Genomic DNA, 56,799 nt, shown 5'->3' with positions numbered 1-56,799 from the left:
TCATTGAAATCAAGTTGATTCCTAAGAATCAATTTTTGATATTCATCAACGAGTGCCCACACAGATTGATAGGTTCTAATTTTTAAAGAGCTTCTAGCGTTTTGTGATTCATATCTCAGTCGCTAGGGGTGCGTACTATACTCGCACCGCTTTGAGAGTCAAGGGTTATTTTCAAACTCTTTTTTCTCTACCGATTTCAGTGTGTGACTTTCGTCTCACTCCGTGTCGGTGAGGCGGCATTATAGAGAGATTCGAATAGAGCGCAAGGGCTTTTTTAAATAAAAATTTTGTTCGTTTAAAAAGCCATCAAAAGCGTTAATTTTGAATAAAAACTAAACATTTGAGACGTATCACAGCAATACATTGGAAAAATACAAGCCATGAACGTAAGATTCATGTGTCTATTTTGTTAATAGTAGATGCGTCTATTTCGTTTATTAATATGTAGTAATCCGATATGAATTCAAAAAAATCGATGTTGTTAATTGTCGCACTGGCTGTATTAGGCGGCATTGTGTTCTCACAGGTTGAAATATCACCTGCAATTACTTTCGTTCTCGGTGTCTTGGCTTCAGCTTTTATTCTTAACCTTTCTAGCTCAGACACAAAATCAGATTCAGAACCTAAAGCTTCAACTCAAACTCTCTATGTAGGTAACCTTCCATATAAAGCCAATGAATCGCATGTACGTGAACTCTTTTCTGAACACGGTGAAGTTTTTGCCGTAAGACTAATGAAAGATAAACGTACTGGTAAAAGAAGAGGATTTGGTTTTGTTGTGATGGCCAGCAATGATGTCAATAACGCTATTGCTAGCCTAAATGATAAAGACTATATGCAGCGTACTTTGAAAGTGCGTGTTGCAAACGACCCTAAGCACCCAGAAGCGGACGGATCTGAACAGGCGTAAAACCCATTTCATTTAATGTTCTATTGAGTGCACTTTCTTTTCTTAGAGGTGCACTACAATATACCTCTCTCTTTCCAGCTATCTCCTTCGCACTCTTTACTTCTAATAAGCTCTGAACACGATTGGCAATTGCAGTGCCAGAATCCACCAGCATGACACCTTTTCCCAAGACGGTTTGAATTTCTTCTTTTATCAAAGGGAAATGCGTACAACCAAGTACTGCGACATCAACGACATTGGTCATTGGGCTGAGAATCTGTTTAAGCTCAGCGAGATCTATTTTCTCACCTCGCAGTTTATCTTCTGCCATATCTACCAGTTTGGTTGAACCTAATAGCTCGACATGTTTATCACTAGAGAAGCTCTTAATAAGGTCATGAGTATATTGACGTGTGATTGTCGCCGGTGTGGCGATCAGACCGACGGCTTTATTCGCCAATAAAGAAGCGGGTTTAATTGCAGGGACTACCCCCACGATAGGAATGGTACTGTTGGCACGTAGTGTAGGTAGCACTATGGTGCTTGCGGTATTACACGCAATCACCACGATATCGATGGCGTGGCTTTCAATAAAGCTAGCAACTATCTGCTGAACTCGTTGAATAAGCACTTGCTGGTCGAGTTCACCATAAGGGTATGCTTCGTTGTCGAAGGCATAGATATAGTTATGATTTGGCAGTAGCTTGTTTATCTCTTTATAGACAGATAAACCCCCTACCCCTGAATCAAACACCAATATGTTTTTTTGCTGCTCGCCCAACACTGTATCTACCTATAAGAAAATTCGCAGCAATGATACCCCTTCACTTATTATTCGCCAACTTCATCGCGCTTTATGCTGGCTTGATAACGTTGATGAACAAAACGCTCTCCTTTCTCTACCTCTTGTAGTGAGACATCTATTTCGCCTTTAAATGAAGGCGCTTTTGTCACTAGAGTATGAAACTCACCGTCTTCACCACAAGGGTCTACTCTTTCCGGGAGTTTCTCTATTAATGATTGGGTATAAGTTTGTCCGCAATATTCGGCTGCTAGTGCATTGGTATCGACAGTAACTAAGAAGGTTTCGATGCCTCTTTCTATTATCTCTCTAGCAAGATCTTCACTTTCTTCTCCTAGTAACGGGAATACGCACTCCCAACCTGCGGGCTCTATATAGCTTCTGCGATAGTCCGCAATGCCATTACAGAACATATCACCAAATGCGACCGCATCGATTTTCAGACGAGATTGTTTTAGTGCATTCACAATCGTAGTTTGATAAATCTCATTTGATGGGAAGACTTCGGGTAGCTCTATCATTAATAGAGGAAGACCAAGCAGTTCAGCCTGCATGGCTACCACTTCTTTTGGTGTGGCCTGAAACGGCACTTCATCACCGACGTAAGTGGTGTATAGGCCTACTACTTCATAATCTAAGCTCTCGTTTAGTCTTTCCAGCGTTAAGGTGGAGTCTTTACCTGAAGACCAGCTGATGATGACATTCTTTTTCATTGATACGTCCAATAAGAAAAAACCGCCCGAAGGCGGTTTTAGGAATTAAAATTGGTATGAAGCACTTAAGTAATATGCACGGCCTTCACCTATGTAGTAATTACCGTTAGCTCCCAAAGCAGTTTTGTATTCCTCATCAAATACGTTCGACAATCTTAGGTCAGCGCTCAGATTATCAGTAACTTGATAGCCTAACCCCAAGTCAGCAGTAGTATAAGCTTTCAGTGTCTCTCCACTCTTATCTTTTCGATCTCCGGTATAGTTAACATTGATACCTAAATCGAAATCTCCATATTGATATGTGGCCACCCACTTAAAGTTCTCTTTCGCTCGACGAATCAATTGTGAATCATCTTTTTTATCTTTTGGATCTTTCCAATCAGCTACTATTCGATTCGATATAGAAGCAACTTCAAAGCTAACTTCAATTTCTAAGCCTTTGATCTCAACATTATCTACGTTAGATGGTACCCATGGCCCTGCTGGAGTTGGAGCCCAATCAATCATGTCTTCAATATCTGTCTGGTATCCTGTCACGGACCAATCAAAAGAGTCATGATACCCACGAAGACCAACTTCTTTTGACTCAGATGTTTCTGGCTTTAGATCTGGATTACCCGAACCAGGCCAATACAGGTCATTGAAAGTAGGAGCCTTAAAGGCTGTTCCTACACTCGCAAGCGCTTCGATAGAGTCAGTAATGTAATAGCCCGCAGCTAAGTTCCAAGTTTCATGACCGCCAAATGCACTGTCGTCATCATAACGAGCACTAGCCTCTACTGTACCAGCCTCAAAGAATGAAGCAGTTCCTGTCACAAAGACCGCTTTGTTATCTTTAGTTTCTTTCTCATATGATGTTGTATTAGCAGCTCCGCGATTGGCATATTCTTTATAGTAATCAACACCACCATTTACAATGAAACCTGAGGATACTACGTAAGTGTTTACCCAAGATATGGACTCTCGCTTTGACGAGATTTCTGTTTTGGCTGTTGTACCATCAGCATTACCGTCGGCACCAACAGTCTTCATTAGCCCCAGTTCAACAGATGAAAGAAAATCACCCTCAGAAAACCTTACACCGCTACTAAGGCTATAAGCATCTACTTCACTTACCTTCTTGGGGCCACTATACGTATCTGCATATTCAGATTCACTCCCCTGACTAAAGCCAGAAAAGAACACTGAGAAATGGTCATTGACCTGATGGCTTAAGCTACCAAGAATTATCTCAGACTCATAACCGCTTTCCTCTCCTGCAGCTGCGCCTTCATAAACTCGATACCCGTCGCTTTTCTCTTTGTTATAAAGAAAATTACCTTTAGTCGTTTCTGAAAGTTGACCTACAGAGCGCCAAGTTTGTTGTGCAGCATTATTACTGCCAGTAGCTAAAGTTGCTTCATGTATGCTGCCACCTTCTGGGATCGTAGAAATACTAATTACACCACCTACAGCATCTGAACCGTAAACTGCAGCCCTTGGACCTCTGACAACTTCAATTTTTTCAATAGCACTAGCAGGAATCAATCCAATCGATGCGCCACCAGCGGTTGCAGAATTCAGCCTAACCCCATCTAGAAGAACCAGAGTATGTTTACTTGCTGTACCTCGAATAAAAATACTTGTCTCATTAGATTTAGAACCTAAAGAATTAATTTCAATACCAGGGAGCGTTTTCAAAACATCAAAAGCGCTTTGTGCTCTTAAGTTCGCGATGTCTTGACGAGTAATAACGCTAACAGGAGCCAAAGTTGACTTTATATCCTGCTCAAAACGGTTCGCCGTTACTACCATGGTTTCGTCGGCAGCGGCTTCTTGGGCGTGTAAATTGGAGATAGGTGAAAACAGCGACGCTACAGCTATCGCTAAAAGGGACTTGTTCATATTGTGATCCTAAATCGCGTAAATTCCTACCAAACCATTTGTTATGGCTTAGCTGCTGGCAGGTATTCGGACTTAAGAGCTCAACCTAATGGCTACCTTGTATTCGACTTCCCACATAAAGCTATATGCAGTGTCTCGGTGAATACTCGTTCTCTTTTACCGCTGCGCGTCAGTTCTGGATTTACACCAGATTCCCTTTTCAGCCATCTATACATCTAAATGGCACCAGCTTGCGAAGGATAGTATTGTCCTATGGATGATTTGTCTAGTCTAAGATAGTTATAAGCTATAGTTTTCATGGCCAATTTACAGGTAATGGCTCTCAACACTGGACAAGAGGCTGTGATTGAATAAAATCTGCGCTCTTGATTTGAACGCACCACAGCAAAAGGCATAACCATGGCGACTTTAGATGTAAACCCGCAACGCTACCAAGAACAACTGGCAGAGAAGACCGAGCGTCTGACTGAGATGTTCTCACAATACAATGTGCCTGAATTAGAAGTGTATGAATCACCTGAGCAACACTACCGTATGCGTGCAGAATTCCGTGTATGGCATGAGGGTGATGACATGTACTACGTGATGTTCAATCAAGAAACTAAAGAGAAATACCGCGTTGACCAATTCCCAGCAGCAAGTCGCCTAATCAATGATTTGATGCCACTGCTCATGGAAGCGATGAAGGGCAACCCATCACTGCGCCACAAACTGTTCCAAGTTGATTTCCTTTCAACGCTGAGCGGCGAAGTTCTTGTTTCTCTTCTTTACCACCGTCAGCTTGATGAAGAGTGGATTGAAAACGCGAAGGCACTGAAGCAACAGCTTAATGATGAAGGCTTTAACCTAAACCTGATTGGCCGCGCACGTAAAATGAAGATTGTGCTAGACCAAGACTACGTCATCGAAAAGTTGAACGTAAATGGCGATAGCTACATCTACCAACAGGTTGAGAATAGCTTTACTCAACCAAACGGTAAGATTGCAGAGAAAATGCTGGAGTGGGCTGTAGACTGTACTCAAGAAAGCAAAGGCGACCTGTTGGAACTTTACTGTGGCAACGGCAACTTCTCTCTTGCACTGGCACAGAACTTTGAGCGCGTGCTTGCCACTGAGCTTGCTAAACCATCGGTTGAGTCAGCACAATACAATATCGCAGCCAACAACATCGACAACGTTCAGATCATTCGTATGTCAGCTGAAGACTTCACGGAAGCGATGGAAGGTAAGCGTGAATTCCGTCGCCTTAAGCAAGCTAACGTTGATTTGAAGAGCTACAACTGTAATACGATCTTTGTCGATCCACCACGATCAGGTATGGATGTTGATACGTGTAAAATGGTTCAGGGCTACGAGCGCATTATGTACATCTCTTGTAACCCAGAAACACTGCAAGAGAACTTAGATATCCTGAGCGAAACTCACAACATCACACGTTTTGCCCTTTTCGATCAGTTCCCGTACACCCACCACATGGAAGCGGGCGTGTTCCTAGAGCGTAAAGCGAAATAGAACGGTAAAGACAAAAGAACCGACCCATCGAGATCGGTTCTTCAAACCAAAAAAAAACGAGCCCAATGGCTCGTTTTTTAGTATCTGTTTAATGCGAGTTAAGCCGCTTTGGACATAAACCCTAGCTTCTTACCTACCCATGCCAGTAATAGCATGGCTACGATAATTGCAAAGAAGTTCGAGCCCGCTTCTGGGTGTTGTGCTTTCACAAACGCAGAGTGACCAAATGCACCAACGAAGAAACACGCTAGGCCTACTAGTGGAATGTCTTCAGACACAGGGTTTGCTAGGTATTCTTGATATAGGGCTTGAACAGCCAGTACTAGCGCAATAAGAGGGAAAATAGAGAAACCAACTTCGCTCATCGTTACCCAAGATAACAATGCATCACCACACACACCCGCTACTAGAGCCAGTACCAGTGTTTTTCTTTCTGAACCGCGGTTCACAGTATTCTTTTCATTCGACATTATTCAATCCCGCCTTTTAGTCGGTTACGTTCACGTTCTTTGCGATACCAATAAGCCCCTTTGGCCATCATTCGCAATTGCATGATCAGTCGCTCAGCCAATTCATCGCGCTGGCGTCGATCTAAATCTAATGCTTCTGCTCCAGAATTAAACACCAAAATGACCGAAGCTTCCGCTTGTGTAAATGCTTCATCCCTTGTCATTCCGGTTGTAATCAAATACTCGGTCAATTCTGCAGAGAAGTGCTGTATTTCACGAGCTACCGCTGTACGAAACTCAAACGAGGTTCCAGAGCGTTCGCGTAATAACAGTCTGAATACGTTCGGGCTGCTTTCGATGAACTCCATAAAGGTTTCAACCGAGGTACGGATTACACTGCCTTCTTTAACGATTCGTTGCCTTGCCTGACGCATCAATTGACGCAGCAGCAAGCCCCCTTCATCAACCATGGTTAAACCAAGTTCATCCATGTCTTTAAAGTGGCGATAGAAAGAAGTTGGTGCAATGCCGGCTTCGCGAGCAACCTCTCTTAAGCTCAGATTAGAAAAACTACGATCAGCACTCAGCTGACTAAACGCAGCATCGATTAAGCTTCGACGAGTTTTTTCTTTTTGCTGTGCGCGAATTCCCATTGGTTTCATACTTTATCAATTTCTTCTTTTACAGCCTAAACAGGCATGCCTAATACTCAGGTAAATATAACGCGAATTGCTCGATTTTATAAGGCATTCTCGTTATCTATGACATCAGACACCCCTCTTTGTTCACGTACCGAAGTAAATACGTTCGGGAGCAAAATTTCAATCGCCGAGCTGTAATTTGGAGACATACGACATACCAAATATTACTTTTTCTGTAACACTGCGTGATCCGCTCGACTCTCTGATGCCCTTTTCATGTACCAAGCAACGGAATCAGTTAAAATCTCGCTAAAGCAATGTTAAACAAATATAACAAGGAAGATATCTATGTCGCATTCGAACCACTTTGATGTGATCGTAATTGGTAGTGGCCCCGGTGGTGAAGGGGCAGCGATGGGATTGACCAAAGCCGGCTTGAATGTAGCCATCATTGAAAAAGAGAGCAGTGTTGGTGGCGGGTGTACACACTGGGGTACCATCCCATCCAAAGCACTTCGTCATGCCGTTAGCCGTATCATCGAATTCAATAACAACCCTCTTTTCTGCCAAAACAACAAAAGCCTTCACGCAACCTTCTCTGACATTCTTGGCCATGCCAAATCCGTTATCGACAAACAAACACGCTTACGCCAAGGGTTCTACGACCGCAATCAATGCACGTTAGTTTTTGGCACCGCTCGTTTTATCGATACTAATACAGTCTCTGTAATGCAAAGTGACGGCACCGAAGAGGTCTACTCGGCTGATAAGTTTGTGATTGCAACAGGATCGCGACCTTACCAACCAGAGAATGTCGACTTCCTGCATGAGCGTATCTACGACAGCGACTCTATTCTCTCCCTCAAGCACGATCCACAACACATCATCATCTACGGTGCGGGTGTTATCGGTTGTGAGTACGCGTCTATCTTCCGTGGTTTGGGCGTTAAGACCGACCTTATCAACACTCGAGACCGCCTACTCTCTTTCCTTGATAACGAAACATCCGATGCTCTTTCATACCACTTCTGGAACAGTGGTGTAGTGATTCGTAATGATGAAACGTTTGAGCGTATTGAAGGCACAGATGATGGCGTCATCATCCATCTTGAGTCCGGTAAGAAAATGCGCGCCGACTGCTTGCTGTACGCCAATGGCAGAACGGGTAACACAGACAAACTCAACCTTGGTGCGGTTGGCCTAGAGTCAGATTCTCGTGGGCAGGTCTCTGTTAACGCCAACTATCAAACCAACGTCAGCCACGTATATGCAGTGGGTGATGTGATTGGCTACCCAAGCTTAGCCAGCGCCGCGTATGACCAAGGTCGATTTGTGGCACAAGCGATTGTGAAAGGCGAAGCGGAAAGCCACCTTATCGAAGACATTCCAACAGGTATCTACACCATCCCAGAGATCAGCTCGGTCGGTAAGACAGAACAAGAGCTAACCGCAGCGAAAGTACCTTATGAGGTTGGACGCTCGTCATTCAAGCACCTAGCTCGTGCACAGATTGCAGGTAAAGACATTGGTAGCTTGAAGATTCTGTTCCACCGCGAGACCAAAGAAATTCTGGGCATCCATGTGTTTGGTGAACGTGCCGCAGAGATCATTCACATCGGCCAAGCCATCATGGAGCAGAAAGGAGAAGCAAATACCATCGAGTATTTTGTGAACACTACCTTCAACTATCCGACCATGGCAGAAGCGTACCGCGTTGCTGCACTTAATGGTTTGAACCGTCTGTTCTAAGCAAATTGTACAGCCCTAGGGGTATTTGACCACCTATAGGCCAAATGCTAAAACAGCAAGTCACTCGGCTTGCTGTTTTTATATAAATCATAAACTTAAGCGTGTTCAGATAGTAATTAGATCATGATGTTCCAAATACTCTGTTCGCTGTACATCACACCAAAAACTCATTACGTTTCCATTGCCTAACAAACAGCACAGCCAACCCAATTCCTCGCATTGCCATAAAGCAGCTCATTGCTAGCCACAAAGCATGATTCTCTAGCGCAGATGCCGAGACAAAGATAATAAAGAAACAACACGTCGCGACGAACATACTATTTCTCATCTCCTTGCCTTTGGTCGCTCCGATAAAAATACCGTCTAATAAAAAGCACCACATTGATACCAATGGCATCGCAATCAACCATGGTAAATAAACGCTCGCCTGTGCTTTTACTGCAGGTATGGTTGTGATCATATCTATCATGTTGCTGCCAAATATCATGAACACCAAGGTCAACCCAAGACAGATGATTAGGCTCCAGAAAAAGGTTCCGACCAGAGATTGATTCAGTTCTTGTTTATCCTTGGCTCCAATCGCTTTTCCTACCATCGCCTCCATGGCATAGGCAAAACCGTCCATGCCGTAAGAGATGATCATTAAAAAGCTCATCAATACTGCGTTAGCAGCGACTACATCGTCCCCGAAGCTCGCACCTTGAAAGGTCATGAAGGTAAAGGTTGCCTGTAAACACAGAGAGCGCAGAAAAATGTCGCGGTTGAGTTTTACAAAACGAGAGAGTCCTTGAGTTGTCTGTTTCAGCAAAGAGAGTGGTGCAGGCAAAGCTCTTTTCGCCCAAACGCGAGCCACACACACAAGGCCAAACATCAATCCCATATAGTCCGCTAATACCGAAGCATAAGCTGCCCCTTCGACCTGCCAACCAAGACCGATCACAAACAACAGATCAAACACAATATTGGTGACATTTGTAATGATCACCATCCACATTGGGGCTTTGGCATTTTGGGTACCGAGTAACCAACCTAGGATGACAAAATTACTCAGTGCAGCGGGCGCACTCCAAGCACGAATGGAAAAGTATTGCTCACCATAGAACTTAACCTGTTCACTGGCACTACTAAGGGAGAAGACGGTATCTGCGACCACGCCGTGCAGCAGTAAGAACAGAGCCGCAAACCCCAAGCTCATCGTGATGCCTTGAACAAACACCAACCCCAGTTGCTGATTATCGCTGGCACCATAAGATTGAGCGGCTAAGCCCGTTGTCGACATTCGAAGAAAGCCCAGTAACCAAAAGGTCACGCTGATCATGGTGCCACCCAAAGCCACGCCACCCAGATACCACGCATGCTCTAGGTGACCAATCACAGCCGCATCCACCAAACCGAGTAGTGGGACAGTAATATTGGAGAGAACCATAGGTATGGCGAGCATCAACACGCGCTGATGAACTGATGTGTTGGTTAGGGTTTGAAAAATAGATTGGGGAAGAAATTGCTTCACGATCACCTCTTTGATTTGAGGTGATAGTTTAACCTAGGCGATCGAGTTTCACTATGTCGTGACTAGAGCCTCAACTCAGGTGTGAATAGAGGTAACCTGCGAAGATATGACAAAGGTGGTTACCACTTCATGACGATTAACTGTGGCGTCAGTCGCTTCTTAAACTGGCTAAGTTTGCTCACCATTCTCTGCCAGAGCTTCCAGCGGTTACACTGCTGATCTAAGGGAGAGAAGGCTTTAACCCATTGCGCCCACGGTAGCCAATTCAATACGCTATCCATCGGAGAAGCCAAACCATGTGCGTACTCGCCTGAACCTAGTTTCTGCCCAAGTTTGCTTGAGCTCTTATCACCCGCTAAAACAAGACAGGCGTGGGCATGAGTAAACTGACGGCTCAGAGCTTGAATAAAGTGAGCGGTTGTCTTTTCATCACAGTCCAATAAGGCGTGTTCACAAACAATCATCACCGATGCATGCTCTGGAATATTCAGCTCATCAAGCCAGCTTAGTTCGTTCACCGAACCACACTCCAAACGGTAGCGCTCATTCTTGTGGAACAGACGCTGACGCCATAATAAATTTTCGGTCACATCCAGTTCCACCCAATGGCAGCGACCATTGTCTAGGCGGTAGAAACGGGTATCGAGCCCTGCGCCGACATTAATGATCCACGCGTCTGGATTATGAGAGAGATATTGTTGAATTTGATTATCGCAAAGCTGAGTAAGCGTCGCGTAAAGCAGTTGCTGCTGGTCGAGCTCACCAGTTAAACACTCAGGAGCTAAACGACAGCGCGTACATGCTTGTGCGGCAATGGGATCGTAAACAAGGCCATCATCAGCGAGGCTTTCTCGGCTGCGGAACCAGAGAGGTTGAATAAGGTTACTAGGAACATGAAATTCAGAATGAGTCATGTCTTGCTGCGCCTTCGATCTACGGGCAGCACTTTGCTTTGAGGAAAGCAGTGTTGACTTGGGTTTGATTTGATTAGACATGTTCATCTTCCTTGTAGCTAGACAAGGAAGATGATAATGAATATCAGTTACAATAACAAGTTATTGAGAATAAATATCAACAACTCATTTTGTGATATTACATCCAGTCTGTATTACGAATGATGCCTACAGCCAAGCCTTCAATCGCTAGGTGTTGGCTCTCTAGATCGACTTGAATCGGTGAAAACTCTTCATTTTCAGCATGTAACAGAACTGTTGAGCCTTTGCGTTCTAGACGTTTTACGGTTACATCATCATCGACACGAGCGACAACAACCTGACCGTCACGCACATCTTGAGTTTTATGTACGGCCAGTAGATCGCCATCCATAATACCGATGTCTTTCATACTCTCGCCATTTACGCGCAGTAAGAAATCCGCTTGCGGTTTAAACATACCAGGATCAACTTGGTAGTGCGTTTCAACGTGCTCCTGAGCAAGAATCGGCTCACCAGCAGCCACTTGACCAATCAAAGGCAGGCCTTCTTCGTCATTGGCAGCGTCATCGAGCAAGATACGAATACCACGAGACGCACCCGGGATGATCTCAATGGCTTCTTTTCGAGCCAGAGCTTTTAAATGTTCCTCTGCCGCATTAGCAGAGCGAAAGCCTAGTTCACGAGCAATTTCTGCACGTGTCGGTGGCATACCGGACTCTTCGATCTTGTTCTTAATCAGGTCGAAGACTTGTTGTTGGCGGGGCGTTAACGGCTTCATGAGTCACCTGTCTTTTTATACAGTTGACTGTGAGTATATCCAGTAACTGGACAAAAGCAAAGCAATTGGTTGTTTTTAGTTCATTTTTAAACAACGGGCTACTTTTTATGACTTTATAAACAGTCAGCTAAGTCATTGTTTTAATCGTAGGCTTTAAAAACTGGTGACATTTAAACCTATACTCAATCAGTCGATGAATGATTTTCAGCAAACTTAACGCCATTATGACTATTTCCATTAAAAGGTTAGACCAGTTTCTGTTATTCTTGCATCGATTAAATTTACGCCTAGGCCTATCCCTATTTTGAGCTTGGTGAACTTCACCATAAGAAAATAGAGATGCGCTTGAGCACGATGAAATAACTACTGAGGCAGTGAACCTATATGTCTTCTGGACAATCTTTTTCACGTTCAATAATGAAGCTTCCTTTATCCGTATTGGTAAAAGGCACATCGATTCCTTCAAACCCAATTGAAGATTTGAACATTGATTTAGGCAAACCAATTGTATATGCGTTACCTTTCCGCTCGAGTGTCGATCTCCTAACTCTACAAAAACATGCGCTAGAGCTTGGTCTTCCTGATCCACTGAGCCCACTTGAGATTAATGGTAAATCACTGCAACGCTACGTGTTTATCGCGTCACGCAAAACCCTAGTTCAAGATGATGACCAGGTACCTAGCTCATCGATCGCTGTGTTTACTGAACTGCTTCAGCTGCATGAGTCAGACTCAGAGCTCGACGTTCAGGTTATCCCAGCGACGGTTTTGTGGGGACGTAAGCCAGGTAAAGAGAACACTCAAAAGCCTTACCTACAAGCGATGAACGGCCTCGAGAAATCGAAAGCGGTTCTTTTAGCCGGCCGTGACTGCCTAGTTCGTTTCAGCCCAGTGGTATCACTGCGCTACATGGCAAACTCACACGGTACAGACAGCACGATTGCTCACAAACTAGCACGTGTGGCACGCATCCACTTCTCTCGTCAAAAGTTAGCGGCGTCTGGCCCTAACCTACCAAGTCGCCAAGCACTGTTCGATCGCCTACTGAAATCAGAAGCGATCAAAAAAGCGATTGAAGACGAAGCGAAGTCGAAGAACATCTCGATTGAGAAAGCGAGCAAAGAAGCGCAAGACATCATGGATGAGATCGCTGCCAACTTCTCTTACTCACTGATCAAACGCGGTGAGAAGATTCTTGGCTGGCTGTGGAACAAACTTTACCAAGGTCTGCACATCAACAACGCTTCTACGGTGCGTAAGCTAGCGCAAGATGGCCATGAGATCGTATACGTGCCATGTCACCGTAGCCACATGGACTACCTACTGCTCTCTTACGTGCTTTACCATGAGGGTATGGTTCCTCCGCACATTGCTGCAGGTATTAACCTCAACTTCTTCCCTGCGGGACCAATCTTCCGTCACGGTGGTGCGTTCTTTATTCGCCGTAGCTTTAAAGGCAACAAGCTGTACTCAACAATTTTCCGTGAGTACCTAGCCGAGCTCTTCGCGAAAGGTTATTCGGTTGAGTACTTCAGTGAAGGTGGACGTTCACGTACGGGTCGTTTGCTACAAGCGAAAACTGGCATGCTAGCGATGACGATTCAAGCGATGCTGCGCGGTATGAATCGCCCAGTGACTCTGGTTCCGGTTTACATTGGCTACGAGCATGTTATGGAAGTGGCGACCTACGCCAAAGAGCTGCGTGGTAAGCGTAAAGAGAAAGAGAACGCGAGCCTAGTGATTCGTACTATCCGTAAGCTGCGCAACTTTGGTAAGGGTTACGTAAACTTCGGTGAACCAATTCAGTTAAACCAATACCTGAATGAGCACTCTCCTGAGTGGACCAAAGACATCGACCCAATGGGTACCAACAAGCCACAATGGATGACTCCTGTTGTGAACGATCTTGCTACCAAGATGATGACGCACATTAATGATGCAGCGGCAACCAACGCGCTGACACTGTGTGCGACAGCCCTGCTTGCTTCTCGCCAACGCGCATTGTCTCGTGACTCACTGGTTTCACAGATTGATTGTTACCTATCGCTACTCAAGAATGTACCGTACTCGGACACATTTACAGTACCAAAAGACAGCGCTGAAGATTTGGTGAAACACGCCGAGTCTCTGAATAAGTTCCTGATCGAATCAGATACGATGGGCGATATTATTTCTCTCGATCGTCACCAATCGATTTTGATGACGTACTACCGCAACAACATCATCCACCTATTCGCACTGCCATCACTGGTAGCGCAGATGTTGATTCGTCAGCGTGAGTTATCGATTGCAGATATCCAGAAGAATGTAGCAACCCTCTATCCATTCCTTAAAAAGGAGCTGTTCTTAAGCTACCCAGAAGATCAGTTGGAAGAGGTTGTGGCGAACATTATTGAAGAGCTGGTGCGTCAAGGCATGCTCATGGTGAAGGACAACGAAGTCACGATCAACCAATCGAACAGCCAACCTCTGATGCTATTGGGTCGTACTATCTCTGAAACTCTACAACGCTACTCTATTGCGCTGAACTTGTTGGTTGAAAACCCAGATCTTGATAAATCTGAGCTTGAGCAGAAGAGCCAAGATATCGCACAGCGCTTAGGCCGCCTGCACGGTATTAACGCACCAGAGTTCTTTGATAAAGGTGTATTCGCTTCGATGTTCGCGACGCTGAAACAACAAGAGTACCTAGATAGCGATGGTAACTGCGACCTAGAGAAGACCACTGTCTTCGCTAAACTGCTTTACTCAATGCTATACCCTGAAGTGCGCTTGACTATTCAAGAGAGTATCCATCAAGCGGAATAACTCGCTTAGAAACAGAAAAGGCACCCAATGGGTGCCTTTTTCATTGTGAACTGTTTTTTTATGGGCTTACCAAAATGCGATAAGTAAGCCGACGGTGACCGCCATACCGACGTAATTGTTGTTCAAGAACGCTTGGAAACAAAGGTCGCGGTCTCGATGACGAATCAAGTGTTGCTGATAAACAAACAGTCCACCGACAACCAATAGGCTCCAGTAAAAGCTCGCGCCAAGCTGGTAGTACATACCTAGAACAATCAGCATTGCCAACGTGACTAGTTGAAGTACACCAATCACTAACTTATCTAAACGACCAAATAAAATAGCCGTCGACTTGATACCAATCTTCAGATCATCGTCTCGGTCAACCATCGCATACTGCGTGTCGTAAGCGATCGTCCACAGTGCATTAATCGCAAACACAAACCATACTACAGCAGGCAACTCATTGGTTTGTGCTGCCCACGCCATTGGAATTGCCCAACTAAAAGCTAAGCCAAGGAACAGCTGTGGCAAGTGTGTGTAGCGCTTCATAAATGGGTAAATAAAAGCTAAGCCTACACCCACAAACGAAAGCTGGATGGTCAAGGTATTCATGGTGAGTACCAATAAAAACGAAACCACAGCCAACACTAAGAACAAGGCGACCGCTTCTTTACTGGTTACAGCACCAGAAGGCAAAGGACGCTGCTTAGTGCGCTTTACATGGCCATCCACCTTACGGTCTGCAAAGTCATTGATTACACACCCCGCCGAGCGCATCAAAACTACGCCCAGTACAAACACCACCAATACCGATAGGTCTGGCAGGCCGTTCGCTGCAATCACTAGAGCCCATAAGGTTGGCCAAAGCAGCAATAAGGTTCCAATTGGGCGATCCATTCGCGTTAACTGCCAATAGGCTTTCGCTTTGATGGCCAGCATTTACACACTCTCCTTAGAGTAAATGGGTGAGGTTGGCAAAAAGAGTTCCGCAACCAACATAGGTTTATGGTTCATCCATAAACGAGAGCGACGAGCCAACAGGCGTTCCTGGCCTACCGTAACCCAACCGACTTGTAGCGCGTCACGCTTAACATTCTCAGCACTAAATACTGTCAGTCCAAGCGGGACATTACCCTGCTGGGACAGATCCGAGTGCTGGTCATCCAGAGTAAGGCGAGGAATTAACGTGCGCCCCAATACCCAAGGTTCATCATCCCCTTTGAGGATCACCTTGCGCAGCAAGCAATCTGATGATGAGAGTAAGGTTTCTTCGTCGTGTTGTAGTGTTGAGCGTTCCACGACTTGGTTATGCAATAACTCGACTGAAAGGTGCTCACAGCACTCCCCCAAGCGACGAGATAAAGAGCCTTGCTCCATTAACCACCCTTTGATGGTTTGATTCGGAAAATCAAATTTTTCTGTATTTTGCCAATCTACATTCATTAACGAATTAAGATACAACGGTATTGACTGATTCATACTAGTATTCAATAGGTGACTTTACACGTACAATAAAGCATCAACTTTCGAGCAATATTAACCGTAAGTTGTGTTATAAACGTATTTAGATTTAGACCGTTCATTGTAACAAGACAAACGCGTTTCGAATATCGCGATTAAACTAAAGAAAAGTCACAAATATGCACAAACGTTATGTAGCCCAAATATTTCTAGCCATCAGTCTACTTTTTTCTTTGCCATCATTGGCTGAAGAGGAGTCGGCACCCAAACTGGCCTACTTCACGCTGGAGCCAGATCTAACCACCAACTTTTATACCAAAGGGAATAAGCTGGGGTACATTCAAGTGCGCATCGACATCATGGTGGCCAATTCAACCGATCTTCCTGCGATTGAACTGCACCAACCCCTGATTCGCGATGCTGTGATTGAATTGCTAGGCAAACAGAATGAAGAAACGATTAAGTCACTCTCTGGCCGCGAGGATTTACGCAAGACCTTAGTGACTCGCCTCAACGAAATCTTACTGCCTGAAACTGGCAAAACCATTATTGCCGATCTACTGTTCACTAAATATCTATATCAGTAGCAACGCGGTAAAATCGAGACAGAAAAAAAGCGGCTCATCGAAGCCGCTTTTTAGTAGGTGTGTGACCCGTCCTAAATAAGGCTGGCACTAAACCGTGTGCTTTGATTTGAGCGAATCAATCCAGCCAATACCCAGACCAGCAATTAAGCCAGCCAAGTGCGCCGTATTGGCAATCGCCATAAACGGCTGCATGTAACCAAGTACTAACCAAATCAACATAAAGCCGACTATTTGCCTAGGTATAGTTAAGCCAAGTTGAGGCGCTTTGGTGCTGACTACCCATAGGTAACCAACCAAGGCATAAACCACCCCAGATAAACCACCAAAGTTGGCACCCTCAACCCAGTACTGCCCTGCGCCAGACAAGGCCGATGATATGGCAAAGATCTGCAGTAGCTTCAGACCACCGAGCTTCTTCTCGATATCACCACCGAGCTGCCACCACCACAGAATATTGAAGGCGATGTGCATAACGGAGAAATGAAGAACGGCGTGGCTCAGCCAACGCCACAATTGCCACTGCTGTCCATCGAGCGCTGGAAAGTGCAGCACCTGAAAGATTTGTCGGTTAAAGCCCAGTTGTTGCAGGATAAAAATCACCACACACAGCAACATAATACTGAGTGTCACCGGCCCTGCTTTAGCCTTAATCATGCTAAGAAAGCTCGGAGTATGATAATGGAACTGACTTTTACGCGTTTCAGCGACATCCCAAGATGCTGCTTGATAGCGCTTATGGCTTGGCTCTGATAAAAAACGGTTGAGCTCCGCTTCGGTCTCGACTTGATGTTGGTCGTCGAGCAACCATAACGCCACGCGTCCTTCTCCCTCGGGAGACATCTGAATCGAGATCTGACGAGACGCCATATAATCAATGAATGCCTGCGCGACACGCGCATTATTCAATACCATCAATCTTACCATTGGTGTTTCCTGCTTAATTTTGTCTAAGGAAGCCAATTAACCTGTAATCACAGGAAGCTGGGCACGGTGCCAAGCTTCAAAGCCCCCATCTACACTGTATACGTCTTCAAAGCCTTGGTTGACTAAATACTGCGCTGCACCTTGGCTGCTGATACCGTGATAGCACATCACAAGGATCGGTTGTTCAAATTCTACCTCATCCATAAATGCCACCATGGTGTCATTCGTCAAATGATATGCGGTTTCTGGGTGGGCAACGGCAAATGATTGTGGGTCACGGATATCCACTAGGCGAGCATCGCTCTGTTCAATCAAGGTTTGAGCGCCTTGCACATCAATATGTTTAAACTGGTCCATTACTTTCTCTTGTACTGATTTACTTTGATGTCATTGTAACCTATCCCAAGGCTAACATTTACATCGACTTAATAAGGTTATCCACCAGCGATCACTTTTACACCATATGTGGATAAATCTGTGAATTGCGTGAATAAAGTGTTTTTTGAAAAATGGATCCACAAGATGTAGTAATGATCCTGATCTATCTGTGGGTTAACCTAAAACTATCCCCACCACAAAAACCGCCTGCAAGCCTTACTACACCCTGCTTTTTGACAACTGACAAAGAAACTCCTCACAGAGTTATCCACAATCAGCACTCACTTATTTCGATCGGATAGTGCATAAAATGCGATCCAAATAAAAAGGCCGAGATCTCTCGATCTCGGCCTTTTCAAAAATTTCGTTTGTTGCTTAGAAGTCGCCGACGGCTTGCTTTAACTTCTTCATTGCGTTTTTCTCTAGCTGACGAACACGCTCTGCTGAGATGTTGTAGGTTTCAGCTAGGTCCTGCAATGTTGCTTTGTCGTCGTCTAACCAACGAGAGCGAACAATGTGCTGGCTACGGTCATCTAGGCTTGCTAGTGCATGACCCAAACGGTTGTTGGTGTGGGTTTCCCAATTTGCCGCTTCTACCGTTTCTGCTACATCTGACGCTTTGTCTTCAAGGTAGTAAACAGGTGCCGTGTATGCTGAACCGCCGTCATCGTCATCCATAGGCGCTTCAAAGGTGGCATCTTGCGCCGCAAGACGAGATTCCATTTCACGAACTTCAGAAGGCTCTACACCTAGCTCGCGAGCAACAGTTTCAACTTCACCGTTGTTGAACCAACCCAAACGCTTCTTAGACTTACGCAGGTTAAAGAACAGTTTGCGCTGCGCTTTAGTCGTCGCAATCTTAACGATGCGCCAGTTACGAAGTACGTACTCATGGATTTCAGCTTTGATCCAGTGAACAGCGAAAGATACCAGTCTTACCCCAACTTCAGGGTTAAAGCGTTTTACCGCCTTCATTAGACCAATGTTACCTTCTTGAACAAGGTCAGCCATAGGCAGGCCGTAACCAGAGTAACCTCTCGCTACATGAACCACGAATCGTAGGTGTGAAAGAATCAAGCCTTTCGCAGCTTCGATCTCACCTTTGTAATGTAATCGCTCTGCAAGTCCACGCTCCTCTTCAGCAGTTAGCATTGGGTAGCTGTTTGCTGAGCGGATATAGCTGTCTAGGCTATCTTGTGTGACTAAAGCCATTTGATACGCTTGGTTTGCCATTCGGTTCCTCATCAATCTCTGATCTGGAGTAGTCTTTCTATTAGAACCCGCTAATCTTGAACCTAAAATGAACAGGATTCAAGAAGGGGGAAGTAATTATGCATAATCAATTCGTCTATACAAGGCGAAAACTGACTAACATGTGTCTATTTCTCGTCTAAATATGACTCAATTCACCTAAACAGGTTCAATTTCTTTTAGGTGTCTTTGGGCAGAAAGTTTTGCTGCCACGCTACCAAGCAAGGTTCCAACAATCAAAAGCAGCAAAGATTCATCCCAGCTTAAGCCAATTAAGCGGAAATGACTGTCGTATAACTGCGCTAAATCGTCCACTGCACTGTTGAGTAATACAGTAATCAATGCGGTCATGATCCACGCACTGATAGATCCCAATACACCAAACCACATACCTGTATACAGATAAGGGCGTAGGATGAAACTATCGGTCGCCCCAATTAGCTTCATGGTTTGGATCTCTTCTTTGTGAGCAAGCACATTAAAGCGCAAGGTATTACCAATAATTAGAAATACCGCTCCCAGCATAAGGAAGGTTAATGTCACTACGATGACAGTAGCCAGTGCCTTAATCGCATCGAGTCTTGCTAACCAATCTTCATCAAGGCGAACGTCAGTCACCGAGGGTTGTTCTTTGACTTGGTTAGCCAGTGCTTTAATTTCCGTGTCTGTTTCAACGCTCGGTGTGATGATCAATACACCTGGTAGTGAGTAATCATCAAGAATCGTCAGTGCGTCGTTAAAGCCCGAGTATTGGCTAAGATCCGCCAATCCCTGCTGTGGTGAGATATATTCGACCAGATCAACGTCAGGCCAGCTCTCTATCTCATCCTTCATCACCATCACTCTAGGTTCAGGGATGCCCTCTTCTATATACGCACTCACCTGAGATGGGCTCGCGACATCTTGTGCAGCTTCACCCACGTTTTTACCCAACAGGTACAAACACGCTGGCATCGCCAATGCCATCGAAATGACGGCCAGTGTCAGAAGGTTGCCGAGTGGGCGTTGCCATAATTGTGATAGTGAAGACTTCGCTTGCTTCCAATGCACCACTAAAAAGCCATCACTTGCTGCGCGGTTGTTCGCGCGTTTTGGCTTGGCCTTTTTAAGACGCTTATTAACGGCCATAGTCTTCTACCTCACTCAAGAAGCCCTGATTTAGCTCGAAATGACGATATTGTGGGCGAGTATTTACTAACCCCACATCGTGCGTTGCTAAAAGGATGGTTACGCCAGCTCGGTTAAACTCTTCAAACAGGCGTAGCACACGATTGGATAATTCAGGGTCTAGGTTACCGGTCGGCTCATCGGCCAGCAGTAGAGTTGGTCGATTCACCACAGCGCGTGCAATGCCGACACGTTGCTGCTCACCGCCCGACAATTGGCTCGGCAAGCAACGTGCTTTGTCCAATAACCCAGTCTTGTCTAATGCAGCGCCAACACGTCGTTTAATTTCGTTCTCAGAAATCGATTCGATACGCATAGGCAGAGCCACATTGTCGTAAATAGAGCGATCCATCAACAGTCGGTGGTCTTGGAAGACGATACCGATGTTGCGACGCAGGAAAGGGATGTCTTTGCTCGGAATTCGAGTGATATCGTGGTCGTTAAACCAAACGCGCCCATCGGTTGGGCGCTCAATCGCACAGATCAATTTCAGCAGTGTGCTTTTGCCGGCACCTGAATGTCCACCTAAAAAAGCCATTTCACCTCGTTTGAGATGAAAGTCCACTTTTTGCAATGCTTGGCGTCCACCACGGTAGGCCTTGCTCACTTGCTGAAATTTGATCACCGAAAATTCCTCTTACGATCACTCTTATCAAATTTAAAAAGGTAGCAGGTTAAACACAAACCAAATTGCCACCCAAATTACTCTTCGCGGCTAAACAGTGCTTCAATAAAGTCTTTTGACTCGAATGGACGCAGATCATCAATGCCTTCACCCACACCAATAAAGCGAATTGGAATCTGGAACTGATCCGCAATCGAGAAGATCACACCGCCCTTCGCGGTACCATCCAGCTTAGTCAGCGTAATACCTGTTACCGGTGCCACTTCGCTAAATAGCTTGGCTTGGCTGATCGCGTTCTGACCAGTACCTGCATCTAACGTTAGCATGATTTCGTGCGGCGCAGAGTCATCAATCTTCTTCATTACGCGAACGATCTTACGCAGCTCTTCCATCAGGTTGCTCTTGTTCTGTAGACGACCCGCTGTATCTGCGATAACCACATCAACGCCACGCGCTTTCGCTGCTTCAATCGCATCATAGATAACAGAAGCACTGTCCGCGCCAGTGTGCTGGGCAATAACAGGCACGTCGTTGCGCTTACCCCATACTTGAAGCTGCTCAACAGCTGCGGCACGGAAGGTATCACCTGCCGCTAGCATCACTTTCTTGCCTTCATTCTGGAACTGTTTCGCCAGCTTACCGATTGTGGTTGTTTTACCCACACCGTTTACACCCACCATTAGGATAACGTAAGGCGTTTTCGAGGTATCAACCTCTAGCGGCTGCTCCACTTGGCTAAGGATGTCTGCCATCTCTTCTTTCAATAGACCATACAGGGCTTCGCCATCTTTCAGGTCATTGCGAGAGGCTTTTTCTGTAAGGTTATCAATAATTTTAACCGTGGTGTTCATGCCCACGTCAGCAATCAACAGTTGTTCTTCAAGCTCTTCAAACAAATCTTCATCAATCTGCTTGCCTTTAAACAGACCAAAGAAGCCCGCGCCTATGTTCGCTTTAGTACGGCTCAGGCTACGCTTTAAGCGAGCAAAGAAGCTCTCTGTCGGTTTCTCTTGAACTTCTTCAACTTGTGGCTCTTCTGCAACCACTTCAAGCTCTGCTTCTGCTTCTGCTTCTGCTTCTGCTTGTTCAGGTTGAACCTCAGCGCTTGGCTGTTCAAGCTCTTCTTGTAACTCCGCTTCTTGCGCAGGTACTTCCTTTTCTACCGGTTGCTCAACCTCAGCTTGAGGCTGCTCTTCCGTTTGCTGCTCTACTTTAGAGTCAGTCTGCGTTTGTGGGCTCTGTTCTTCTTCACCAAAGCCAAGCCACGATAATAATCCGCGCTTCTTTTTTTCCGCCATCAGAGGAATTTCCTAGATCTACTAATTAACTGTATTGACTTAATGCACGTCGACTCTTTGCTATTGTTCTACAATACAAACTTGTAGACACGAATAGTAAAGAAAAATGACAAAGCAGTGATATGCTTGCTGTTTGCTTGATACACTTTGTCATTGCAAAATTTATTTAATACTCGAACCAAATTAAATTGGGCTCGATATAGTATCACTTTATTAGCGGTCAAAAAATCTATGGTAAGACGTCGCCAGCAAAACACATCACAAAAAAAGCCATCTGGAGGCTTTGTTCGAATCATCAGTGGCTCATGGAGAGGTCGAAAACTCCCAGTGCACGACTTAGAAGGTTTACGCCCGACCATTGACCGAGTTAAAGAAACGCTCTTTAACTGGGTTGCTCAAGATATCCCAAATGCGACGTGTCTGGATGTTTTTGCAGGTTCCGGTGGACTCGGTTTTGAAGCAGCGTCTCGCCAAGCAAAAATGGTGACGCTACTTGAGATGAACCAAAAAGCGGCAAAACAGCTATCTGATAATGCCAAAGAGCTCAAGGCCGATAACATCAAGGTAGAGAACACCGATGCCATTTCTTACCTGAGCAAGCCGGGGACACCTTACGATGTGGTTTTCTTAGATCCGCCTTTCCGTAAAGGGCTGCTCGCGGAAACAGTAAGCCTGTTGGAATCTAACGGTTGGCTGGCTGAAGATGCGGTGGTGTACATCGAGACAGAAAAAGAGCTCAAGCTGGAAGGTATGCCTGAGAACTGGGAGCTCTACCGTGATAAAACGACTGGGCAGTCCAGTTACCGCCTTTTCCATAGAACCAATGCAGAATAGGATTTAAATAATGAATGTACTGATTCCCGTAGCCAAAGCGGCTATTGCTTTCGTTTGGTTTGTTCTCATCGTAAATATTTTCCATCCATTCCCAGGAAACGCAGCCATTGCCCTGTATATCATGACGGCATTCTTGTTCTTCATGCACGGTCTACAAATGCTGATCTTCATTGGTGCATTTGGCGATAAGATTTCAATGACGCGCTGGGAGAAGTGGTCAATTCTAATCTTCGGTATCTTTGCTCTGCTCGATATCCGACGCAAATACATGATGTAAAAAAAGCCGCTCATTTGAGCGGCTTTTTTAATGTTGTTTGTCAGCATACGGACTCTAAGAGAGCATGTAAGCTTTGATACCATCGAGGAACATCTGCGTTGATATCATAATAAGCAATAGACCCATCAATCGCTCTACCGCCTTAAGGCCTCGCTCTCCGAGGATACGCAGGAAGAAACCATTAAACATCAAGATAAAGAAGGTTGCGCCCCAAGCCAGTAAGACTGCCGCAGATAGCTCCAACATATTACCCGGATGCTGAGTCGATAACAGAATCAAGGCTGCAATCACCGATGGCCCCGCAATCATAGGGATCGCCATAGGTACAATAAATGGCTCTTCACCCGCCGCTAATCCAGTGATACTCCCAGCACTTGGGAAAATCATCTTAATCGCGATGATAAACAGGATAATACCGCCTGAAATACTCAAGGTTTCTGGCTGAACGTGCAAAAAGTTCAGAATGCTCTGACCGGCAAACAAGAACAATAAAAGGATAATCAACGCGAACATAAGCTCACGAATCAAAACAATTCGGCGTCGCTTTGGATCGATATGTTTAAGTATGGAGAGCACGATCGGCAAATTGCCTAACGGGTCCATAATAAGAAACAGCATGGTAGCTGCAGATAGGATTTCCATGAGTAAGTCCTGAAAAGCGAAGGTGCGCGGAGTATAGCAGCCTCAATCCGGCTTTTCGAACCTAGTGGGGAGGATTATGTGTTAAATGTTTGATTTAAAGGGAAGCAGCAATCCACCTCCCAAAACAATCGAATTAATGGCTACATACTCGTGCCATATTGGTTCTCAGCTTATCACCCTCTAGCACCACCTTCTCCATTTTCACAAAGAACGTCAGCAATGCATCTAGGTCTAAGCCACTTAGCTTACAAGTATGGAAACGGGCTTCTGAGCCATATTCTTGTTCTAGCTTTTCTGCTAACTCTTCTCGCGTCAAAGCTTGTTCGTTAAGTAGGTTCAATACGTTGTGAGCATGAATTTCAGTTGTCATTAGAGGTTCCTCTGTCTGTCATATCTCGCCAAGCATAACGGATTGCTGTTAGCGCACTTTGATATAACGCAGCCTCAGCTTAGATATAACCTAAAGGGTTAGTGATGCCACAATCAGTGCATGGGCCAAGAAATAACTGCCTGTCACCCACACATAAGCACCTCGAATCGGGCTTCGATAGTAGTTCAGGGCGTAAGCCAAAGCAGAAAGTAATAGCACACAGCAACCAAGGAAACCGACACCATGAGGAAGTTGAGGGTCGAGTAACCAAACCTCACCAGACGCCCACGCCAGTTGAATTAAGACAATCCCCATGATTACTACCGGAAACACCAGCTTATCAAGGCGTGGTAAGAGTAAGAAAAAGGCAACGACACACGCGGCTAGCAGTAAGGCAAACAACCACCACACCACTTCACCCGACAACTGTAGCCAAAATGCTTTGCTATAGCAGAGCTGAGCAACAAGAAAACAGACAAAGTGCAGTGGCTTTTTATTCGATAGCGTATGTAGGACATCAGCCAAAGCAGACACAACCAACCCAGCCACAATCCAGTAGCTGTACACTGCAATCTCTGGCTGACTTAATGCAATAACGGCTAAGAGTACAAAAGTGAATACTTTGTACATTAAGGTTTGAGTAACATGCCCATGCTTGGCTCCTGCTATCGCTCCGATACCAGATAACGAAACCGCTAACCAACTCCACATAACATATACCCTATTACCTCAAATCGTCGCCAGTCTAGGCACCTCAATAGTGATGTAAAGCGCTAGCCCCTCAAAATTGGATCTTGCTTACGCTTCCACTAAAAATGTGATCACGTCTTAACTTGCACCAAAATGTCTTAGAACGTGGTGCCTACGCGCCAATTCGCGGCCTACTATCCTAAACATCTCTAAAAACGAGCCTCTGATCCTACCTAGCCACCCTAAGTCGATTTTTATCAAACAACAACTTCAATTATGGAGCCAAAAACCGTTTAATCCGGATAAGAAAAAGCAATTACAAAAACACCAATCGCTTTAAATACAAATACTTAAATGATAAAACTCAAACTTTGTAGCCTTAAAAAATCTCACAAAATCATTTCTATCCAAAATAGTGACATTTTCTCATTTTAATATGAGATACCCCCTTATCGGTAGCTATCACGGACAACATAAAGAGATAAATAACCAAAATACCCACCATAATAACGACTGGAAAACAGCAGAGACCACCAGTAACCATTAATACACTTTAACAAGTTTTAACAACTATAGTTACATTAATTAAATCCATAAAAACAACAAGTTAAAACCAAAAAGGACAAACAAAAACCACAACGAACAAATTAAAACCAACATAAAAAACACAGTAAACTTCGCTATTGAGAGCACATATAAGTTAGTTTTCTTGCTTTTTTAGAGCTTTCGAAAGTAATTCTTGATCTAAAGCCAAAAGTAGTGCTATTCTTAATCACATAGCGATAGTTAACCAAATTTAGGAGTAGTGTTATGATTTCATCTTCGCAAAAACAAGGACTTGTAATGATCGCGGTAGTTGTTGGTCTTATGACACTACCGATGATGTACTAATCAAGTACCCAAAAAAGAAAAGGGACGCCATGGCGTCCCTTTTCTTTTATCTAAATCTGTTACTTTGAGAATAGATGTAACGTCAGTACATCCCAATTGGCATAATAGAAACCAGCAGCCGCCAGCGTCATTACCATCATTAAGAGAATGGCGACTCGCCAAATAAAGCGCCCACTTCTTGGGGTCAGCTCTTTCTCACAATCATTACACATCATGATGAACTGGTGATGATCCTCTAATTGCGCATCATGATCATTCACCACCTTGTTTCGGCAAGTGGCGATGTAGCGTAGTTTTACCACCATATCGTGTGGCAATCTCTCTTCACAACTCGTGACCAGTTCGTGCAGCCCTTCTCCCTCAGCGTGATACTGAAGCCGCAATAACTTTTCTATATTACGAGTCCTTGTGACTACTTTTTCAATGTCCGTCATATTGACCCTCCCACTCCACACTCTAATTTTAGTCGAGCATTACCCTATTCTGATACAAATTGATCACGATTTACGTGAGAAAGAGACAATAAATAACAACGTGTTATCCACAATTGGCAATGAAATGTGATATCAGCCGAAAAATAACTCGCTCAACTTACATCAATTCACGAATAGCGGCTTTAAACACATATCCCATGTAGCCAACCGACTAGAATAGCCTCCAGGACTATATGGAGGTTGTATGCCTAATTCACTTTTTCTTGCGATTATTGTACTTGTCGCCCTAGCAGGCTGGGTTTTTGTAAGCTTTTATCGAAAGCATATGCAAGGAGAGAACGCGCCAGAGAAGAAAGTGGATGTCACGGTGCTCGACAAACAATCCATTGACCTACCGGATGCTGAGCCAGGGCAAGAAGACCAAGAATATTGGATCTACGTTCAACGCGGACTGGTTGGCCCAAAACGTGAGTTCCAAGTCGGTATTCATTACTTCCATGCTCTTAATCCTGGGGACAAAGGCACATTAACTTATCAGGGTGACAAGTTCTTGCACTTTGCCCTCAAGCGTTAGCTCCCTCTCGCTGTTGCCTCCTTTCGCTTACGGCAGCAGCCAGCTTGTTTTCTGTGATTTTGCCATCAGCCAACTCATCCACAATGCACCCGCACCGCTGATCACAACCCACAGCGGAATCACCCACGCAGGGTGTCCTTGATACCAACCAAACTCTTTCATTGGCCATAAGAAAATAGGGTGCAGCAGATAAATACCTAAACTGTGCTTACTAATAAAGCCCACTACTTTATTCGACTTTTCAGATAACCCTTCACCAAAGTAACGACACAACATAAACACCATACTTGCAGCCAATACTGTATTGAGTGTTTTGTAAGACAGCCAGCGGCCTACTGTATACTTCTCTGCCGCGAGGCTCGCATCGACCACCATATAAACTGTGGCAAACAAAGCCAAGGCACCCAATATCGTAGTCCCTGTAACCACTGGTGCCGTCAGCGGAAGCTTCTTATACAAGATGTAGCCGAGTGGCAAGTAACCGGTGTAAAGCCACAGCTCATGACTCCAAGGGCCATCAATTTTGAACAAGAACAGTAATGTGGTGAACAACCAGACCGCGGTAAAGCTATAGATGAACGGATCACCATACTTGCGCACCCCAATCTGCAAAAATGGGATCACAAAGTAGAGAGGAATAAAGTAATAAAAGAACCCAAGGTGATAGTAGGTATAGTGATGATAGCTGTTGCTCAACACTTCCCAGCTAACTTCGGCATCAAAACCCGACGCCGACCAACCAGAGAAATAGGTATAAAACAGCGACCAGACGAGAAACGGTATCAGTACCTTACCTAAGCGTCTTCTAAGATAATACTTGGCATCAAACGGGCGCTGGTCACTGAGCATTAAGGCACCGGTTATCAAGATAAAGACAGGCACTGCCCAGCGGCTGAAGCCATTAACCGTTATCGCCGTTAGCCACTCACCGAAGGGAATGGTTCCTAGCTCGTTACGATAGGGTGCCAAAACATGAATCGCGATAACCGCTACGGCCGCGACACATCGTGCTAAATCAAAGAAGAGAATTCGCTGCTTCATGTAAATGCCTGATTAATATTCAATCATTCTACTATAGCAACAAAAAAGCTGACTGGTATGGTGACCAAGTCAGCTTATTGTTAAAGCAAGTCGCGCTCACGAAACAGATCACGCTTTAGAGACTACGCCGTCTTGGTTTGAGGTACCTTAGGTAGCTTCAGTGAAATGAGCGTCGTTAACGCTAAAAACGCGAACGATACCCATAAACAAGCCGATAAGCCTGCCATCTGGAATACCAAGCCAGACAAGATGGTACCAATCAAACGACCCATCGCGTTCGCCATGTAGTAGAAACCCACATCCAGCGATACTCCATCGCCCTTGGCATAGCTCACAATTAGGTATGAGTGAAGCGATGAGTTGACCGCGAAGATAGCACCGAACACCATCAAGCCCACGATAATCACCAGCTCAGGCTGCCAACCGATTTGCACCGCGTAGGCGATACAAGCCGTCACGATAGCCAATGCACCCGCCCACAATAGGGCTGCGTGTCCATCTGGCACCTTACCTTGCGCTTTACCGGTAATCTTAGGTGCTATGCCTTGTACAAAGCCGTAAGCAATGGTCCAAGCCGCTAAGAAGCCACCAACCCAAGAGTGATCCCAGCCAAATACGCTGCCCAGATAAATTGGCAGAGCAATCACAAACCACACGTCACGAGCGCCAAACAGGAACATACGTGCCGCTGATAGGATGTTAATAGACTCAGACTTAGAGAAGATCTGCTTAAACTTAGGCTTGGTTTTCGCCTTACCCATGTCCGCCTCTAAGCTCACCACACTGCCGATGAAGACCAGTGTTAGCACAGCCGCCATCGCAAGCACTGCGTATTGGAAGCCAATGGTTGAGAGCAGCAAACCACCAATAAAGAAGCCAGCACCCTTAAGCGCATTCTTAGATCCCGTCAGAATCGCAATCCACTTATAAAGTGCGCCCTGCTGCTCATCCGGTACTAAGGTCTTAATTGAGCTCTTGGCACTCATCTTATTAAGGTCTTTAGCGATGCCTGACAACGCCTGTGCTGCCATCACCCAAGGTATGGTCAACATCGCCGATGGCAGTGCCAGCATGCCCAAGGCAACGACTTGCATCCCGAGGCCAATATTCATGGTCTTATTGAGACCCAGACGCGCGCCCAACCAACCACCGATTAGGTTCGTCACCACGCCAAAGAATTCATAGAACAGGAACAGTGAGGCGATCTCTAACGAGCTGTAGCCAAGGTCGTAGAAATACAGCACCACCAGCATGCGTAGTGCACCATCAGTAATGGTGAAATTCCAGTAGTTGAAAGTCACCAACATGTATTGGCGAACACTCTTGCTTAGATTTGAAAACATAACGCTATCTCTGCAATCAAAACAAAAAGAGCTTTTGGATCACGATAAGCTAAACACTCAAGATACCAAAAGCTCCTTATCTAACAACGATGACTGTTAGCTATTCGCTACGCCATTAATATACTCAACCTGGATAGGCTTAGTGAAAGCGCCTGGACGCAGTGCTTGAACTTCTTGAACGATCTTATCAAGGTCCCAGCCTTTCTCTAGCAGTAGGTGAGCCGCGAACAAGCCCGTACGACCTGAACCGCCCATACAGTGCATCGCTACTTTCGCACCGCTATCGACGATTTTATGTAGCTCTGGGCTTGCTGCAGACCATTTCGCTGCAAACTCAGCACCCGGTGCACAATCGTCTTCGATTTCGATTTGGAACCACTGCATGCCTAGCGCACGTGTTTTCTCGCCCAGTACTGATACGTCTTTGCTTGCTAGCTCTGCATCATCAAGTGCCGTTACGATAGCTTCAACGCCCTGCTCTTTAAGTTGAGCCAGAGATGCGTCAAGGTCTGCGTCTTTAGTACCTGGGCATGGCGTCAGGATCAGTGCACCTTTCTCAAGGTCTAGTTGCCACGTTGGATGTGTCATAGTGAAATCTCCTAAATGCTCAGGTTTATGCTAAACCAACAGTACGAACTAACTCAGCCGTACGAGTCGCGTAGCCCATCTCGTTGTCGTACCAAGCGTAGATCTTAACCATACGCTTACCAACCAACATGGTAGACAGTGCGTCAACGATAGTAGAACGTTGGTCGCCTTTGTAATCGATAGAAACCAGCGGGCGCTCTTCAAAGCCGAGAATGCCTTTGAGCTCATTCTCAGACGCTTCTTTCAGCATCGCGTTAACTTCTTCTGCTGTCGTGTCTTGCTTCACTTCGAAGATGATGTCAGTCAGAGACGCGTTCGCAAGTGGTACACGAACTGCGTGGCCGTTGATGCGGTTTTCAAGCTCAGGGAAGATCTCAACAATCGCCTTAGCAGAACCAGTTGTTGTTGGGATTAGGCTCATGCCACATGCACGTGCACGACGTAAGTCTTTGTGCGGCGCATCTAGGATAGTCTGAGTGTTAGTTAGATCGTGAATCGTCGTGAATGACGCATTCTCGATACCTAGCTTCTCGTTGATTACCTTAACCACAGGAGCGATACAGTTAGTGGTACAAGATGCTGCCGTTACAATTTTGTGTACTGCAGGGTCAAAGATGTTGTCGTTCACACCAACCACGATGTTTGCAATGCCTTCTTCTTTCACTGGTGCCGATACCACAACACGTTTCACGCCTTGCTCTAGGTATTTGTTTAGGAAAGAAGTCTTACGGTGAACACCTGTTGCTTCAATCACCACATCACAGCCAGACCAATCGATCGCATCGATGTCGCGCTCTTTAGTCGTTTTGATACGCTGACCGTTGATGATCATCTCGTCGCCTTCAACCGCAACTTCGTGGTTCCAACGACCTTGCACTGAATCGAACTCTAAAAGGTGCGCCAGTGTCGCTGTGTCGCCAGCAACGTCATTAATTTGTACAAACTCTAGCTCTTCCCAATCGAAAGCTGCGCGAAGTGCTAGACGGCCGATACGGCCAAAACCATTGATACCTACTTTAACTGTCATTTTGTGTTCTCTCAGTTAGTGGTGAAACTTAAATTAAGAATTAAACGCAACATACTGGGCGTGACTTCATCGACTCTAGACGCTCAATGTCTTGCTGGTATTCAGTTTTCAAACAGTTTGATGCGATAAGGTCATCAATTAACTTTAGCATCCAACCCGGTAAATCTTGTGACAGGCGGTAAAACACCCACTGCCCTTGGCGAACGTCAGTCAAAATGCCGTTTGAACGCAACTGCGCAAGGTGGCGAGAAACCTTTGGCTGACTTTCTTGTAATGCCTGAGTCAACTCACCAACAGAAAGGCACTCTTGGCGCACAATCAACATTAAGCAACGCACTCGCGTTTCATCAGACAGTAATTTAAAAAATTGGTGAGGAAGCATAACTACATACTCATATATGGATATGCGTATATCTTAGTTATAAAAAAACGCACGTCAAGGCGTGCGTTTCAACTGTCATAAAACTTTCACATTCGAGCTAGGTTTGATTAGTAATGCTATGACTCCAGCGCTGAGCCTCTGCCAGCTCTACTTTTACCTGCTCGATACTCAAGCCTAATGTGGCGCAGTACTGCTCAATCTGCTCCCAATCCGCATGCTCAAAGCTCTCTTCCAATGCAAGCAACTGGCCATATGGCCCCTCTCGGCGCAACAGGGCTAGCTTAATGATCTGACAGAGCGGCAGTTGTTCAACTAAGTGTTCTAAGGAGAGATCCAGCAGCGCATCCAACAGGGAAAACAGCCCAATCATAAACGCTTGCTCTGTATGCCCTTCAAAAGGTTGGTAGCGAGACATACGTTGGCAGAACTGAGCACGTTGCAATGACAAGCTATAGAGCTCTTTTGGTTTTTTATCAGAAACGTAGGATGCGACAGCCAAGGAGACAAACATCTTCAGCTTGTCCTGCCCTAGGTAGACCAGTGCTTGGCGAAATGAGGAAATGCTCACTTCCAAACGTGGAGACATGGTATTCACAAAGCGCAGCAGCTTATAAGAGAGCGCCACATCTTTGGCAACGATGTTCTCTACACGCTGAAAGTCCACCTGTGGTTTACAGACTTCCTGAAACAGCTCCATCGCAATCACATGCTCTGGACTGATGTATTTGGTTTTAACAATCTCAGGCTTACTAAAAAAGTAGCCCTGAAAAAACTTAAACCCGGCTTGCTTGGCCTGTTGAAACTCTTCTTCGGTTTCCACACGCTCAGCAAGAAAGCTGTACTTCTTACCTTGGTGCTTTTTCACCAAATCACAGGCCGCCTCCAAACCCATCTGCATGATGTCGAGTTTGACAATATGCGTGTACTTAAGAAACGCCTCCCACTCTGGCGTCGAGGTGAAGTCATCCAGCGCAATCATATAGCCCTGCTGATAGAGGTCTTTCACGGCTTCTAAAAGCTCAGGAGTTGGCGGACATGTCTCCAGTATCTCGATAACGACCTTGTCTTTCGGCAGACTCTGCGGAAGACGACGCAATAGGCTCTGATACGGAAAGTTGATAAAGCAACGAGAAGAAGGGATCGATGGATTCAATCCCACCGACAGAAAGTTCTCGACGATCAGACGATACGTAGCTCGATTCGACTCAATATGCGCTGGATAGGCATTATTTTCCCCATCACGAAACAGCAACTCATAACCTAGTGTATGCTTTTTTCGATTAAAGATAGGTTGTCGGGCGACGTATGTAGCGGTCATTTATTCTATAACTCTATGATTGGTTAAGCCTTGGCAGCAGCAAGTAGCGCGCCGCAACCCATGAACATACCACCAAAAATCTTATTTATCTTACCCATTACGCGATCAGAACGAATAAAACGTCCCATTTGTGATGCCAATGACGTATAACCCAACATAACAACGCTATCAATGAATACCGTGGTAACACCTAAGACCAGTAGTTGCGGTGCTTGAGGTTGTGTTGGATCGATAAACTGCGGGAACAAGGCCACCAAAAAGACGATAGATTTCGGGTTTGTTAGGTTAATCAATACTGCATTGCGTAAAAGTCTAAAGCTCGACAATGATGTACCGTCATCGGTTGCAACCATGCTGGATGTATCACGCCACTTTTGAATACCTAACCAGATCAAGTAAACCACACCAACCCATTTAATCAGCGTAAACGCGAACGCAGATTGAGCCACCAGCGCACCAATGCCCGCACCCACCAGCAAGATATGAAACGCCAAACCAATTTGTAGGCCAGCGATAGAAGCGAGTGATTTGCGTGTACCATAACTTAAACCGTTACTGATTGAGTTCACCGTACCTGACCCAGGCGCTAAACTAAACAGAATTGCCGTCACGACATAAGCGAGCCAAACATGAGTATCCATTGCATTTCCTTAGCAGTACTTTAATCTAATAACATCAATAGCGATAAAAGCGCTCATCAGCATCTTTCAGGTAACTTCTCATGGCAATTAGCGATGCCGCACCTTCTTATTTCACTCAAGAGCCTCAATTTGAGGAAGCGATTAAACACCCGATCTCTGCCTTTTGGCAACAACGAAATGAAGGTTATGTCACCTCATCGAGCAAGAAAAAACTCTACTGGTGTAGCTTTACCTCACCACAGCATAGCAAAGCGATTGTGCTCTCTAACGGGCGTATAGAATGCTGTGAAAAATACCAAGAGCTATTTTACGATCTCTATCACCAAGGTTATGACATTTACTCTTTTGATCACCAAGGTCAAGGGCGTTCACAGCGCAGTGTCCAAGACTCTGACATCGGTCATATTCATGAGTTTGATGATTATGTGCGAGATATGCGAGAGATACTCCAACACTTCCCGCTCGACAAGTATGCGCATCGCTATCTGTTGGCTCACTCGATGGGCAGCACCATTGCGACACGCTACCTGCAGACCACCCCAGATCACCGCTTTGAGAAGGTCGTACTGTGTGCCCCTATGTTTGGCGTCAATACCGAGTGGTACCTTAAGCCCATTGCGATGTTTGTCGCGCAAATTCTCACTGGGATATACGCTAAACCCACCTATGCTCCGGGTCATAAGGCGTATTACTCCAAACCGTTTGAGAACAATTTACTCAGTCACAGCCAAGTTCGCTATCAATGGTTTCGTGGGCTGTATCAAGATAACCCAGAGATTCAGGTTGGTGGGCCAAGTACGCGCTGGGTATGGCAGGGGTTAATGGCCGCCAAACAAGCGATTCAACAGACTCGTCAGATTAAGATTCCCCTTTTGTTGATTCAAGCCGGCAACGAGCAGATTGTTTGTAATAAAGCACAACTAAACTTCATCAATAAACTGCGCAAGACCAATACGCATAGCGAAATGATCACGATTGACGGTGCCAAGCATGAAGTACTGTTCGAAACCGACCAATACCGTAATCAAACCTTAGAGTCGGTTGTTGAGTTCTTCTAAAGGAGTTTGCGAAAGAAATTCGCTAAAGAGGAAGACAAGTAATTGAGCTTTGCCCTCTTTTCTTGTGCGAATTTCACATACAATTTGTCTTACAACACTTGGCATCAATACTCGATTGGTGCCTCTATTAGTCAAGTACGCTGTATCGAGGGTTAAATGACGATTCCTGCACTAAAAGATTCCATCAATATTGTTGCCTCTGATCTTGATGGCACGCTGCTCGCACCCAACCATAAGTTGAGTGACTACACCAAGCAGACATTGAAGAAGTTACACCAGCAAGGCTATACCTTTATCTTTGCCACTGGTCGCCATCACGTTGACGTTGCTGGGATTCGTCAGCTAGCGGGAATCCCTGCCTACATGATCACCTCAAACGGTGCACGTGTGCATGACCAAGACGATAAGCTGATGTACAGCCAGAATGTCCCTCAAGAGCTTGTTCAGCCCGTGGTCGATATTGTTCGTCAGGACCCTGAGATTTTCATTCATATGTACCAAAATGAAGATTGGCTTCTTGATCGCGAAGATGAAATGTTGGCGAAATTCCATAGCGAATCAGGCTTTAGCTACAAGCGTTTTGAAGCCGATCAAGCACCAAATGAAGGCATTGCTAAGGTGTTCTTTACTCACCCAGAGCAAGATCACGAATACTTGGTCACCTTTGAACAGAAGCTTAGAGATGCGTTTGGGGATAAGCTCAACATCGCGTTTTCTACTCCTTGGTGTTTAGAGGTCATGGCTGCTGAGGTATCTAAAGGTCATGCGTTAGAAGCGGTCGCTCAATCACTCGACCTAACCTTAGACAACTGCATTGCATTTGGCGATGGTATGAATGACGCTGAAATGCTGGCGATGGCAGGCAAAGGACTGGTTATGGGCACTTCACATGAGAAAGTGATGCAGGCTCTACCAAACAATGAAGTGATTGGCAGCAATGCCGATGACGCCGTGGCGCATTACCTTGAAGATCACTTACTATAACCAAGAGTAAATCGCGTCAGCGGAAAATATAAAGGCAGCCACTGGCTGCCTTTTTTGAACCTTCCAAAGAGGACAAGCTCTAAAGCTAACGAGATCCCAGCACCTCTTTGCTTAATATCGCCAGCCACTCTTGCTCTGTCACCGGCATAATCGATAAGCGATTGCCGCGCTTTACCAAGGGCATATTCTCAAGCTCAGGCATTGCTTTGAGTGTCGCAAGTGGAATCAAACGTTCTGTGGTTCTGACATACTCGACATCCACCATCACCCAACGAGGGTTATCGGGCGAAGATTTTTCGTCGTAGTAATCGCTCTCTGGGTCAAACTGAAAGTGGTCGGGATAAGCTTCTCTGGTGACTTTGGCAATACCGGCAACTCCGACTTTTTTGCAAGAGGAGTGATAGATCATCACGAGATCACCCAGTTTTACCTCATCGCGCATCATATTACGGGCTTGATAATTACGAACTCCCTCCCAACAAGAGGTGTTTTGTACGCGCAAGGTATGAATAGAGAAGGTGTCGGGTTCTGTTTTAAATAACCAATATGCCATAATAAATCCAATTAACGGTTGCTCCGAGGAAGATATAACATGAAGGTACTTAAAAACCCAGCCGTGTGGCTTACCGCCATCGCTCTGACGGGTTGTAGCCAAACCCAACAATCGACGCCAGAAGCTGAGAAAACACCAGCGGCCAGTCTAGATACACCCAGTACCATTCAACCTCAGACCTTTATTATGCGTGGTCAGGTCATTGTCGGCCATGAGAGTCGCACCTTCACCCCTTGTGGTAGCCAAGAGCAGTACTGGCTGGATATGTCACCTGAATTTGCGCTAGAGGCTCAAGGCCTCTCAAGCGCTCCTTATCAGCCAATGTATGGCGAACTGATTGGTCATCTAACGGTGCCGAGCCAGACTGGCTATAACGCCGACTTCACTGCACGCTTTGTGGTAGACCAAGTCAATATCCTGACCGCAGAAAACCCAAACCGTTGTAATCAACCTCTGAAATCCACACGCGCTTTTGGTAATGAACCCTTCTGGTCTGCACAATTTGAAAAGAGCCGAGTTAAATACGCTCAGATGGGCGATACACCTCAATCTTTCGAGGTGCAATCAAGCCGCATGAGCAACGAGCAACGCAACTATCAGTTGAATGGCGACCAAGGCGATGGCGAGCTGAATCTCACCAAGAGCCGCTGCAACGACACCATGAGTGATAGCTTGTATGGTTGGAGTGCTGAACTCACTATCAATGACAAAACACACAAAGGCTGTGCGACGCTCTCTAATCAAGATCCTACTCTTGAGTGGGCAGACCGCTACTTTGCCAGTTCAACACAGAATGCAGGCTTCTCTGTCACCCTTGAGCTTAATAACGACCATAGCGCCATCACGACCTACTCCTACAGTAATGGCGATAATCCCATTATCGAACAAGGATTCTGGCAGCAACTCAATACTGACCAAGTACAAGTCGTCATGACTCGCCACCAGCAGCAATACCTTATCTCTGAGCGTATTTTCACCCGTGAAGGGAACCAACTAACCGCGAAAAAAGAGCGCGTTGGTAATGTTGTGTACCCAATTGCGGACGGCGGATTGGTGCTGTTCAAAATGAAAGAGCAACGAGATCAGGCGACAAGCTCAAAAGCGGCGGCTGATCTTACTCCACAAAAAATCAACAGCAGTGATCAACTTGATCCCAAAGTCGACCGCGCGATCCGCGATTATTTTAAGATCCACAACACCTCACCTGACGATACACAATATCGTTGGTTAACCTACGATCTTAATGGTGACGGACAAGAAGAACTGCTCACCCAGCTTAACTGGTGTGGCTCTGGTGGTTGCACCCTGCTTATCTTTGAAAACTATCAACAGCAATGGCGCTTCAACAGCCGAGTCACCTTAGTGCAGGGTGAGATCCATTTAGGGCGCGAGCAAAACAACGGCTGGCAGGACTTAGTCTTCAATGTCAGTGGCGGTGGAGCTACGCCTGCCCAACATGTGTTGCAGTATTCAGGCGTCAGTTACCCTCTAAACCCAAGCGTCGCCCCGACAACCACCAGCGACCAAATCAGCCAAGTAACCCTATTTGCTGACGGCATCTCTCCAATGCAGAAAGGGGTTAAGCTCTAGTATGGATAAGCCTGTTTGTTGCCCACAATGTGGCTTCACTCATCAATGTATTTGCGATCAAATCCCAACCATTGAAAGTTCGGTCAACATTGCACTGCTTACCCATGAGAACGAGCTAAGACGCGACACCAATACCGGAAAGCTGCTGCAACAGACACTTCCAAACTGTCACAGTTATGTTTGGCAGCGCAAAGACGCACCAGCTGATTTACTGGACATGATCAATGACGACACGATTCAAGCTCTGCTTCTTTTTCCCAGTGAGCAGAGTATTGATGTCAGCGAAATCGCCGTGACAAGTCCCCAAGGAAATAAAAGGCCGTTGTTTATTATCCTTGACGGGACATGGCAAGAAGCCAAGAAGATGATGAACAAGAGCCCATGGCTGCAGGAGATCCCTCAGGTTCACCTGACACCAAACCTTGAATCGGCCTATACCCTGCGCCGCAATCAAGACTCAGGACACCTATGTACCAGTGAAGTCGGAGGGTTGCTACTCAATCAGTTAGGCGAGACCGAGCAATCCCAGCAACTGGACAACTACTTCCATCACTACTTGAAGGTCTTTCAGGCCGATAAAAGTGGCCATGCATTGAAGTAACCAACAAAAAGAGTGAGTCTAGACTCACTCTGTTTATTAGGTTTCACGTGAAACACAACACTGTGATTAAAAATTAAAAAAGACGTTTCGGCTCACCTAAATAGTACCCTTGCAGATAGTCGACACCCATGTCTTCTGCGATACGACACACCTCTTGGTTATGGACAAATTCGGCGACCGTCTTTGCATTCAATATCTGACATAAGCTGACGAGCTGTTGCGCTATCTTGCGCTGCTTGGTGTCGCGGTCAATATTACGGATCAGGCTGCCATCAAGCTTGATGATCTGAGGTTCGAGTTTGAGGATCTCATCAATATTGGAGTAACCGGAACCAAAGTCATCGACGATGATATTCACACCCAGCTCTCTAAAGTGATTACAGATTTCGATCAGTCGCCCGTAATCTTTTATCTGTTCGGTTTCTAACACCTCTAGCCCTATCCGTTGCGGATGGCTAATACTCTTTATCGCCTGCTCTAAGTGCAACACGGTTTTCTCGTTGGTAAAGTCTTGCGGCGCGAGATTGATACTGAACGAATCCGTTCTATCACTCATAAAGTCAAAGGTGCGAGTGATCATCTGGCGGCTTAAACGAGTGTAGAGGTGTGTCCCCTCGATAATAGGCAGAAACTTCCCGGGCGTGATCAGTTGTCCTTCTTCTTCGATACGCACCAGACACTCATAGCTTTCCACCTGATGAGAGTGAGCAGATACGATCGGCTGAGCACAAGCGACTACGTTCTGGTTCATCACTGCGCGGCTTACACACGACAGCCAGCGCAGTTGCTCTTGCCGTTGTTTCTCCAACTGAACCAAGGTTCTCGCATTAATCAGGTGTTTATTCTGACTAACGGCGCAACGACGCGCGTCAATTGACTTCAGCAGCAGATCATCAATCGATGTTTGCGGAAAGTCACGACGACTGGCAATTCCGGCACCAATTGATACCGATAAATAATCAATATCCGGCAACCCCATTGGTTCAAAATTGACGTGTTCTGTCTCATCAGCAAACTCAGAGAATCGTTGCTGGATATACTCATCGCTGGCCAAGCTATCAAACACCACCGCCCACTCGCCAATGCCAACACTGTAGAGCTGGCACTCCTGCTCGAAAAAACGCGTCAATGCACTTTGGAAGTGCTCACTCAAATCGTGCAGAAGTTTATCGCCAACACGATAACCGTACTTCTCATTAATCTGACTGAATGTGGTGACTTTGAGTGTGAGTAAGTGGCTGGCCCCACCCATTCGCGCCAGTCTTTCACGTAATACACTGCGGTTAGGTAAACCGGTGCGGCGATCAACGCGGTAGCTAGCGGTTAACGCGGTCGCTTGTTGCTGAATCTTGTTGACCATGCTGCTATTCATGTCATCCACATCCATTAAGGCGTTGCGAATCAACGAGAACAGCGGCGATATATTGCTGGCAGGTTGGCTGCTCAATGGGCGGCAATTTTGGTTGCTCCCCTCACCCAATGCCATATAGGTCAAGCTATGGTGAAGTAAGCGTTGCTGCCCTTGTTCTTGAAACAGCTCTCCCATGCAGTAAACGCCGTAGGTGTCTGTCAGTTTTTGGAAGATCTCTACCTCTTGATTTCCTTCGATGAAATCCAAACGAGAGGTGCAGTTGTAAACAAAGAAACATTCAGGTGAATGCAAAGCGGCTTGTTCAACACCAAGCCTCACCTGCTCCAGAGTTAACGATGGATGGTCGTAGCAAAAACGTACCTCTTCACCAACCAGAAACTCACCACTGAATTCCATCTCTCCATGCTCTGTTACCTTTACAGGTAGATGGATATTCTGCTGTTTCGGGTCACCGACCATCAATGGGAAGTTATGCAGTTGCTCAAATGGAACCTCTAGGCCATCGGCAAGGTAACGATTATAGAGCTCACGAATCGGCACACCATCAAGCTCGATAAGATGAGTACCTTGGGCTGCCGTCACACGGAAGGTTTTTCCAATCGGGTTCCACTCAGTGAAATAGCCTCTATTCACCGCCAGATCATCACTGTGAAGCGCCACCATGACATAAGTTTCTTGATAGCAACGTCCATTGCACATCACCCATCGTCCTGATGGCGTGATCGTGGATGCACCACCACAGACCGGTATATCTAAAGGCGAACGTTCAAAGGCATAAAAGAGGTCGTGCTTATCAAGCGTAAGACGGTCCGCAAAGCAGATCGCTGTTTTGGTCTGACTATTACACTCCAACTGACGCATCATGATATCGCTATCGCGAGCCAAGTCATCACTGTACGCCACTGCGGCAGCACTCATGGAAACAGAAGAAAAACAGGTAAATACTGCTAACAGACCTTGGTGTTTCAACTCACCTTTATCGATAAAGTGTTCGGCACTGCAGCCGATCGAGGTCGCAGCGGGAAAACGAGCGTGGATAATCTGACAGGCAGACTCCACCCTCTCTTGATCAAAAGAAGAGAATACTTGAGCCAAAAGCGTGTCACTGGTCGTAAAACCGATGCTCTCTAGCTCAACGGCGAGTTGCTCTATGTCATGTATAAAGAGGGAAAATGACTGCATAACCACATTAATCGCTGCATTAATGATTTGTTATTGTGCTGATTATCGATAAGCCTTGCACGTATTACTTACTATCGTCCTATAAAATCTGTGAGCTCAGTTAAGGATGATTCCGTAATAAATCATAGAATATGCAGCGAATTTCTCGAGATCTGTATGCAAATCACACTGCGTGTTGAGCACCTTTAATCCGCATGTTTTATGTTAGAACAAACGCTTAGGCTCGCCAAAGTAATAGCCTTGCAGATAGTCAATGCCCATATCTTCCGCCAGTTCGCACACTTGTTGGTTATGAACAAACTCGGCGACAGTCTGGGCGTTAAAGACCTGGCATAGCTTCACCAGCTGAGCGGCGATACTGCGCTGCTTCGGGTCTTTATCGATGTTTCGGATCAGACTGCCATCAAGCTTGATGATTTGAGGTTCAAGTTTGATGATTTCATCGATATTGGAATAACCCGAGCCAAAGTCATCAACAATGATGCGTGCACCTAGAGCTCTAAAGTGGTCGCACACTTCTATCATGCGGCCATAGTCTTTGATCTGCTCCGACTCCAACACTTCTAGACCAAGCCGAGTTGGGTCGTTCATTCCCTGAATCGCTGTCTCTAAAATCATCAAGGTTTTATCGCTCAATAGATCTTGAGGCGACAGGTTGATAGAGAACGCCCCTTGCTTGTCTGCCATATGACCTATGGTGTTCTTGATCATATGACGACTCAGGCGAGTGTATAAATGCGTATCGGCAATGATAGGCAGGAACTTACCCGGAGGCACGATAGCACCGTCATCCATGATACGAACCAGACACTCTTGGCTGACTTCTTCATGACTGCCCGACGCGACAATCGGCTGTGAATAGGTAATGATATTCTGGCTCAAAATGGCACGGCTCACGCAAGACAACCAGCCCAATTGGTCTTTGCGGTCTTCTTCACTCACCTGAATGTCTTTGGCATTGGTGATGTGAGTATTGTTACGCACACCATAACGTCGCGCTTCAATGGCTTTTAATAGAATCTCTTCACCTTTATCCTCCATAAAATCGCAGCGACTGGCAAAGCCACCACATAGAGAGACGGAGAGATAATCCACATCAGCCAAACCAAAGGGTTCAAAGTTGATGTGTTCAATATCATCGGCAAATTGCGCAAAACGGTATTTGATCAACTCACTCTGCACCTTGGCATCAAAGATGATTGCCCACTCACCAACCCCGATACTGAACAACTCAACGCGCTCCAGAGAGCCCTGGTTAGTGTTGTTCTGTAAACGCTCGATAAAGTGGTTAGATAGGTCTTGAAGAAGCTGGTCACCGACTTGGTAGCCATACTTTTCATTCACTTGGTGAAAGTTGGTCAGCTTCAACGTTAGCAGATGCTCTGAACTTCTCATACTATTGAGCTGCTCTTTGAGCACGATTCGATTCGGTAAGCCGGTGCGCGAGTCCATACGATAGCTTTCAGTAAGGCGACGAGCCTGTTGATGTAGCTTCTTCTCCATCTGGCTGTTCATATGATCAAGGTCTGCAACTGCGTTTCTGACTAGATTCAACAGTGGTGACACCATAGAGTCAGAATACGCATCCGTACGGCTGTACTCTGTCAGCTCATGGGACTCACGCATCGCAACATATGTGAGACTGTGGTGCAGTATCTCTTGCTGGGTATCCGATCGGTACAGCTCGCCCATACAGTAAGCCCCACAAGCATCAACAACGCCCTCAAAAGGTTTAAGCTCGGTTCTGCTATCGATGAACTCCAAACGCGAGACGCAGTTATAGATCATCACCGATTCGGGCTGGTGCATCCCTAGAACCTCAGCCCCATGACGCACTTTTTCAGCGGTCAAAGATGGGTGGTTGTAACAGAACTGCGCTTCTTCACCGACCTGCCAAGGGCTATCAAACTCGATACTGCCATCATCATTGATACGCAGCGGCGTTGAGATCCCCTTCTTTCTGCCCGATTCACGATATAGAGGAAAGCTCATTAACTGACTGAATGGGATCTCTTTGCCATCAGCCAGGTAGTGCTTAAACACTTCAATCGCGGGCTGATCATTAAGGCTGTATAAGCGATGCCCTTCAGCACGAGTCACCCTAAGCTTCATGCCAATCGGATTCCACTCAGAGTAAGCACCAGACCATACCGTAAGGTTCGGATTATGCAGAGCCACGGCAACACACGCGTGTTGATACACCTGACCGTTATACATAACCCAGCGACCGTAGGCATTCTCATGGCACAGTCCGCCCGCTACAGGTACAGAATAAGGCAGAGTATCAAAGCCAGTGTAGATCGGGTAATCACACCCCTCTAGCTGATCACAGATACTGATAACGGTTTGGCTATTCTCGGTTAGGTTCAATGCATTGACCAACGCCAACCCATCAAGTCCGGTTCTACCGCTGAATGGCACCACTGCTGAGGTTAACGTCGTCTCTTCAAACTCGCTGATCATCAACAAACTGCCACTGCTCACCTGACGGTTATTGTGGATCATATGCTGAACACTTTGACCAATGAGGGTCGCACCATTGAGGTAAGAGAGAGCAATGTCGGCTAAGCGACGAGCTGATTTACTAGAAAGCGTGGAGTGTAACTGGATAAGATACCGTTTATTGGCATGCCATTCTTTTTGTTGCAGATAAGATTCTAAAGACTCTTCAGAGTTCGCGAGAAAAGTATAGGTATGCATGCCAAGCCTTGTTGTAATCGTATTAGAGAGGACAACGGCTTTGGTGGATATTAATACGATGAAAGCAGCTGCCGATTAAAAAAGCCACAATAGCTTCCTAAACGGCAGTTAATGTAACAAGAGCCTATAATAAATGCGACATAAGCTTACTGTGGCGATTAAATTAGTCGCATAAGATCTCGTAATTGCGAAATTTCGATATCAGGCAACACGCGAACCTTCGACGCTTGTTGGATATTTACGCTTTTATCATTAAACCAACACGCCTGATAACCATTGACTTTAGCGCCATATACATCACTCACTAAGTGGTCACCAACATGCAAGATATGTTCAGCTTTTATGCCTAGATGCTCTTGTGCTTGATTAAACATATCTGGGTACGGCTTAGCTCTGCCATCAGGTCCTGCTTTTAATATCAGCTGGAAGTATTCACCCAGTCCGATTTTATGCGGGTCGACATTACCATTGGTGATCGCCACCAAAGGCAGCTTCTCACTCAGAGCTTGCATCACGCGATGCGTTTCTTCAGGAACATCGACTTGGTTTCTCAACCACAGTGCGTGCTCAATACCGGCCTTCGCTGCTGCACTGGCGTCGGTTTGTGTATAACCTAGCTGTATCAAGCCCTGTTTGATCTGAGTTTCACGCCAGAGAGTCACATCGTGCTTAAGAGCCGGATTACTCTGTGCGACTTGAATCTTGACTTGATGCCACTCGTCCAGAGTCAGAGATGACGCAATCGGGTGTTGGCTGAACAACCACTTTGCCATCTCCTCTTCCACCTTCATGATGACAGGCCAGTTGTCATAGAGCGTATCATCTAGGTCAAAAGTCATCGCCTTGATTGGGGTTAATCCACGGTAGAGTCGCATCAATGCCTCTTATTCTTTCGTTCTTTTACGAGCCCTTGGGTGCGCTTGATCGTACGCTTGTGCCAAGTGTTGGAAATCCAAATGGGTATAGATCTGTGTTGTCGAGATATTCTCGTGCCCAAGTAGCTCTTGGACGGCTCTCAAGTTCTGGCTCGATTCCAGTACATGGGTCGCAAAGGAGTGACGCAGTTTGTGTGGGCTGATATGACTGGCTACCGCCTGCTTCTTACCCCACTCTTCTATACGCTTCTGCACACTTCGATGGGAGATACGCGTCCCTAACTTAGAGACAAACAGGGCAGCCTCACCAGGGTCGGCTAATTCACCGCGCACCTTGAGCCACTTCTCAACACACTCTTTGGCTTGGCCAGAGAAAGGCGCCTTGCGTTCTTTGTCACCCTTACCGATAACACGAATCTCACCCTGACGACCCTGAATATCCTTCACGTTAATGCCCACTAGCTCGGCCAAACGCAGACCTGCACCGTACATCACTTCCATCATGGCTCGGTCACGAATCGATAGAGGATCGCTCTCGTCGACTTCAAGCAACTGCCCCACTTCATCCACATCAAGGTTTTTCGGCAGTGGACGCTGTTTGCGTGGTGCCGACACACCCTTGGCTGGGTTTGCAGAGATCTCTCCACGCAGCACCAGAAAATCGAAGAAGCTGCGCAATGAAGAGAGGCGTGTCGCCAAGCTGCTCGCCTTAATCCCTTCACGCATACCTTTACTGGCCAATTGACGCACCCATGCAGCATCCACTTGCTGCCAGTCTTTAAGACCAAGAGACACCAACTGGGCCGCCATGGTTTCCAGTTGCTGCTTGTAGTTACGTTGAGTGTGTAGGCTCAGACCTTTCTCGCTTCTTAAATATTCATAGAAACGAGAAAGTGGTTTTTGAAGGCTATTGGGAAGAGGTGTGTTGGGCTCTAGGCTCATTATCAATCTGCCAAGGTAAAGTCTCTGCCATATGAGCAACAACCAGTGCTAAATGACGTAAGAAAAGGGTGTCCATAAAGGGTTGAAAGTGACCACCATCTTCACTTGAGAAAGCCAACAAGCCAATTGGAGACTGTTTAGCCAGAGGCAGCACTACATATGATCCTAGCTCAGGAGCCGGTTGTTCGCCAAATAGGTCTTGGCGGTCACTCTTTCTCAAACGCCCTAGATAAGCATCTTTGCCATTAAGGTGATTGAGTGAGAACTTGGCATAGCCTTCATCACTGAGCTGGTAAAAACCACTCTGCGAAAGAATACGCACGTAGGCTTTCAGGCCAAGCTCCGTCGCTTTCTGCTCGACCGCTTTAATCACCTGCATGAAATCACGACACTTAAGCACCTGATCTTGCAGCGCCATAAACTCATAGAAGGTTTTATCATTATTGGCTGCCAGCGACATTAAGCTAGTGATCTCTTCTTCCAGCTCTTCAATGCGTTGACGCTGACGCTTCAACTGCACTTCGACCAAAGAGACCGCACCCTGCTCTACATTATTAATCGCCAAGCGATCCACCAGCTCTTTCCTATCTTGGAAGAAGTCTGGGTTATCACGCAAATATTCAGCAACCACTTCTGCCGTTAGCGCATCGGCTTCTACGTAAGACAAAACCTATCCTTATTTATTATTCATGGTGATCAGCAAGAGAGCTGACCATCAAAGACGTGTGTCGCAGGGCCAGTCATAAACAGGGGTTTACCTGGACCTTGCCAACTGATTTGTAGATCACCACCAGGCAGGCGCACTTTAACATTGTCAGACAGCAAACCTTGAGTGATACCCACGGCAACCGCACCACAGGCGCCACTGCCACACGCTTGTGTCTCGCCCGCACCACGCTCATAAACACGCAGGCGAACTTCATCACGAGTCACCACCTGCATGAAACCGGCGTTAACACGCTCAGGGAAGCGCTCATGGGACTCAAGCAGCGGACCTATGGTATCCACATCAGCGGTATCCACATCGTCAACCACAGTCACTACATGAGGATTACCCATGCTGACCGCACCACAGAACAGAGTGTGTTCGTCAGTACGCAGGATGTAGGTTTTCTCTGGCTGCTTAGCTTTGAAAGGGATCTTGCTTGGTTCGAACTCAGGCACGCCCATGTTAACCGTGATTTGATCGTTCTCTTCAATCTTAAGAACCATCTTACCTTTCTTGGTACTCACGTTGATGCTGTACTTGTTGGTTAGCCCTTTCATTCGTACAAAACGAGCGAAACAGCGCGCACCATTACCACACTGCTCAACTTCACTGCCATCGGCATTAAAAATGCGATAGTGGAAATCGGTCTCAGGGTCGTAAGGCGCCTCAACCACCAAGAGTTGGTCGAAACCAATCCCGGTATGACGATCCGCCAAACGGCGGATCAAGTCTGGAGAGAAGAAGATGTTTTGAGTAATGCAGTCCACGACCATGAAATCATTGCCCAAACCATGCATTTTTGAAAAGTGGAAGTGCATAACGCTTAAACTTACTCCGGAAGAATGTTTTCAAGTTCCCACAAGCTCGTTAGCTCTTCACGCTGACGAACAAGGTGAGTTTTATCGCCATCAACCATCACTTCTGCTGCACGAGAGCGAGTGTTGTAGTTCGATGACATCACGAAGCCATAAGCACCTGCAGAACGCACCGCTAGGAGATCGCCCTCTTCAAGAACAAGGTCACGATCTTTACCTAAGAAATCACCGGTTTCACAGATTGGCCCTACCAAATCATACGTCACTGCTTCGCCTTCACGCGGAGTCACAGGAACAATGTCTTGCCATGCTTGGTATAGCGCAGGACGCATTAAGTCATTCATCGCAGCATCGATGATGGCAAAATTCTTATGTTCAGTAGGCTTTAGGAATTCGACTTTCGTTAATAATACACCAGCGTTAGCAGCAATCGCTCTTCCAGGTTCGAAAATCAGCTCTAGATCAGCATGATTCTCTAGACGCGCCAGTAGGGCCTTCGCGTAATCTGAAGGCTGAGGTGGTAACTCGTCACGGTAAACCACACCTAGGCCGCCACCAACATCAAGGTGTTTGATATTGATACCATCCGCACGTAGTTGGTCAATCAGAGCCAGCAAGCGGTCCGTCGCATCAATGAATGGTTCGATGTCTGTTAGCTGTGAGCCGATGTGACAATCTATGCCGTGGATCACTAGGTTCTCAAGCTTCTGAGCAAACGCGTAAACCGCTGGAGCGCGATCAAAGGCGATACCAAATTTGTTGTCGCGCAGACCCGTTGAGATGTAAGGGTGCGTGTTTGCATCCACGTCTGGGTTAATACGCAATGAAATTGGCGCTTTAACACCAAGCTCGCCCGCGACCTTATTCAATCGCTCTAGCTCAGGCTCTGATTCAACATTGAAACACTTAATCTTCAACTCAAGTGCACGTTTCATCTCTGCTGCGGTTTTACCAACACCGGAGAACACAACCTTCGCTGGATCGCCACCGGCTGCAACAACACGCTCCAGTTCACCACCAGATACGATATCGAAGCCAGAGCCCAGTCTTGCCAGAGTATTCAGTACACCCAGGTTAGAGTTCGCTTTTACGGCATAACAAACCAAGTGAGGATGCTCACCGACAGAAGAGTCGAACGCATTCCAGTGGCGTTCAAGAGTGGCGCGAGAGTATACGTACAGTGGTGTGCCGTATTGCTCTGCCAGTTGTGAAAGTGCGACGTTTTCAGCCCAAAGCTGGCCATCATCCTGATAGTTGAAGTAATCCAAAATTCTTATCCCTTATCCGTTACGATTGCTACTACATTGTTGATTCACTTATTGCGGTTGTTCATTTTGCTGCGCATCATCAGGTAAGTAGAGCGGACCAGTTTGACCACAGCCCGAAAGACCAATAACAGACAACATAAACAGAGCGGTAATTAACTTTTTCATTTTGCATATCGTGATTATTAACTCAATGCCCCCTATAATCGCACCACACTCAAGAAAAGCAATAGGATAGAAAGGATGAACGATACTGAATTTCATCAGCTGGTCGATATACAGATGCAAAACATCGAAGAAGCTATCGATGAATCAGAGGCAGACATTGATTACGAAGTGACGGGCAACGTGATGACACTGGAGTTTGAAGACCGCAGTCAAATCATAATTAACCGCCAAGAGCCAATGAAAGAGATCTGGCTAGCGTCTAAATCTGGCGGCTTTCACTTCAAGCTGATCGAAGACAAGTGGACCTGCTCAAAGACTGGCATGGAGCTGTTTGAGATGGTTAAAGCTGAGTGTGAAAAACACGCGGGTGAAGAGATCGATTGGGTTTAATCTCTTGATGGATAACCCGAATAGCCGATGTAAAAAAGGAGCGACTTAGTCACTCCTTTTTTGTTGCTAAACGTTAGCGATCTTTGAACTGCGCGACGACAGTGTGGCGTCATTACGATAAGGCACCACGTAAGACTGCCCATCATCAGGATGAACAATCTGATAATACTGAGGAAGATTGAAGTTAATCAGCTTCGACGCCACCTTAGAATCATCTTTCACTGAGGTGTAGAAAGAGTTCACACTCGCAATCATCTCATCTTTCTGACCACTGTACTGATGGTAAACCTCAACCTGATTCGACTCATCCAATACATAGATGTTGAAGCCCTGATCGGTATCTTCAAAGAAGAATTGAATCAAACCTTCACTAGCAAAGCCGTCGACAACGTCTGGGAGTTGATACTCCTGCTCTTTGTCGAGCATCAAGAGCGGCGAGCCTTTCAGCTTATTACTTGAGATGCTGCGATAGAAGTCGACCGAGTTTTCCAGCATCTGCACAGATACGCCACGACGCTCGAAGAACAGACCAAACATCTTATTCGCTAAGCGAATTGCTTTAAATCGGCGACGCTTCTCTTGCTCAATCGGCTTCAAGCGCAGGTCGATACACTCTGCCAGCAGTTGGTAAACCATATTGCGAATCACACCGCGCAGGTTTTTGCTGTAACAGAACACATCTACTGACTCTGGAGGAAGCGCATCTTGGTGCATCTTGCCCAATACCGTTTTCAATGCATCAAGCATCGCCGTCTCACCTTGGAAGTGCAACGTACGTACTTCATGCCACGAGTTACGGTAAACCAAGTCAACACTACCGACTAAGCTCTGACCTTCTTCACCAAAGCTGAAGATGTCTGCGCTTTTCAGATCCACCTTCAACGAGCGTGCGCTCAATTCAGAGGTTGGGTCATTTTCAAAGTTGATGAACATCGCCAGTTGGCTGATCTCACACGGGCTCGCCAGTGCTTGCATACTCGGGCGGCGCTTTCGCAGTGAGAAGGTATTTCGTAGGTCGCTCACCATCTGATAGAACTTATCGATATCAATGTGTGCATCGCGTACTACAGAGTGCAAGCGTGTTGATTCGGTGATCAGGCCATTAAAGAACGACCACGCAACCAACTTACTCAAGTACTCATGGTGCTCAAGCGATGGCTGACCAATAATTCGGTGCGCAATCAGCGGCTGCTTGTACAGATACCAACCCGCTTTGTTGGTTTGGCCCTGTCTTACCTCGATAAAACTCAAATCTGGCTCATGCAGATCCGGTGAAATCTGAGGGTTAAGCAGCGTTACCTTACCCGGTAGTACCTCAAACGCAGCATATAGCTTACGAGCGAGAATACTGATGTCTTGCGGACTGATTGCCGAAGTGATGTCGTTACGACGCGCAAACTGAATCAGATTACGGTAGCTGAGCATCAAGGCATCAAGAAGCGCATGGTGCACCACTTTAACCTGCTCGACTTTCCAATTACGACGGTTATCCAGCTCAGCGATTGTTTCCTGATCCCAATTCCAAGATTGAGTCATCTCAGCTAAGGCTTCACGACGCCAAGCCACAGAGCCTACTCCAGCCTCACGTGATAACTTCTCATGAGTTTTGAGATAGAAACAGCGGCGAACCAGATCAAGACGCGTGTCATCATTGATACGTTCAAGATAGCGAGTCACCTTCTCTAGCATCAAGTAGTAGCTGTCCATTCCATACAGGTCTGGTTCATCAGCGAAGAAACGACGCTTAGTATCGATACTCAGAAGTTGAGTGTGCGGGTATTCCCACGAGTAAGCTTCAAGAAGAATCGCTTTCAATACCGACTTATACGGTGAGTCGATACTCTTATACAGCTGCCACAGGTTAGAGCCAAAGTACTCTTCTGCTGGGATTCGATTAAGCTTGCCGAAATCAATCCACTGCGAACAGTCGATGTAGCCTTTGCTACACAGGTCATGCACATACTCGTCGTAACACTCTTCCATCTCTGGAGGAATGATCTGCCATAACAGACGCTGACCTGCTAGGCGTACCGCTGAACGGTAGAACTCATCGAGCAGTAGCAGGTGTTGTGAGGAGCCACAATTGTCGCCGGTCATCTCTTCTGAGTAGTTCGATCGGAAGCGTTGCTCATCCATTAGGAAGAAGTTGGCTTCAACGCCCAGAGTCTGAGCCCAATCAGTAATCAACAGACACTTGTTGGTCAGACTATCGCGAGCGCTGCCGTCCATATCCGGTGATACACACACCCAGATATCGAGGTCACTGGAGGTGCTTTGACCGATCGACGACGTACTGCCCATGGTGTAGAGACCTAAAATCTCTGGGGTATCCGTTTCGGCTAGTTTGCCGCCCAACGTCAACTCAGTATCTTCGACAAATTGCTTTTGGAATTCATTAGGCGTAAAGCTACGAATTCCAAAAGGAACTTGTTGGTCATAAAAGCCAGGCATCATTGGGTGGTTGTAGTGAAGCAGTGCGGGGATAAGGTGGAATACACGCTGACTCTGCAAATCCATCAACGCCAACGCACGATCAATGCGCTGTTGATTTAGATTATCCAATCGCTGAATCAAAGTCTGAGTGTATGCCTGCAAGGTAGGTCCTTGGTTGAGATTAAATGCACTTCTGTTTAGTTACTGAACGAAAGCAACAACAAAACGTGATCAATTTAACACTTTTACCCTTAATGGTAAAGCAAAGCTGGCGATGCTGCCACCTTTGTTCTTCTAGGGAAAACGCTAAATCCACGGCATGGTAGTGTCCTCTTTATTGACTATTTCTAATAATAGCCCATGTTTCAAATGAGATACCAATCACACTATTTTGGTGAAGTAATGAAATTCCTTTATCTATCAAAGCTCGCAATGATCAAACAGTAAGAATTTTCAGCGCAGAGTGGTAGGATTAGACTATTACAGACTTCATATCGGAATCACCATGACACAATCAGCACCAATCCGTATCGCTACTCGAAAAAGCCCACTTGCTCTTTGGCAAGCCTACTTTGTAAGGGATGCTCTTCAAGCTGCGCATCCAGGTTTAGAGGTTGAGCTAGTGACCATGGTTACCAAAGGCGACATTATTCTCGATACACCACTGGCAAAAGTGGGTGGTAAAGGTCTTTTCGTAAAAGAGCTTGAAGTGGCAATGCTTGAAGGTCGTGCAGACCTAGCGGTTCACTCCATGAAAGATGTGCCTGTCGACTTCCCAGAAGGCTTAGGTCTAGTGACGATTTGTGAGCGTGAAGACCCACGTGACGCTTTCGTATCAAATACCTACAACAACATTGATGAGCTGCCTCAAGGTGCTGTCGTAGGTACATGCAGTCTGCGTCGTCAATGTCAGCTTATGGAGTACCGTCCAGACCTCGTGATCAAAGAGTTGCGCGGCAACGTTGGTACGCGCTTAGGTAAACTAGACGATGGTCAATACGATGCCATTATTCTTGCAGCGGCAGGCCTAAAACGCCTAGAGCTAGAAGAGCGTATTCGTAGCTTCATTGAGCCAGAGCAGTCACTACCGGCTGTAGGTCAAGGCGCAGTTGGTATCGAGTGTCGTCTGGATGACGAGCGTCTTATCAAACTGCTTGAGCCTCTAAACCATAAAGACACCGCGGACCGCGTACTGTGTGAGCGTGCAATGAACCTGACTCTAGAAGGTGGTTGTCAGGTGCCAATCGGTAGTTACTCGCTACTCGACGGAGATGACATTTGGTTGCGTGCACTTGTTGGCGAACCAGACGGCTCAAAAATGGTACGCGGTGAAATCAAAGGTCCACGTAAAGACGCGGAAGCATTAGGTGTTAAGCTTGCTAACCAACTTCTTGATGATGGCGCTCGCGAGATCCTAACCAAGCTTTACGCTGACCAAGACTAGTCATGACGGTGTTGGTAACTCGCCCTGGTCTTGAAGGGCAAGCGCTTTGCCAACAGCTAGTGGATGATGGAATCACTGCGATCCATCATCCACTGATTCGTATCGTTGACAACTCTCCATCCGAACCTCTTTCTGATCTGTTACAAACCAGCGATATTATTATTGCGGTTAGTCAGCACGCCGTGACCTCGGCTCAGCGAATTCTTGCACAAAGTGACCAAAGTTGGCCCAGTTCCGCCCTATACCTTGGCGTTGGTCAAAAAACCGCACACATTTTAAGCAAAGCTTGTAAACAAAAAGTAAACTACCCACAAGTGAGTGATAGTGAGCACCTTCTTAAGCTCCCAGAGCTAACAAACGTGCAAGATAAAACTATCCTAATACTGCGTGGAAATGGTGGGCGCGAACTCATACGTGAATCTCTTATCAATCAAGGAGCACGAGTCTCCTATTGTGAGACCTATCGTAGAGAATATATTCCAATAAACCACCACAATACTTACCCTCAATGGGTTGAACAAAAGATTTCAAAGATTGTCATCACTAGTCAGGAACAACTTGAGTATTTCACCTCGGATGTTCCTGCAGAGTATTCGACTTGGCTTTTCACAAGGCATCTATTTGTCCCAAGCCAACGCATTGCAGAACGAGCCCATCAATTGGGATATTCAACAGTTACGAATACCACCAGTGCGACAAACCCAATATTACTGGCTGCTCTCCAGCCTTAGCTAGAAACAGGAAATAAGCATGACAAGCAAAAAAAATAACGAGCATATTGAACCTGAAAAAAGTCCAGAAACTCAGCCGGTAGTTAAAGATGAGACGGCCTCTGAGAACACCACAGAGGCAGAGAAAACGACAGAGACAGACCAAGAAGCCCCTAAAGTTGAAGACCAAAACACCCAACCTCAAACGTCAACAACAGACAAAGAGCTGATCGAGAAGGCAGAGAAACAAGGCAAGCGCGGCGTGAAGTTCGGTGCAATTGCCATCGCGATCTCTATTATCCTCAGCGGCGGTATCACTTTCCACATGCAGCAAAAGAATGCTGAATACTCAGCGCAAATTGCAGCTCTTCAATCTCAGTTGGAAAACACGCAATCAGCGGTAAACAAAGACCTGCAAACAGTTAAGCAGCAAACGATCCAAGAAGCTTCTCAAGCCGTTCAAAAGACTCAAGTTGTGCAAGCACAGCAAGAAGAGAGCATTCAGAGTCTGCAACTGGCTGTAGCAGACGTAAAAGGTCGTAGACCGAATGATTGGTTGCTTGCAGAGGCAGACTACCTAGTAAAACTTGCTGGTCGTAAACTGTTCCTAGAACATGATGCTGTTAGCGCAACCAAATTAATGGAGAGTGCGGACCAACGTATTGCCGCGCTGAACGATCCAAGCCTTGTATATCTGCGTCAATCTATGGCGAACGATATTACCAAGCTTCGCACTATCCCACTGATCGATCGCGACGGCTTAGTACTGCGCCTAACCAGCCTACAACAACAAGTAGACTCATTACCTCTTGCCAACGCTATCTTGCCTGAAGCACCTGAGCAGAAAAAAGAAATTGTCTCTGGTGATATCAATGACTGGCAGAACAACTTGATGACGTCATTGAAAGACTTCTCAGGTAACTTCATTACCTTCCGCAGCCGCGATGGTGAAGTGGTTCCACTACTTTCTCCAGAGCAGCACTTCTACTTAAGAGAGAACATCAAAGGCAAGCTTGAGACAGCAATCCGTGCAGTTTATAAAGAGCAAGGCGATATCTATACCGCAGCACTGCAAACCGCTAACGAGTGGTCAACGGCTTACCTGAATCAAGATAACAACTCAGTAATCGAGTTTGAAAAAGCGATTCAGCAACTCAGCGAGCAGAACATCACCGTGAAATACCCGGCGAAGCTTGAGTCTCAAAGCTCTCTTTCTGATGTGATTCGCGAACGCCTTCGCCGTGAAGTGACCACAATGACGAGCAAGGAGGAGAAATAATGATTCGTTGGATTTTTCTTTTCTTAGTCCTAGGTGCAGGTCTGTTTGTCGGCACACAATTTTCAGGACAACAAGGCTACGTTCTGATCTCTATTGCCAATAAAACCATAGAGATGAGCGTGACCACTCTGGTTATCTTTGTAATCGCACTTTTGGCGGCCCTGTTTGGTCTAGAGTACCTATTTAAAAAGCTTGTCTACGCAAGTTCAACTACATGGAACTGGTTCAGTGTACGTAAGCAAAAACGCTCTCGCCGCTACACCAATGAAGGTATTGTTAAGCTTCTAGAAGGTGACTGGAAAGGCGCAGAGAAGAAAGTAACTCGTTGGGCAAACCACCACGACATGCCACTGCTTTGCTACCTAGTTGCTTCTCAGGCAGCGCACGAGCAAGGCAACAAAGATGAGCGTGACAAGTACATTGAACTAGCAAGCCAACAAAATAACTCTCAGTTGGCGGTTGAGCTAACGAAAGCCAAGCAGCAAATCAGTGAGAGAAACTTTGAAGCGGCCTTCGATACCCTGTCGAATCTAAAAGGCACCTACCCAAACAATACTGCGGTATTAGGTCTATTGAAAACCACTTACGTTGAACTCAAGTTGTGGCAACCTTTGATCGAACTGACACCTAAGCTGGTTAAGAGCAAAATGATCACTGCAGAAGAACAGATCGCACTAGAGCAAAAAGCGCAGTGTGGCCTTCTACACGATGTAGCGAAGCAACAAGGCAGCGAGGGGCTTATCAGTCACTGGAATAAGCTATCTCGCAAGCAAAAGCAAAGCACGCACCTTGTCTCTTGTTTTGTTAAGCAGTTAATTGCTCGTAAGGCTGACTCTGAGGCATTTACTGTCATTAAAGAGAACATCACTAAGAGCGAATCAAACGAGCTTTACACGTTGCTTCCAGAGCTTAACCTAGCGGATCACCACCCAGTTGTTGTAATGCTAGAGAAAGCGGTGAAGAAAGATGACAACAATGCAGAAGCTCACAGTGCTCTGGCTCAGTTCTACCTAAGAGAGCAAAAGTGGACAGAAGCGCAGGTGCACTTTGAAAAAGCGCTAGAGCTTCGTTCTAACGTTTCAGATTATGGTTACCTGTCTGATGCTCTTGAGAAACAGAACCTAACTAAAGCCGCTCATGAGGTTTCACGTAAGGCTTTAGGTTTAGTGAAGTCTGCATAGCAAACGTAATGACAACACCACAAAGCCGATGCATCTCTGCATCGGCTTTTTTGTACATTTCATTCAGATAATATTCATACCACCTATCGTACTCTTACTTCATTCCCAAATTACACAATGAGTGAGAGTCATCATGTCAAAGTTCGCCACCCTATTACTTACTAGCTTTATTGGCTTCAATACATACGCAGCTAACTTAGATATAGAAGCTGGTGAGAACGCCTATAAGACGCTCTGTGTGTCATGTCATGGCGATCTCGGCCATGGTGATGGTATTGCTGGAAAAGCGCTCCCAGAGCAGCCATCAAACATTTATGATGGATTAAACTCTTGGTTTGAAAGTGAAGCAGAGCTTATCGACACTGTGTTAAATGGAAATGAAGGTATGCCAGCTTGGAACTCTGTATTAAATGAGAAAGACGTAAAAGATATCTTTGCCTATATCGACAAGATCAACCAACAATAGCTCAGCCTGCGTTCTACAACACTAAGCTCCTGCTGGAAACTTTGCTATGAAGTGCAGCGAATCAGTCTTTCTCATTCTATCTGCTCAAAGAATCGAGATTCCCTACTCCTTCCTTCGTCAGTCTAGGGAATGACGAGGATTAAAAACGAATCTAAACGCTGACTATCGTTACGATGGAAACGACTTCTATTTCTAGCAACGCTGCCCTATAAGTAGCGAAATAGCTGAAACCGCAACCGACCTAAACTCGTTAGTCGAAGACTAAAACATCTGTCTCCAGGAGCGACTAAAGCCTAGTCGTCAGACTAGGGTTTCTAATAAATCAAAAGATTGTTGGGTTGCTGTACTTTGGCATTCGATCCGCAAATGAACGAATCTTGGTATCTAGCAACACAACCATTTCTGATAGATGTAAAAAGCCCTGCTATTTCTAGTAGGGCTTCTCTATAAGTAGTGGAATAGCTGGGATCGCAGGCGAACAGGACTCTTTCAGCCATAGAACGAACATAAGAATTCAACTGTAAAAAAGCCGAAGTAATAATGGACTAGGGTTGCACTCAACCGAGACTCGTTAGCCAAAGTCCAAAATACTCCACCCCAGAAACGACGAATGCCTAGTCGTAAGACTAGGCTTTCTAATAGACGTAAAAAAGCCCTGCTATTTCTAGCAGGGCTTCTCTATAAGTG

The 56,799-nt window shown here is 46.0% G+C and carries 55 protein-coding genes and 1 riboswitch; of the genes, 18 read left to right on the top strand and 37 right to left on the bottom strand.

Annotated elements, in window-relative coordinates:
• The first annotated feature begins 457 nt into the window (after positions 1–457).
• A complete protein-coding gene (locus KI655_RS13865; RefSeq protein WP_285406014.1) occupies positions 458–910 on the top strand; it encodes an RNA-binding protein in 453 nt (150 codons plus the stop codon).
• Here KI655_RS13865 and murI read toward each other — a convergent pair.
• From murI to KI655_RS13850, 3 genes are read right to left on the bottom strand one after another with little or no spacing between them, the layout of a single operon-like run.
• Complete coding sequence (murI, locus tag KI655_RS13860; protein ID WP_285406011.1) at positions 873–1,673, bottom strand: glutamate racemase; 801 nt, start codon at positions 1,671–1,673, stop codon at positions 873–875. The genes KI655_RS13865 and murI overlap by 38 nt on opposite strands.
• A 47-nt stretch (positions 1,674–1,720) precedes the next feature.
• Positions 1,721–2,404 carry an adenine nucleotide alpha hydrolase gene (locus tag KI655_RS13855; protein WP_285406007.1) on the bottom strand — a complete coding sequence of 228 codons (684 nt, stop codon included), beginning with the start codon at positions 2,402–2,404 and terminating at the stop codon, positions 1,721–1,723.
• A 45-nt stretch (positions 2,405–2,449) separates the two neighbouring features.
• Complete coding sequence (locus tag KI655_RS13850; RefSeq protein WP_285406004.1) at positions 2,450–4,288, bottom strand: TonB-dependent receptor domain-containing protein; 1,839 nt, start codon at positions 4,286–4,288, stop codon at positions 2,450–2,452.
• 39 nt (positions 4,289–4,327) lie between these two features.
• A riboswitch (cobalamin riboswitch) is annotated at positions 4,328–4,533 on the bottom strand.
• A gap of 154 nt (positions 4,534–4,687) precedes the next feature.
• Between KI655_RS13850 and trmA the strand changes: the two genes are divergently transcribed.
• A complete protein-coding gene (gene trmA, locus KI655_RS13845) occupies positions 4,688–5,800 on the top strand; it encodes a tRNA (uridine(54)-C5)-methyltransferase TrmA (RefSeq protein ID WP_285406001.1) in 1,113 nt (370 codons plus the stop codon).
• A gap of 98 nt (positions 5,801–5,898) precedes the next feature.
• Here trmA and KI655_RS13840 read toward each other — a convergent pair whose 3' ends face one another.
• Positions 5,899–6,270 carry a YijD family membrane protein gene (locus KI655_RS13840; RefSeq protein ID WP_285353963.1) on the bottom strand — a complete coding sequence of 124 codons (372 nt, stop codon included), beginning with the start codon at positions 6,268–6,270 and terminating at the stop codon, positions 5,899–5,901.
• A complete protein-coding gene (gene fabR / locus KI655_RS13835; protein ID WP_285405998.1) occupies positions 6,270–6,911 on the bottom strand; it encodes an HTH-type transcriptional repressor FabR in 642 nt (213 codons plus the stop codon). The genes KI655_RS13840 and fabR overlap by 1 nt, the downstream gene beginning before the upstream one ends.
• Before the next feature lie 327 nt (positions 6,912–7,238).
• Here fabR and sthA point away from each other — a divergent pair, with 327 nt between their 5' ends.
• Positions 7,239–8,639 carry a Si-specific NAD(P)(+) transhydrogenase gene (sthA, locus tag KI655_RS13830; protein ID WP_285405996.1) on the top strand — a complete coding sequence of 467 codons (1,401 nt, stop codon included), beginning with the start codon at positions 7,239–7,241 and terminating at the stop codon, positions 8,637–8,639.
• A gap of 154 nt (positions 8,640–8,793) precedes the next feature.
• Here the strand turns inward: sthA and dinF are convergent, their stop codons facing one another.
• From dinF to lexA, 3 genes are all read right to left on the bottom strand, one after another.
• A complete protein-coding gene (gene dinF, locus KI655_RS13825; RefSeq protein WP_285405994.1) occupies positions 8,794–10,149 on the bottom strand; it encodes an MATE family efflux transporter DinF in 1,356 nt (451 codons plus the stop codon).
• Positions 10,150–10,268: 119 nt separating this feature from the next.
• Positions 10,269–11,063 (bottom strand): class I SAM-dependent methyltransferase, encoded by a 795-nt coding sequence (locus KI655_RS13820; RefSeq protein WP_373417299.1) that lies wholly within the window; start codon positions 11,061–11,063, stop codon positions 10,269–10,271.
• A gap of 178 nt (positions 11,064–11,241) precedes the next feature.
• Entirely contained in the window at positions 11,242–11,862 is a 621-nt protein-coding gene (lexA, locus tag KI655_RS13815; protein WP_285405989.1) for a transcriptional repressor LexA, read from the bottom strand.
• A gap of 384 nt (positions 11,863–12,246) precedes the next feature.
• Here lexA and plsB point away from each other — a divergent pair, with 384 nt between their 5' ends.
• Positions 12,247–14,670 carry a glycerol-3-phosphate 1-O-acyltransferase PlsB gene (gene plsB, locus KI655_RS13810; protein ID WP_285405987.1) on the top strand — a complete coding sequence of 808 codons (2,424 nt, stop codon included), beginning with the start codon at positions 12,247–12,249 and terminating at the stop codon, positions 14,668–14,670.
• A gap of 66 nt (positions 14,671–14,736) precedes the next feature.
• On the opposite strand, the gene ubiA is transcribed toward plsB, so the two are convergent.
• Together ubiA and KI655_RS13800 are read right to left on the bottom strand one after the other, a co-directional pair.
• Positions 14,737–15,591, bottom strand: a complete 855-nt coding sequence (gene ubiA / locus KI655_RS13805) for a 4-hydroxybenzoate octaprenyltransferase (RefSeq protein ID WP_285405984.1) — start codon at positions 15,589–15,591, stop codon at positions 14,737–14,739.
• A complete protein-coding gene (locus KI655_RS13800; protein ID WP_285405981.1) occupies positions 15,592–16,131 on the bottom strand; it encodes a chorismate lyase in 540 nt (179 codons plus the stop codon).
• 161 nt (positions 16,132–16,292) lie between these two features.
• On the opposite strand from KI655_RS13800, the gene KI655_RS13795 reads away from it, so the two are divergent.
• Positions 16,293–16,700, top strand: coding sequence for a flagellar basal body-associated protein FliL (locus tag KI655_RS13795; RefSeq protein WP_285405979.1), 408 nt, complete (start codon positions 16,293–16,295; stop codon positions 16,698–16,700).
• A gap of 87 nt (positions 16,701–16,787) precedes the next feature.
• Here the strand turns inward: KI655_RS13795 and glpG are convergent, their stop codons facing one another.
• The 6 genes from glpG to ftsY all read right to left on the bottom strand — a co-directional run bounded on the left by glpG (position 16,788) and on the right by ftsY (position 22,343).
• Positions 16,788–17,624: a rhomboid family intramembrane serine protease GlpG gene (glpG, locus tag KI655_RS13790; RefSeq protein WP_285405978.1), complete on the bottom strand. Its 837-nt coding sequence runs from the start codon at positions 17,622–17,624 to the stop codon at positions 16,788–16,790.
• Positions 17,625–17,660: 36 nt separating this feature from the next.
• Positions 17,661–17,981 carry a thiosulfate sulfurtransferase GlpE gene (gene glpE, locus KI655_RS13785; RefSeq protein ID WP_285405976.1) on the bottom strand — a complete coding sequence of 107 codons (321 nt, stop codon included), beginning with the start codon at positions 17,979–17,981 and terminating at the stop codon, positions 17,661–17,663.
• Between the two features lie 396 nt (positions 17,982–18,377).
• A complete protein-coding gene (rpoH, locus tag KI655_RS13780) occupies positions 18,378–19,235 on the bottom strand; it encodes an RNA polymerase sigma factor RpoH (RefSeq protein ID WP_032553383.1) in 858 nt (285 codons plus the stop codon).
• Between the two features lie 177 nt (positions 19,236–19,412).
• Positions 19,413–20,381, bottom strand: coding sequence for a permease-like cell division protein FtsX (ftsX, locus tag KI655_RS13775; RefSeq protein ID WP_285405975.1), 969 nt, complete (start codon positions 20,379–20,381; stop codon positions 19,413–19,415).
• Positions 20,371–21,045 carry a cell division ATP-binding protein FtsE gene (gene ftsE / locus KI655_RS13770; protein ID WP_032553381.1) on the bottom strand — a complete coding sequence of 225 codons (675 nt, stop codon included), beginning with the start codon at positions 21,043–21,045 and terminating at the stop codon, positions 20,371–20,373. Before ftsE ends, ftsX begins: the two co-directional genes overlap by 11 nt.
• Before the next feature lie 77 nt (positions 21,046–21,122).
• A complete protein-coding gene (gene ftsY / locus KI655_RS13765) occupies positions 21,123–22,343 on the bottom strand; it encodes a signal recognition particle-docking protein FtsY (RefSeq protein ID WP_285405973.1) in 1,221 nt (406 codons plus the stop codon).
• A gap of 231 nt (positions 22,344–22,574) precedes the next feature.
• On the opposite strand from ftsY, the gene rsmD reads away from it, so the two are divergent.
• Entirely contained in the window at positions 22,575–23,177 is a 603-nt protein-coding gene (rsmD, locus tag KI655_RS13760) for a 16S rRNA (guanine(966)-N(2))-methyltransferase RsmD (RefSeq protein ID WP_285405972.1), read from the top strand.
• A gap of 10 nt (positions 23,178–23,187) precedes the next feature.
• Complete coding sequence (locus tag KI655_RS13755) at positions 23,188–23,454, top strand: DUF1145 domain-containing protein (RefSeq protein ID WP_032553377.1); 267 nt, start codon at positions 23,188–23,190, stop codon at positions 23,452–23,454.
• A 54-nt stretch (positions 23,455–23,508) separates the two neighbouring features.
• On the opposite strand, the gene KI655_RS13750 is transcribed toward KI655_RS13755, so the two are convergent.
• From KI655_RS13750 to KI655_RS13735, 4 genes are all read right to left on the bottom strand, one after another.
• Positions 23,509–24,096 carry a YhgN family NAAT transporter gene (locus tag KI655_RS13750; protein ID WP_032553376.1) on the bottom strand — a complete coding sequence of 196 codons (588 nt, stop codon included), beginning with the start codon at positions 24,094–24,096 and terminating at the stop codon, positions 23,509–23,511.
• Positions 24,097–24,229: 133 nt separating this feature from the next.
• Positions 24,230–24,466, bottom strand: a complete 237-nt coding sequence (locus KI655_RS13745) for a YecH family metal-binding protein (protein ID WP_285405969.1) — start codon at positions 24,464–24,466, stop codon at positions 24,230–24,232.
• Between the two features lie 90 nt (positions 24,467–24,556).
• A complete protein-coding gene (locus KI655_RS13740; protein WP_285405968.1) occupies positions 24,557–25,177 on the bottom strand; it encodes a lysoplasmalogenase in 621 nt (206 codons plus the stop codon).
• Between the two features lie 929 nt (positions 25,178–26,106).
• A complete protein-coding gene (locus tag KI655_RS13735; protein ID WP_285353325.1) occupies positions 26,107–26,481 on the bottom strand; it encodes a DUF4145 domain-containing protein in 375 nt (124 codons plus the stop codon).
• Between the two features lie 244 nt (positions 26,482–26,725).
• Between KI655_RS13735 and KI655_RS13730 the strand changes: the two genes are divergently transcribed.
• Entirely contained in the window at positions 26,726–27,055 is a 330-nt protein-coding gene (locus KI655_RS13730; protein WP_285405967.1) for a DUF2500 domain-containing protein, read from the top strand.
• A 27-nt stretch (positions 27,056–27,082) separates the two neighbouring features.
• Here KI655_RS13730 and KI655_RS13725 read toward each other — a convergent pair whose 3' ends face one another.
• The 7 genes from KI655_RS13725 to rhtB form a co-directional block, all read right to left on the bottom strand.
• Positions 27,083–28,096 carry an acyltransferase gene (locus tag KI655_RS13725; RefSeq protein WP_285405966.1) on the bottom strand — a complete coding sequence of 338 codons (1,014 nt, stop codon included), beginning with the start codon at positions 28,094–28,096 and terminating at the stop codon, positions 27,083–27,085.
• A gap of 122 nt (positions 28,097–28,218) precedes the next feature.
• Positions 28,219–29,439 carry an organoarsenical effux MFS transporter ArsJ gene (gene arsJ / locus KI655_RS13720; RefSeq protein WP_285405965.1) on the bottom strand — a complete coding sequence of 407 codons (1,221 nt, stop codon included), beginning with the start codon at positions 29,437–29,439 and terminating at the stop codon, positions 28,219–28,221.
• Between the two features lie 96 nt (positions 29,440–29,535).
• Complete coding sequence (locus tag KI655_RS13715; RefSeq protein WP_285405964.1) at positions 29,536–30,027, bottom strand: cyclin-dependent kinase inhibitor 3 family protein; 492 nt, start codon at positions 30,025–30,027, stop codon at positions 29,536–29,538.
• A gap of 25 nt (positions 30,028–30,052) precedes the next feature.
• On the bottom strand, positions 30,053–31,054 hold the full coding sequence (locus tag KI655_RS13710) for an ArsJ-associated glyceraldehyde-3-phosphate dehydrogenase (protein ID WP_285405963.1): 1,002 nt from the start codon (positions 31,052–31,054) through the stop codon (positions 30,053–30,055).
• Between the two features lie 40 nt (positions 31,055–31,094).
• A complete protein-coding gene (locus tag KI655_RS13705) occupies positions 31,095–31,436 on the bottom strand; it encodes a metalloregulator ArsR/SmtB family transcription factor (protein ID WP_285405961.1) in 342 nt (113 codons plus the stop codon).
• Positions 31,437–31,533: 97 nt separating this feature from the next.
• A complete protein-coding gene (locus tag KI655_RS13700) occupies positions 31,534–32,754 on the bottom strand; it encodes an EAL and HDOD domain-containing protein (RefSeq protein WP_285405959.1) in 1,221 nt (406 codons plus the stop codon).
• A gap of 23 nt (positions 32,755–32,777) precedes the next feature.
• Positions 32,778–33,395 carry a homoserine/homoserine lactone efflux protein gene (rhtB, locus tag KI655_RS13695; protein ID WP_285405957.1) on the bottom strand — a complete coding sequence of 206 codons (618 nt, stop codon included), beginning with the start codon at positions 33,393–33,395 and terminating at the stop codon, positions 32,778–32,780.
• An 80-nt stretch (positions 33,396–33,475) separates the two neighbouring features.
• Between rhtB and KI655_RS13690 the strand changes: the two genes are divergently transcribed.
• Both KI655_RS13690 and KI655_RS13685 read left to right on the top strand, forming a co-directional pair.
• On the top strand, positions 33,476–34,453 hold the full coding sequence (locus tag KI655_RS13690; protein ID WP_285405956.1) for an alpha/beta fold hydrolase: 978 nt from the start codon (positions 33,476–33,478) through the stop codon (positions 34,451–34,453).
• A gap of 156 nt (positions 34,454–34,609) precedes the next feature.
• The gene (locus KI655_RS13685; RefSeq protein ID WP_285405954.1) at positions 34,610–35,437 is read left to right on the top strand and encodes a Cof-type HAD-IIB family hydrolase; all 828 of its coding nucleotides are present in this window, start codon (positions 34,610–34,612) and stop codon (positions 35,435–35,437) included.
• An 85-nt stretch (positions 35,438–35,522) separates the two neighbouring features.
• Here KI655_RS13685 and KI655_RS13680 read toward each other — a convergent pair whose 3' ends face one another.
• Positions 35,523–35,990, bottom strand: a complete 468-nt coding sequence (locus tag KI655_RS13680; protein WP_285405953.1) for an EVE domain-containing protein — start codon at positions 35,988–35,990, stop codon at positions 35,523–35,525.
• 39 nt (positions 35,991–36,029) lie between these two features.
• Here KI655_RS13680 and KI655_RS13675 point away from each other — a divergent pair, with 39 nt between their 5' ends.
• Both KI655_RS13675 and KI655_RS13670 read left to right on the top strand, forming a co-directional pair.
• Entirely contained in the window at positions 36,030–37,580 is a 1,551-nt protein-coding gene (locus KI655_RS13675; protein ID WP_285405952.1) for a COG3650 family protein, read from the top strand.
• A gap of 1 nt (position 37,581) precedes the next feature.
• A complete protein-coding gene (locus tag KI655_RS13670) occupies positions 37,582–38,181 on the top strand; it encodes a tRNA-uridine aminocarboxypropyltransferase (RefSeq protein WP_285405951.1) in 600 nt (199 codons plus the stop codon).
• A gap of 73 nt (positions 38,182–38,254) precedes the next feature.
• Here KI655_RS13670 and KI655_RS13665 read toward each other — a convergent pair whose 3' ends face one another.
• The 8 genes from KI655_RS13665 to KI655_RS13630 form a co-directional block, all read right to left on the bottom strand.
• Positions 38,255–40,735, bottom strand: coding sequence for an EAL domain-containing protein (locus KI655_RS13665; RefSeq protein ID WP_285405950.1), 2,481 nt, complete (start codon positions 40,733–40,735; stop codon positions 38,255–38,257).
• A 204-nt stretch (positions 40,736–40,939) separates the two neighbouring features.
• Positions 40,940–43,435 carry an EAL domain-containing protein gene (locus KI655_RS13660; protein ID WP_285405948.1) on the bottom strand — a complete coding sequence of 832 codons (2,496 nt, stop codon included), beginning with the start codon at positions 43,433–43,435 and terminating at the stop codon, positions 40,940–40,942.
• A 158-nt stretch (positions 43,436–43,593) separates the two neighbouring features.
• Positions 43,594–44,310: a 5-amino-6-(5-phospho-D-ribitylamino)uracil phosphatase YigB gene (yigB, locus tag KI655_RS13655; protein WP_285405946.1), complete on the bottom strand. Its 717-nt coding sequence runs from the start codon at positions 44,308–44,310 to the stop codon at positions 43,594–43,596.
• A 9-nt stretch (positions 44,311–44,319) separates the two neighbouring features.
• Complete coding sequence (xerC, locus tag KI655_RS13650) at positions 44,320–45,252, bottom strand: tyrosine recombinase XerC (protein ID WP_285405944.1); 933 nt, start codon at positions 45,250–45,252, stop codon at positions 44,320–44,322.
• Positions 45,218–45,919, bottom strand: coding sequence for a DUF484 family protein (locus KI655_RS13645; protein ID WP_285405942.1), 702 nt, complete (start codon positions 45,917–45,919; stop codon positions 45,218–45,220). Before KI655_RS13645 ends, xerC begins: the two co-directional genes overlap by 35 nt.
• A 29-nt stretch (positions 45,920–45,948) precedes the next feature.
• The gene (dapF, locus tag KI655_RS13640) at positions 45,949–46,779 is read right to left on the bottom strand and encodes a diaminopimelate epimerase (protein ID WP_285405941.1); all 831 of its coding nucleotides are present in this window, start codon (positions 46,777–46,779) and stop codon (positions 45,949–45,951) included.
• Between the two features lie 11 nt (positions 46,780–46,790).
• Positions 46,791–48,044, bottom strand: a complete 1,254-nt coding sequence (gene lysA, locus KI655_RS13635) for a diaminopimelate decarboxylase (protein WP_285405940.1) — start codon at positions 48,042–48,044, stop codon at positions 46,791–46,793.
• Positions 48,045–48,092: 48 nt separating this feature from the next.
• Positions 48,093–48,305, bottom strand: coding sequence for a lipoprotein (locus KI655_RS13630; protein WP_285405939.1), 213 nt, complete (start codon positions 48,303–48,305; stop codon positions 48,093–48,095).
• Between KI655_RS13630 and cyaY the strand changes: the two genes are divergently transcribed.
• A complete protein-coding gene (gene cyaY, locus KI655_RS13625) occupies positions 48,285–48,599 on the top strand; it encodes an iron donor protein CyaY (protein ID WP_239843108.1) in 315 nt (104 codons plus the stop codon). The two genes, KI655_RS13630 and cyaY, sit on opposite strands and share 21 nt — an antisense overlap.
• Positions 48,600–48,665: 66 nt before the next feature.
• Here cyaY and KI655_RS13620 read toward each other — a convergent pair whose 3' ends face one another.
• The gene (locus KI655_RS13620) at positions 48,666–51,194 is read right to left on the bottom strand and encodes a class I adenylate cyclase (protein WP_285405935.1); all 2,529 of its coding nucleotides are present in this window, start codon (positions 51,192–51,194) and stop codon (positions 48,666–48,668) included.
• Between the two features lie 343 nt (positions 51,195–51,537).
• Between KI655_RS13620 and hemC the strand changes: the two genes are divergently transcribed.
• The 5 genes from hemC to KI655_RS13595 all read left to right on the top strand — a co-directional run bounded on the left by hemC (position 51,538) and on the right by KI655_RS13595 (position 56,112).
• Positions 51,538–52,476 (top strand): hydroxymethylbilane synthase, encoded by a 939-nt coding sequence (gene hemC / locus KI655_RS13615; RefSeq protein ID WP_285405933.1) that lies wholly within the window; start codon positions 51,538–51,540, stop codon positions 52,474–52,476.
• 2 nt (positions 52,477–52,478) lie between these two features.
• A complete protein-coding gene (locus tag KI655_RS13610) occupies positions 52,479–53,207 on the top strand; it encodes a uroporphyrinogen-III synthase (RefSeq protein WP_285405931.1) in 729 nt (242 codons plus the stop codon).
• A 19-nt stretch (positions 53,208–53,226) separates the two neighbouring features.
• Positions 53,227–54,465: a uroporphyrinogen-III C-methyltransferase gene (locus KI655_RS13605; RefSeq protein WP_285405930.1), complete on the top strand. Its 1,239-nt coding sequence runs from the start codon at positions 53,227–53,229 to the stop codon at positions 54,463–54,465.
• Positions 54,465–55,646: a heme biosynthesis protein HemY gene (locus tag KI655_RS13600; protein ID WP_285405929.1), complete on the top strand. Its 1,182-nt coding sequence runs from the start codon at positions 54,465–54,467 to the stop codon at positions 55,644–55,646. The genes KI655_RS13605 and KI655_RS13600 overlap by 1 nt, the downstream gene beginning before the upstream one ends.
• Before the next feature lie 133 nt (positions 55,647–55,779).
• Entirely contained in the window at positions 55,780–56,112 is a 333-nt protein-coding gene (locus KI655_RS13595; RefSeq protein ID WP_285405927.1) for a cytochrome c, read from the top strand.
• The last annotated feature ends 687 nt before the right edge of the window (positions 56,113–56,799 follow it).

It is taken from the genome of Vibrio sp. D404a, from assembly GCF_030248535.1.
In the GTDB taxonomy this organism is placed as follows: domain Bacteria; phylum Pseudomonadota; class Gammaproteobacteria; order Enterobacterales; family Vibrionaceae; genus Vibrio.
Note: the sequence above shows the minus strand (reverse complement) of the source record. Positions and strands in the feature narration are given on the sequence as shown.

What these genes read in the sequence shown, in the direction of transcription:
- KI655_RS13820 (WP_373417299.1), bottom strand. Translation starts at nt 11,063, where the DNA reads ATGACTCATTCTGAATTTCATGTTCCTAGTAACCTTATTCAACCTCTC.
- ftsY (WP_285405973.1), bottom strand. Translation starts at nt 22,343, where the DNA reads ATGGCGGAAAAAAAGAAGCGCGGATTATTATCGTGGCTTGGCTTTGGT.
- hemC (WP_285405933.1), top strand. Translation starts at nt 51,538, where the DNA reads ATGACACAATCAGCACCAATCCGTATCGCTACTCGAAAAAGCCCACTT.
- KI655_RS13610 (WP_285405931.1), top strand. Translation starts at nt 52,479, where the DNA reads ATGACGGTGTTGGTAACTCGCCCTGGTCTTGAAGGGCAAGCGCTTTGC.
- KI655_RS13795 (WP_285405979.1), top strand. Translation starts at nt 16,293, where the DNA reads ATGCACAAACGTTATGTAGCCCAAATATTTCTAGCCATCAGTCTACTT.
- KI655_RS13850 (WP_285406004.1), bottom strand. Translation starts at nt 4,288, where the DNA reads ATGAACAAGTCCCTTTTAGCGATAGCTGTAGCGTCGCTGTTTTCACCT.
- KI655_RS13725 (WP_285405966.1), bottom strand. Translation starts at nt 28,096, where the DNA reads ATGAAGCAGCGAATTCTCTTCTTTGATTTAGCACGATGTGTCGCGGCC.
- KI655_RS13750 (WP_032553376.1), bottom strand. Translation starts at nt 24,096, where the DNA reads ATGGAAATCCTATCTGCAGCTACCATGCTGTTTCTTATTATGGACCCG.
- ubiA (WP_285405984.1), bottom strand. Translation starts at nt 15,591, where the DNA reads ATGCTGGCCATCAAAGCGAAAGCCTATTGGCAGTTAACGCGAATGGAT.
- fabR (WP_285405998.1), bottom strand. Translation starts at nt 6,911, where the DNA reads ATGAAACCAATGGGAATTCGCGCACAGCAAAAAGAAAAAACTCGTCGA.
- sthA (WP_285405996.1), top strand. Translation starts at nt 7,239, where the DNA reads ATGTCGCATTCGAACCACTTTGATGTGATCGTAATTGGTAGTGGCCCC.
- arsJ (WP_285405965.1), bottom strand. Translation starts at nt 29,439, where the DNA reads ATGTTTTCAAATCTAAGCAAGAGTGTTCGCCAATACATGTTGGTGACT.
- lexA (WP_285405989.1), bottom strand. Translation starts at nt 11,862, where the DNA reads ATGAAGCCGTTAACGCCCCGCCAACAACAAGTCTTCGACCTGATTAAG.
- trmA (WP_285406001.1), top strand. Translation starts at nt 4,688, where the DNA reads ATGGCGACTTTAGATGTAAACCCGCAACGCTACCAAGAACAACTGGCA.
- rsmD (WP_285405972.1), top strand. Translation starts at nt 22,575, where the DNA reads ATGGTAAGACGTCGCCAGCAAAACACATCACAAAAAAAGCCATCTGGA.
- KI655_RS13630 (WP_285405939.1), bottom strand. Translation starts at nt 48,305, where the DNA reads ATGAAATTCAGTATCGTTCATCCTTTCTATCCTATTGCTTTTCTTGAG.
- ftsX (WP_285405975.1), bottom strand. Translation starts at nt 20,381, where the DNA reads ATGGCCGTTAATAAGCGTCTTAAAAAGGCCAAGCCAAAACGCGCGAAC.
- KI655_RS13685 (WP_285405954.1), top strand. Translation starts at nt 34,610, where the DNA reads ATGACGATTCCTGCACTAAAAGATTCCATCAATATTGTTGCCTCTGAT.
- KI655_RS13840 (WP_285353963.1), bottom strand. Translation starts at nt 6,270, where the DNA reads ATGTCGAATGAAAAGAATACTGTGAACCGCGGTTCAGAAAGAAAAACA.
- KI655_RS13710 (WP_285405963.1), bottom strand. Translation starts at nt 31,054, where the DNA reads ATGACAGTTAAAGTAGGTATCAATGGTTTTGGCCGTATCGGCCGTCTA.
- yigB (WP_285405946.1), bottom strand. Translation starts at nt 44,310, where the DNA reads ATGCGACTCTACCGTGGATTAACCCCAATCAAGGCGATGACTTTTGAC.
- KI655_RS13800 (WP_285405981.1), bottom strand. Translation starts at nt 16,131, where the DNA reads ATGAATCAGTCAATACCGTTGTATCTTAATTCGTTAATGAATGTAGAT.
- plsB (WP_285405987.1), top strand. Translation starts at nt 12,247, where the DNA reads ATGTCTTCTGGACAATCTTTTTCACGTTCAATAATGAAGCTTCCTTTA.
- dapF (WP_285405941.1), bottom strand. Translation starts at nt 46,779, where the DNA reads ATGCACTTCCACTTTTCAAAAATGCATGGTTTGGGCAATGATTTCATG.
- KI655_RS13600 (WP_285405929.1), top strand. Translation starts at nt 54,465, where the DNA reads ATGATTCGTTGGATTTTTCTTTTCTTAGTCCTAGGTGCAGGTCTGTTT.
- KI655_RS13660 (WP_285405948.1), bottom strand. Translation starts at nt 43,435, where the DNA reads ATGCATACCTATACTTTTCTCGCGAACTCTGAAGAGTCTTTAGAATCT.
- KI655_RS13670 (WP_285405951.1), top strand. Translation starts at nt 37,582, where the DNA reads ATGGATAAGCCTGTTTGTTGCCCACAATGTGGCTTCACTCATCAATGT.
- KI655_RS13690 (WP_285405956.1), top strand. Translation starts at nt 33,476, where the DNA reads ATGGCAATTAGCGATGCCGCACCTTCTTATTTCACTCAAGAGCCTCAA.
- KI655_RS13735 (WP_285353325.1), bottom strand. Translation starts at nt 26,481, where the DNA reads ATGACGGACATTGAAAAAGTAGTCACAAGGACTCGTAATATAGAAAAG.
- KI655_RS13680 (WP_285405953.1), bottom strand. Translation starts at nt 35,990, where the DNA reads ATGGCATATTGGTTATTTAAAACAGAACCCGACACCTTCTCTATTCAT.
- KI655_RS13700 (WP_285405959.1), bottom strand. Translation starts at nt 32,754, where the DNA reads ATGACCGCTACATACGTCGCCCGACAACCTATCTTTAATCGAAAAAAG.
- rpoH (WP_032553383.1), bottom strand. Translation starts at nt 19,235, where the DNA reads ATGGCAAACCAAGCGTATCAAATGGCTTTAGTCACACAAGATAGCCTA.
- KI655_RS13595 (WP_285405927.1), top strand. Translation starts at nt 55,780, where the DNA reads ATGTCAAAGTTCGCCACCCTATTACTTACTAGCTTTATTGGCTTCAAT.
- KI655_RS13745 (WP_285405969.1), bottom strand. Translation starts at nt 24,466, where the DNA reads ATGACAACTGAAATTCATGCTCACAACGTATTGAACCTACTTAACGAA.
- cyaY (WP_239843108.1), top strand. Translation starts at nt 48,285, where the DNA reads ATGAACGATACTGAATTTCATCAGCTGGTCGATATACAGATGCAAAAC.
- xerC (WP_285405944.1), bottom strand. Translation starts at nt 45,252, where the DNA reads ATGAGCCTAGAGCCCAACACACCTCTTCCCAATAGCCTTCAAAAACCA.
- KI655_RS13755 (WP_032553377.1), top strand. Translation starts at nt 23,188, where the DNA reads ATGAATGTACTGATTCCCGTAGCCAAAGCGGCTATTGCTTTCGTTTGG.
- KI655_RS13855 (WP_285406007.1), bottom strand. Translation starts at nt 2,404, where the DNA reads ATGAAAAAGAATGTCATCATCAGCTGGTCTTCAGGTAAAGACTCCACC.
- KI655_RS13675 (WP_285405952.1), top strand. Translation starts at nt 36,030, where the DNA reads ATGAAGGTACTTAAAAACCCAGCCGTGTGGCTTACCGCCATCGCTCTG.
- glpE (WP_285405976.1), bottom strand. Translation starts at nt 17,981, where the DNA reads ATGGACCAGTTTAAACATATTGATGTGCAAGGCGCTCAAACCTTGATT.
- KI655_RS13865 (WP_285406014.1), top strand. Translation starts at nt 458, where the DNA reads ATGAATTCAAAAAAATCGATGTTGTTAATTGTCGCACTGGCTGTATTA.
- KI655_RS13705 (WP_285405961.1), bottom strand. Translation starts at nt 31,436, where the DNA reads ATGCTTCCTCACCAATTTTTTAAATTACTGTCTGATGAAACGCGAGTG.
- KI655_RS13715 (WP_285405964.1), bottom strand. Translation starts at nt 30,027, where the DNA reads ATGACACATCCAACGTGGCAACTAGACCTTGAGAAAGGTGCACTGATC.
- rhtB (WP_285405957.1), bottom strand. Translation starts at nt 33,395, where the DNA reads ATGGATACTCATGTTTGGCTCGCTTATGTCGTGACGGCAATTCTGTTT.
- KI655_RS13665 (WP_285405950.1), bottom strand. Translation starts at nt 40,735, where the DNA reads ATGCAGTCATTTTCCCTCTTTATACATGACATAGAGCAACTCGCCGTT.
- glpG (WP_285405978.1), bottom strand. Translation starts at nt 17,624, where the DNA reads ATGGTAAGATTGATGGTATTGAATAATGCGCGTGTCGCGCAGGCATTC.
- KI655_RS13740 (WP_285405968.1), bottom strand. Translation starts at nt 25,177, where the DNA reads ATGTGGAGTTGGTTAGCGGTTTCGTTATCTGGTATCGGAGCGATAGCA.
- KI655_RS13730 (WP_285405967.1), top strand. Translation starts at nt 26,726, where the DNA reads ATGCCTAATTCACTTTTTCTTGCGATTATTGTACTTGTCGCCCTAGCA.
- KI655_RS13605 (WP_285405930.1), top strand. Translation starts at nt 53,227, where the DNA reads ATGACAAGCAAAAAAAATAACGAGCATATTGAACCTGAAAAAAGTCCA.